The organism is Abyssibacter sp., assembly GCF_964229365.1.
Classification (GTDB): Bacteria; Pseudomonadota; Gammaproteobacteria; order Nevskiales; family OUC007; genus Abyssibacter.
Map to the genome: position 1 here is coordinate 57,672 of NZ_CAXRDQ010000039.1, position 57,671 is coordinate 115,342.

The window sequence follows — 57,671 nt, forward strand, 5'->3', positions numbered from 1 at the left end:
GATGCCCATCACGAGCCTCATCGAAGGCCCGCCATCGATTCGGCCGGAGCCTACCCCAGCCGCCGACACAAAAAAAGAGGACCGCCGCAGCGGTCCTCTTTCGTGGCTCTCCCTTTAATCAGGAGATCGCGATCAGATGTCGAACGCGTAGCCACCGCTGACGATCAGCTTCGGATCGTCATCATCGATGTCGGTGCCGACGAAGGCCAAGCCGACAGACAGACCGGACTCGGACTCGGCCGAGATACCGAAGCTGTAGTCGATGTAGGCATCGCCGTCCGGCGTGAATGCTTCGTTGCCTTCACCACCGTTTTGCTGGATGGAGGCATCAAAGGAAGCCATGTCACTGATCGGAGCCGAGAAGCCCAGGCTGACGCCATAAGCCGTATCGTCAACACCAAAGTAGGTGTCAGGCGCGAAGTAAGCACCTACCGAGAACATGCCAATCGCCAAGCTGCCGTAAACTTCGATGGTGTTGTACGACGGGTCAGGCATGTCGACTTCGTCTTCTTCGGTATACAGGTAGTAAATCGCACCGAAGTCGTAGCCAACTGCGCCCGCTTCTCCACCAAAGCCCATGTACAGATCCACTTCAGAACCCGCACCGCCACCGTCGCCACCGAAACCGATGGTCGATGCCCAGGCACCGAGGTAGAAACCGGAGTCAGCAGCGTAGTCGATCCCGCCCTGCACAGCGGCACCGCCCGATTGCGGCAGACCACGGAAGAGATAGTCACTCGTCACACTGAGGTTGACGCTCGTTCCGGCCAGCGCGCTGCCGGAAAATACCGTCGCGCCCAAGACCGCTGCGCTGATGACTGAACGCTTGAATTCCATTTGGTTACGCCCCTTTACTCGAAAACATTGATGGTTCCGCGGATCGCAAATCAGTAGTTGCCGCATCCCCGCAGTCAAAGTGCAAACCCCGTGCCAACGCACGGCGTGCTCGTTAACCAGCGAATCCTGTGCTGGTGCCTTGCTCGCGCTTTCCCCGGGGCCTTGCCCCACAAAGTCTGCGCTCTCGCACCGAGAGATCTTGCTGTTACTCCCCCCGGCCTTTACTGTCCGCGCCGCGACGCGGGGCCACTGCGCTTAAATGTTGCGGTGCAGAAATTACTACCCCTTCCACAGCAGTTGCAAGACTCATGGCAAAACTCAATGACCGCCAGCAAGCCGCCGTCGAGCATGTCGGCGGCCCCTTGCTGGTGCTGGCGGGCGCAGGCAGCGGCAAGACCCGGGTGATCACCGAGAAAATCGGCCACCTGATCGAGCACGCCGGCCTGGACCCGCAGCACATCGTTGCGATGACGTTCACCAACAAGGCCGCTCGGGAAATGCGAGAGCGCGTGGGCAAGCGGCTGCCGCGTGACGTCGTCACTCGCATGCGCATCTCCACCTTCCATCGCCTGGGGCTGGATCTGCTGCGCGAGGAGCACCACCACCTCGGCCTGCGGCCCAATGTGTCGATTCTGGATACCGAAGACACCAGCGCGCTGATTCGTGACCTCGGCGTCAGCGAGCCCGACCGCATCAAGCTCGCGCTACGCTGGATTTCTGATCAGAAGCAGGCGTTACAGTCACCAGACGATGTCGCCGCCGCAGCGGAATCCGAGGCCGACGCGACACTGGCGCGCTTATACGGACAGTACGAAGCGCATCTTGCCGCCTACAACGCGGTCGATTTCGATGACCTGATCGTCAAGCCGACTCGCCTGCTGCAAGACAATGAGACGGTGCGGCTGCGCTGGCAGCAACGCATTCGCTACCTGCTGGTCGACGAGTACCAGGACACCAACCCGGTGCAGTACTCGATGATGCGGGCGCTGGTCGGCATTCGAGCCCGGTTTACCGTCGTCGGCGATGATGACCAGTCGATTTACCGGTTTCGCGGCGCCCGGCCCGAGAACCTGGCCGACCTGAAGACTGACTACCCCGAACTGGAAGTGGTCAAGCTGGAACAGAACTACCGGAGTACGAGCCGGATTCTCCGCTCGGCCAACTCCGTGATTGAGCGCAACACCCGCCTGTACGAAAAGACGCTTTGGAGCGCGTTGGGGGAAGGCACCAAGCTACGCGTGATCAATGTACCGGACGACACGGCCGAGGCCGAACGCGTGATCACAATGATGTCCACGCATCGCATCCGGTCGGGGGACCGCTGGTCGGACTACGCCATTCTCTACCGCAGCAACCATCAGGCGCGCGTGATCGAGCAGGCGCTACGCGCCCAGAACATCGCCTACCGGATGACAGGCGGTCGCTCATTTTTCGACCGTGCCGAGGTCAAGGACCTCGTGGCCTACCTGCGGCTGCTGGCCAACCCGGACGATGACCGCGCGTTTCTGCGAATCATCAACGTGCCGCGGCGCGAACTGGGGCCGGCAACATTGCAACGCCTTGGTAACTACGCCCAGGAACGGCATTGCGCCCTGCTGCAGGCCGCGCAGGAAGCCAGCTCGCTCGGAATGATCAGTGGCCGCCAGGGCGCCGAACTGGCTCGCTTCTGCAACTGGCACGAACGGCTGTCCCGAACGGCCGCACACATGCGCCCGGATCACATCCTCGCCGAGATGATCTCCGAACTCGCCTACCGGGACTGGATCGCAGCCACCACGCCGGACAAGCCGCGGGCCGATCGCAAGTTCAAACTGATCGACGATCTGATGGACTGGACACGTCGCCTGGCTGAAGACGAGCGCAGCCTAGAGGACGTGGTCAACCACTTCAGTCTGGTCGACATGCTGGACAAACAGGACAGCGGCGACGAAGCCGATGAGGTTCAGCTGGCGACGCTACACGCGTCCAAGGGCTTGGAGTTCCGCAACGTATTCATCGTCGGCATGGTCGACGGCATCCTGCCGCACGAGAACACCGATGATGTGGATGAAGAGCGCCGGCTGTTCTACGTCGGCATCACCCGCGCCCAAACCACGCTGACCCTGATGGTGCCGCGGCAGATCAAGCGTGGTGGCGAACTGGTCGATGTGCCCTCCAGCCGTTTCCTGGAAGAACTGCCGGAAACCGACGTGGACTGGCCCGACGACGTCGCCGATGCAGCCGAGCAACAGGCCCAGAAAGCGCGACAAATCGAAGCACTGCGAGCGCGCTTCGGCGCCAAGCAGGGGAGCGGGACGGGCTAGGGAAACACCGATTTATTCGCGCCACCAAAACGCAACGAGCCGCGGCAATGCGCGGCTCGTTGGCACAACTCGTTCGGCTAATCGCTAACGTCGGATCAGACACCCGCCTGCTGGAGCATGGTGTCGACCGCTTGCTCGATTTCCGCTTCGCTCAGCGAGGGGTCGCCGGCCTTCGGCGGCATCGCGCCCTTGCCATTGATCACGCTGGAAATCAGACCGTCATGCCCCTGTGCATCCAGGCGAGACTGCCATGCGGCGGTGTCGTCCTGCTTCGGCGCGCCCGCCACACCAGCGGCATGGCAACCGGAGCAAAGCCCCTGGACAATCTCTTCGCCGGAACGCGGCTCATCGCTGCCCGCCGACGCCGACACCTTGATCGCGTTGGGATCGGTGATCACCTCGCCGACTGGTGCGATCCGCGCCTGCACACGTTCATGTGCGATCTGGCGCAGCTCATCGGTGTCTTCAGTGGAGGTGATCATGTTGGCGATGACGACGATGCCGACCGTCAGTGCCACCAGAAAACCGATCACGCCCAGAAATGTCGTGACAAATACCTTGTCGTGGTTTGATTCCACGGCTACGCCTCAACAATCAGATGAAATCTTGGGTCCGGGAGTACTGCACCGGAGCGGGGCGCGGAGTTTATCACGAGCCGCGGCACCTGCGACCGATCCGGCCTGCCGCACCCCATACGCAGATCTGCGGCTCCAAAACCCAAGCGTGATGTGTACTACTATCCCCCGCGGGGGCTTTTGTAGAAACGCGGCCGTTCTCATTACGCCTCCCACTTGGGGCTTTTCAAAGTGTGGTGTTGAAACGATGGGGATTCATGTTCGCCTTTCTGGCATTCGGTTTGAGTCGGATGCCACCGAACGTGCGTTCCGAGAAAGCTTTCGAAATGGGGGCCGGCTGGGCAGATGGGTGCTACTTGGCTCGGTCGCGAGCCTGACGCTCGGCGCACCGTTGATGGGGCCGCTGCTGCTGGGCTCGCCGCACACGGCCTACCAAGCTCAAATCGACTGGATGTGGCTAATCGTGGCGCCGATGATTGCCTTCGGTTTCGTCACATTACTACGCCGGGAGTGGTATGCCTGGTCCACGCCCGCGATGTTCGCAATGAGCGCTGCCGGCATTCTGTATCTATCGCGCCTGACCCTGTCGCTTACCGCTGCGGGGCAACCCCAGCCGCTCACCGCACTCACATTATTCACCCTGCTCTTCTGTGTACTCAGCCGTGCACGCGTGCTGGCTGGCCTGGCTATGGTCGCCCTGACATTGACCGTCGGCGCGGTCACCGTGCAATGGGCAACCGTGCCATTTCACGCCCGCGATATCTTCGTCTTTCTTTTTATGTGCTTTATCGGCATCACGGCAACCACCTCGGTGGAAATGACCGCACGGCGCGCCTGGCTGGCCCGGGAAGCCCTGATCTGGACGGCCACCTACGATGGACTGAGCGGGGTGCTCGTCCGCGGGGCGTTCGAAGAGCACATGGAACGGGTACTTCGGCAGGCGGCACGCACGCAGACATCGTTGTGCCTGCTGTGCCTGGATATCGATCATTTCAAGCAGGTCAACGACCAGTACGGCCACCTGGCGGGCGACGAAGTCATTCGCTGTGTGGGCGAGGAGTTGCGGGTCGCATGCCAGCGACCATTGGATATCGCCGGACGCATGGGCGGTGACGAGTTCCTGGTCGCGTTTTACGACGTCGACCGCGAACAGGCCGTGGTGCTAGTTGAGCGCTTGCAAACCCGATTGCGGCGCCTCCAGGTACGCGATGACCAGCTGGCCGCCATCTCGGTGACCGTGAGCATCGGCGTCACGGCCTGCGTGCCTGACGAACAGACCAAGCTCCGCGATTTGGTGAATCAGGCGGACCACCTGATGTACCAAGCAAAGCGGCAAGGCCGTGATCAGTATTGTTGCAGCTCCGTGGTCTCACCACCCCACACAACGCCATCCGCAAGCGAGCCACACGATGACAGCGAGCCCGGGCTACGAACCTGACATAACAACGTCAAGTAAATACGTGATACTGCCCACCTGATCAGCCGACCGCTGATCCAGACGGCGTCGCGTCCGAGCCCGTGTTGAAGCCTCGGAGCAGCCCAAAGGCGGAACCGCCGCCGGGAGGCGACCGACATGTACAGCAATCCTCCCCCAAGCCAATGCACACGGACTGGCGATGGCCCTCTGGTGTTCGGCCACCGCGGAGCACGCGGCCACGCCCCTGAAAACACCCTGCTCGGCATCGAGACCGGCATTCGCCTGGGCGCAGACTGGATCGAGGTCGACGTACACCTCAACGCCGGCAATCCGGTGCTGATGCACGATCTCACGCTAGACCGCACGACCAATGGCCGCGGTTTTGTCGCCGACGTGCCGCCCGACTATCTAGCGGAGTTGGATGCCGGCCGAGGCCAGAAAGTACCCAGCGTGCTGGATGCCATCGACATGATTGATCGCCGGGCCGGACTGAACCTGGAATTGAAGGCCGCCGGCTCGGCGGCCATCGTCGTCCGCGAGATCCGCCACGCCGTGCAGCTGCTCGGCTGGGATTGGAGCGCGTTCCTCGTGTCGAGCTTCGACCTGCAGGAACTGCGGCAACTGCGCGCCCTGGAACCACGCATCCCCATCGGCGCGCTGTACGCCGGGGTGCCGCTGGACTATGCCGCCAGCGCCGAGGCGCTAGGCGCGGTTTCGGTTCATCTGTCCCACGAGTTCCTGGCACCGAACATGATTCGCGACGCACGCGCGAGAGGCCTGGCGGTGCATGTCTACACCGTGAACGATCCGGTCGAGATCGCGCGCGTGCGCGCCCTCGGGGTGGACGGCATCTTCACCGACTACCCCGAGCGCGTGCTGGTTCTGGATCGCGTGGCCTGAAAGCCGAACGCCGCGATGCCCCCCTAAGGGGTCACCGGCATGCGGTGACGCTTCTTGAAGCGGTTGATCAGCGCGTCGGGCCGCTCTTTCTTATTGTCATCGTTCAGCACGTACACGATCGTGCGGTTGCCCGGCCCGGCACCGATCTCGGTGAATCGATATGGGGCATCCCAGCTTGATTTGAACGCCCGTAGGTCTGCCCAGCGATCGAAGACGTAAAAGCGACCCTCGTAGAGCACCTCGCCATAGAAGTTCGAACTGGCATTCACGGCGCCGTCGTAAAGGGCCACGGAGGCAATCCCCTCCCGCTTGGCCTTGTCGGCGTCGGTCAGGCCGAAGACGATGGTTTCACCCTGCGGACCTTCGCCGATACGGACCAGCCGGTACGCCGTATGGCCGTAGTCCAGAAACGCCTTGTAGGTGGCGAAATCGTCGAACACGTATATGCGCCCCTCGTGGTGAGCTTCGAAGTAGTCCGAAACATCCATGGCCGGCACCGTAGGTGCGGCGGCAACCGATGTGGCGTCCATCCCCTGGTAGGTTTGCGGCAGCGCGCAACCTGCGACCGCCAATGTGGACATGGCGGCCAACGAATACGCCAAACGTGTCTGTGTCATGTATCCCTCCTGTTCTAAGCGCCCGACCTTGCCAAGCGGATTTGACAAGGCGGTGACACTGCCGCCTTTTAATCGCCATGTCATACACAGCTCGCAGTCTTTTGACACCATGCGCGCCATAGTCGGCGCGATCGCGGCGAGTCACCGTGGTTGACGACCGCTCGCCATCCTCGCGCCTCTCGGACCTGGAGCCAAACCCGCTGTCATGAACGACACCGCAACGGATACCTACACACCCGATCACTACATCAATCGGTGGCTTTCGCTGCTGGAGTTCAATCAGCGCGTGCTGGAACAGGCCAAGGACGACCGCGTCCCGTTGATCGAGCGGATGAAGTTTCTCTGTATTTCCTGCTCCAATCTCGACGAGTTCTACGAGGTTCGTGTCGCCGGGCTCAAACAGATGGCCGAGGTCGGCGCCGTGCAGACCGGGCCGGACAACATCCTGCCCGCGACCCTGCTGTCGCAGATCAGCGAGCGGGCGCATGCGTTGGTCGCCGACCAGTACGGCACGCTCAATTCGGTGCTAATTCCAGCACTGGAGGAGGAAAACATCCGCTTCGTGCGGCGCGTGGATTGGGTCTCCAACCCCGAGCAGGACGATTGGCTGCGCGGTTATTTTCACAACGGACTGTTGCCGGTGCTCTCACCGATCGGGCTTGATCCTGCGCATCCGTTCCCCCGGATCATCAACAAGAGCCTGAACTTCGTGGTGTCGCTGGACGGCAAGGACGCCTTCGGCCGCACGGCGCGATTCGCCGTGGTCGGGGCCCCTCGCTCGCTGCCGCGGCTAATCCAGATTCCGCGCGAAGTGCCGGGCACCGGCCCGAATGATTTCGTCTTTCTGTCATCGGTGATCCACGCGTACGTCGACGAGCTGTTTCCGGGCATGACGGTATCGGGCTGCTACCAGTTCCGCGTCACCCGCAACTCGGAACTGTTCGTGGACGAGGAGGAAGTCGACGACCTGCTGCTCGCGCTCGAAGGCGAGTTGCCCCAGCGCCAGTATGGCGACGAGGTTCGCCTGGAAGTCGCGCACAACTGTCCGGATGGTGTGTGGCAATACCTGCTCGACAAGCTAGGACTGGCAGAAGAAGACCTGTTCCGTGTCGACGGCCCGGTTAACCTCAACCGGCTGATGGCGCTGGGCGACCTCGTCGACCGCCCCGATCTCAAGTACCCGCCGTTCACATCGAGGCTCTCGAGCACCCTGGGGCAGGACAGGATCTTCGACACCATCAGCCGCAAGGACATTCTGCTGCACCACCCGTTCGATTCCTTCGCGCCCGTTGTTGAGCTTCTGCGGGCCGCGGCCAAGGACCCGGATGTGCTGGCGATCAAGCAAACGCTTTACCGCACCGGCACGGATTCAGCGGTCGTGGACGCCCTGATCAAGGCCGCGCATGCCGGCAAGGAAGTCACCGTGGTTGTGGAACTGCGCGCGCGGTTCGACGAGGCCGACAACATCGGCCTGGCCGAGGCCTTGCAGGACGCCGGTGCGCATGTGGTTTACGGCGTCGTCGGCCACAAGGCACACGCGAAAATGGTGCTGATCGTGCGTCGCGAAAATGGACGCCTGACTCACTACTGCCACCTGTCCACCGGCAACTACCATCCGCGTACCGCCCGGCTGTACACCGACTACGGCCTGTTCACCGCAGACCCCGCGATCGGCGAGGACGTGCACCGTGTATTCCTGCAACTGACCAGCTTGGGCAAGGTGCTCAAACTCGACAAGCTGCTGCAATCACCCTTCTCGCTACACCCCGGCATCATCAGGTTCATCGGGCGGGAGGCCGAACACGCTCGCGCCGGCCGCAAGGCTCGAATTGTCGCCAAGATGAACTCTCTGACCGAGCGCTCGGTGATCGACGCGCTCTACGCCGCGTCGTCGGCCGGCGTCGAGATCGACCTGATCATCCGTGGCATGTGCTGCTTGCGTCCGGGGGTACCTGGCTTGTCCGAGAACATTCGGGTGCGCTCGATCGTCGGACGGTTTCTCGAACATACGCGGGTGTACTACTTCGCCAACGACGGCAAGCCGGACCTCTACTGCTCCAGCGCAGACTGGATGGAGCGCAACCTGTTTCGCCGCGTCGAGACAGCGTTCCCGGTTTTGGACAAAAAGCTGGCGAAGCGCATCCTCACCGATCTGGATCTGTACCTGAACGACAATACCCAGGCTTGGGAGCTGACGGCCGAGGGCGGCTATCGCCGCGCCGATGCCGGCGAAACTGCCCTCATGGCGCAACAAGCGCTGATGGAGTCTTAGCAAGCAGCGGAAGTCGCTAGCGCTCGCGGACGCGCAGCTTGTATCCGGCCTGCTTGAGCGAACCCTGTTCGCGATCCAGCCCGGCACGCGTGAGCGCATGGTCGTCCAGCCAGGCGGCGTCGAAATCGACCGTCACCTGATCCCCGCTCGCCTTGATCGTGACCGGCGGAATGGCGTCAGCCGAACGGCCGCGCCGCAGGATCACCGCCAGACGGAGGATGATCGCCAGCCGGCTCAGGGGTTCGCGCCAGGTGTCGGGCACGTCGTCGAGCACCGATTGCCGGAACTTGCCGCGATGCAGCCGCACGAGGGCAGCGAGCATGCGCTGATCCAGCTGGGAGAACCCGTGCAGGTCGCCGTTGCGAACCAGGTATTCGCCATGTTTGTGATACGAACCATGCGCGACGAACAGACCGATTTCATGGAGTTGGGCCGCCCAGATCAGCAGTTGCCGGCAGGTCGTGTCGGCGGCCAGCTCGGACCAGCCATCACCAGCGCCTTGCAGAATCGCCAGCGCCGTCGCACGCACGTGGTCGGCGTGCGACTCGTCCACTCCGAAGCGCCGCGCCAATCCAGCGACGGTATCGTGACGGACATCATGGTCACTCAAGCGGCCGAGCAGGTCGTAGATCACGCCTTCGCGTAGCGCCCGGTCGGAGACCGTCATCCGTTCGATCGCGAGGGCATCGAACAGGCCCGTCAGTACCGCCAGCCCTCCGGGGAAGATCGGTTTGCGGTCGTCGCGCAAGCCATCAAGCTCCAGCGCCTCGATGCTGCCCAGTTCCACGATCAGATCGCCCAGACGGCTCAGGCCGTCCGGTGTGATCTCGCCGTCCGCCCAACCGCGACCGGCAATCACCTTGGCGATGGCACGAACCGTCCCCGACGCACCGATGCACAGATCCCAGCCGCATTCGGTGTATTCCGAGGCGAGGTAATCGGCTTCCAGCCGCGCCGCCATGCGTGCAGCCATGAAGCGTTTCCGCGTGATCTCCCCACCGGAGAAGAATCGATCGGTGTAGGACACACAGCCCATCCGCACGGATTCGAGCAGCCGCGGCGAATCCCGCTCGCCGATGATCACTTCGGTGCTGCCGCCGCCGATATCGATGACCAGACGGCGGGCCTTGTCGGCGCCCAGGCCGTGCACCACGCCACCGTAAATCAGCCGCGCCTCTTCGACGCCCGAGATCACTTCCACCGGATGGCCCAGCGCGCGTTCCGCCGCTGCCAGAAACTGCTTGGGATTGCGCATGCGGCGCAACGTATTGGTGCCCACCACGCGGGCACGGCCCGGCGGGATGGCCCGCAGACGCTGGCCGAACTGCTCCAGACAATCCATGGCGCGTTGATGCGCCTCGGGCGACAGTTGCTTGTCGGCACCCAGGCCCGCGCCCAGACGCACGGGCTCGCGCAACTTGTCGACGACGGTGATCTCGTGTCCGCGTGGTCGCGCCACAATCATGTGGAAGCTGTTGGAACCCAGATCGACGGCTGCGACATCCGCGTCGGGCTCGGCGGCTCCAATCAAGCCGCGCCCCGCACAGCGAACAATCCCAGCAACCACAGTGCGGCCACCAACTGGCACAGATACGTCAGGGTCGCGCCGATCTGGCGCTTGCGGTTAAACGCACCACCGAGCAAGCCGACGGAAAAGATCAGGCGACCGCCGACAAATACCAGCCCGAGCAGCCAGACGCCGATGCCGGGCGCGTTATGCTCCAGCAGCCCCAGCATGATCAGAAAGATCGGCACATGCTCGGTGGCATTGGCATGCGTGCGCATCGCCCGTAGCAAGGGCGCATGCCCGCCGTCGCCCAATGCAACCTGGTGGCGGATTCGTAACTGCGACACCCGTCCGGCAAGAAGGAGAATCAGCAGCCCGTTCAGCGCCGCCGTGACTGCGGTTGCGGCATAAAGCATGCTCGTACTCCTGCAATGGCTCTGAATAGCGGCGACCGATGATAGCGCAGGCAGTGTTGATTTCCGTGACGCTGGCCGACCGCGCCCGAGGGCCAAGGTCGCGCGAACGGTGGTATCCTTTGTCATTGACTCCACAGGGCGCTTCGCGGACCATTGCGGCCCGTCGGCAGCGCTTGCCAAGAACCTCCTCGACGATAAATTCCGATGACTCGACTTGCGAAACTCGCCTGCGTGGTCGCGCTGGCCTCTGCCTCTACAGTCTGGGCCCAGGACGGGAACACCGACAACGGACAGGCCCTGGCGCATACCTGCGCCGGATGCCACGGCATCGCCGGCTACACCAACGCGTATCCGACCTTCCGTGTCCCCCGCCTCGGCGGCCAGCACCCCGAGTACATCGTGGCGGCGCTCGCAGCCTACAAAAACGGGCAACGCGCGCATCCGACGATGACCGCGCAGGCCGCCTCGCTCACCGATGAGCAGATCCAGGACATCGCGGCCTACGTCACCGAGGCACCGGAATCGGCCGATGATCCCCATGTGGTGCCTACGGGCGACCCGAAAAAGGGCGAACAGCTGGCCCAGGCCTGCACCGCCTGCCACGGCGCCACCGGTGCATCGGACATCACTCAATACCCGATCATCTCTGGCCAGCATCCGGACTATCTGGCGCATGCGCTAACTGCCTACAAGACCGGCGAGCGCAAGAACGCGATCATGAAGGGTTTCGCGTCCAACCTGTCCAAGCAGGACATCAAACACCTGGCTGCCTGGTTCGCCTCTCAGAACGAACCTCTGTACACGCCCAACTTCGGCGAATAGCAGGATCGGCCAGCCCGCCCTGGCCCCATCCGCAGCCTGATCGACTCGAACGCCCCTTTATGGGGCGTTTTTGTTGCACCGTTGCCGAGCATGCCGATACCCTAGTCAGGCACCGCCATTCAGGTCGTTTTGTCTCGGTTTTGAAATGGAAGTGCAATGAATACGTCGCGGCGCACATCTACAGTGCGCCAGACGTAACACTTAGAAACGACGTGCATGCCCCAGGATGGGGCGAACAATGCACGCCCGCGGTTGGGACTAAAGGAGTTAACATGAACAAGCTTTTGCTGGGATCAGCCCTGCTCGCACTGCCGTTTGCCGGACAGGCATCAGATCCGTTTCAGCATGTCGATGTGTACTATCTATCATCCGACTTGGAACTCACTACGCCACTGGGCAGCGGCGACGATGATGGCGATGGTTTCGGCATCTCCGGCAGTTTCCGCGTCGCCGACCAAGCTTTCCTAATCGGAGAGTTTCAAAGCGCCGAAACGGACGATTTCGATATCGAGATTGATCAGCTACGAGCCGGCGGTGGCTTCCATACCGTCGCGTCTGCAAACGGTCTGAGCTTCTACGGACAGGGTGAATACCTGCAAGTTGAAGTCGACGGCGAGGACGAAGATGGGTTCGGCCTGCACGGTGGCCTGGTCCTCGCTGCCTCTGAGCAACTGCGCTTCACTGGCCAGCTCGGTTACCTGTCGCTGGACGACGTGGACGGTCTGGAGTATCTCGTCAGCGCGGCCTTCGACATCACGCCGAACTTCGGACTTTTCGCCGATTACCGCGTCAGCGCGCTGGAAGACGATGATGACAGTGAACTCGACCTGACCGACGTCAAGCTCGGGGTCAGCCTGCTGTTCTAAACAGCTCTGCCATCGCGACATAAAAAGGCGGGGACATTGGTCCTCGCCTTTTTTGTACCCTGCACGATCGCTGGCACAACAAGTCCGTTAATTACTTGCCGCAGCAGAGTGATCAGTTTCTTCCAGACATAAAAAAGGCGGGGATAACCCCGCCTTTTTCATGAACTCAAAAAGACCGAGTTCAGAGCGGTGTCACATTCTCCGCCTGCGGTCCTTTCTGGCCCTGCACAACACGCATGGTCACTTTTTGACCTTCCTGCAAGCTGCGGCGACCGGAGCCATTAATCGCGCTGAAATGAACAAACACGTCTTTGCCGCCTGCGCGCTCGACAAATCCGAATCCTTTTTCGTCATTAAACCACTTGACGGTTCCTTCGATTTCTTCAGACATTCCTTCTCTCTTTCAACAACAACGCTGCTCATTTCAGCGAAAACTAGGCCGGCGTGAACTCGCCGACAACTTGCATTCTACGCGTGCCCCCGAAAAAACTAGGCACGTTTCTGTGACATCCGACGAACGGTCAATGATTTTATTGACTCTGAACGAATTTGTCGTTTGAAGGCGACAGGCGACCAGGGACAAGATTTGATCGGCGACAACCTAAAACTTGAGCAGCAACCCCATGTATCCGCCCTTGAATTCTGCATCCACCGCGTAGTTGCTGGTGGTGAAGCGATACCGCCTGGACTGCAACCCCAGCTCCAAGCCCAGCGGTTGAATCACCGGCCACAGCAGTGAACCCCGGAGGTGAATGGCGCGATCATCGCCCGAGGCCACATACGCGGTCTCCACGCGCAGGGTGATCGGTCCGAACGGCGCCACATCCAGCCGGAGCAGTGCGAGCGGATAGATCTCGTCATAGCGATCGGACTGCGCCAGTTCGCCATCTTCCTGACGCCTGACCAGACCATCGATGTTCTCGACCAGCACGCCGAGGCCCAGCCGCACCCCGTCTTCAATCAGCGGCAGCGTGACGGAGAGCGCCGTGATATCAAACTCGGCGGAGGCCACGCCGCTGGAACCAGGTATGACGAGAAACCCGCCCGACTCAGCCGTGGCGCCGGCATCGACCGCTTGGCGCTCAAGCAGGATGTCCGGCATCCAGCGGTGCGGAAAGCTCACCCCCAGCCGAAGATAGCCTTCGTCCTCGTCCACCCGACCCAGATCGGAAAAACTCAGCTGTTCGGTGGTGTCCCGAACGGTACCGCTGGCGTCGTAGCTCCATTGGCCGTAGGCCAACTCGCCATGCCACTCGCGTTCCTTTGCTTGTGCGCCGGCAGGCGCCGACAGGGCGAGGGACCACGCGACCCCCAGTACTGCAAAACCGAGTCGATTCATCCTTGAGCTCCTCCGGTTATCGGGCGATCGCGCTTGAGTTAAGTCCGAGCGACCTCAGACGCCGCGGCGCGACATGAAGACCAGCTTCTCGAACAGGTGAACATCCTGTTCGTTCTTGATCAGCGCCCCGTACAGCGGAGGCAACGCTTTCTTTGCACTGCTCTCGCGCAAGGTGGTGGCGTCGATATCCTCGGCCAGCAACAGTTTTAGCCAGTCGATCAGCTCCGAGGTGGACGGCTTTTTCTTCAAGCCGGGCGCGTCACGCAGATCGAAGAAAATCTCCATTGCCGCGCGCAGCAGCTCCGGCTTCAACTTGGGGAAGTGCACATCGACGATCGCCTGCATGGTGTCCTTGTCAGGGAACCGGATGTAGTGGAAAAAGCAACGCCGCAAGAATGCGTCAGGCAGCTCCTTCTCGTTATTGGAGGTGATGATGATGAGTGGCCGATGCCGCGCACGAATGGTTTCACGTGTTTCGTAAACATCGAACTCCATGCGATCGAGTTCGCGGAGCAGGTCATTCGGAAATTCGATGTCGGCCTTGTCGATTTCGTCGATGAGCAGCACCGGCTGCTCTTCGCAGTCAAAGCATTCCCACAACGCGCCACGCAGGATGTAGTTGGCGATGTCCTGCACCTTGGCCTCGCCGAGTTGCGAGTCGCGCAGCCGCGAGACGGCATCGTATTCATAGAGCCCCTGCTGCGCCTTGGTGGTCGACTTGACGTGCCATTCGAATAGCGGCCGCCCCAGCGATTTGGCGACTTCCTGCGCGAGCAAGGTCTTGCCCGTGCCGGGCTCACCCTTGATGAGCAGCGGCCGTTCCAGCGCCACAGCGGCGTTCACCGCCAGCTTCAGATCATCCGTCGCGACGTAGCGCTCGGTTCCCTCAAATCGATTGGTCATGGCTTCAGTGTCAGATGGTGTTCGGTTGGTCCCGGCAGAAAAGGCGCAGGTTCACCTGCCGCCCAGGCCGCGTGTCCCTTCATAAACCAGGGTGACAGCGGATGCCCGCTTTGTCCCCCCGGCATCGTAAAGTATCCCTGCGCCTCGCGACCGGGCGACACGGCAAACCGCTCCGACGCGCCGAAGCTGGGGCCGGCCACTCGAGGCATGTCGCGATCACCGGCCTGAGGGGCATCGGGCGCCTGCAACCACGGCCGGAGCCAGCCCGGGAGGGCCGCGGCCAGCGGATGTCCGATCTGCACCCTGTTTTGCTCACCCCAGCGCTGCTCCGCCAGGGGGCCACGACTGGCAGCGGCATCGACGATACGGCGCGCCGAACTCGTCAGCAGTTCCGACCAGCTATCGACATCCGCCGGGAGCAGATGCGCCGGGCGCTGCTCCAGCAACTCCCAAAGCGCATGCTCGAACTGGCGGGATGGCCGCAGGCTCACACCCGGTGCCTCATCGCGCACCGCCGCCGTTAGCGCAGACCAGATTCGGCTTGAAACCTCGCGATGAAACGCCCGCACCAGCGGGTAGCCTGCGTCATCGACGGAGGCGCGACGTCCCTGCTCGCGCACCAGCCGCTCGGCTTCTTCGCCCTCCGGCATCGTATCCAGGGTGTTGATGAGCAGATCCCGCCAGCGCTGCAGGAACAGCGCCCGGTCGTCCAGCACAATCGCATGCATGGCCGCCTCGTCCAGATGATCACGGGCATGCAGACCGTCTCGAATCTGACCGGCACGCGCGCCCAGGGCATAGCCACCATCACCCAGCAGGCGTAGCGCCTCACCCGAAACCACTCGGCTGTTCGCGGTCCACAGTCGCCCGCTGGGCGGATCGACCACGCGAGGTATCGCATCCGCGGCCAGCCAGCCATCCCAGCCGATACCAGCTCCGCGAGCGGTGGGTTGTGTCCCATCAAAGCCCTGCCGCACCGGTATACGGCCGGCCACGGTCCAGCCGACACGACCATCGGCCTGCGCGACGACGAAATTCTGCGGCGGCATGCCGGCGCCATGCGCTACGGCCATCGCCTCCTCGAGCGTCCTCGCCTGCTCCAGCAGCAGCAGGCGCAGGTTGAGTCCGCCCGGCTCTCTCGCTGTCCACTGCACGGCGTAATCACCGAGCACCGGATCATGCCGCACGGGCCCATAGCGGGATGTTTGGAACCGGAACGATTCGCCGTCGCCGCTCGGAACGGTCAGTTCCAACTCGGCATCCACGATCTCGCCGCTGTCGAGCAACACGATGTCGGAGAAATCACCGTAGCTATTGGTGAAGCCCCAGGCCACATGCCCGTTGCTGCCGGCAACCACGGCGGGCAACCCCGGCAGGGTGACTCCGGTGATATCCAGCGAGTCGCGCAGCTGCAGGCGCATGCGATACCAGATGTTGGGCAGGCTCAGACCGAGATGCATGTCGTCCGCGACGATGGCACCACCATGGGTCGTCAAACGGCCGGCGACGGCCCAGTTGTTACTCCCCAGGACCGGACCGGGCTCGACCACGACCGCCACCTGTGAGGCGCCGACCGGTGCCACCCACTCGGTCGGAGCGGGAATATCAGGCGGCGGCAGGGCCTCGCCCTGTAGCGGCGCGTCCCAAGAACCGCCCGCGGGCGCGAGAAAGCGCGCCGCCGGCTCCCCCAGCACATGGCGTAGCACCGCATCGTCGCGTTCTTTGCGGGCAGTGCGGTCGGTGAGGTCGAGGAACATGCTCAGCGCAACCAGCAGGCTGTCTTCGGACTGCCAGGGCACCGGTTCGCTGCGCAGCAGCCAGTATTCGAACGGACGGGCATCAAGCGCGTCGAGACCCGCGTTCACGCCGTCCGCATAGGCGGCAATGAGCGCGCGGATCGCCGGCTGCGATTCGGCGAGCGCGCGGCGAGCCACATCCCGAAGCTGCTCCACCGCAATCTGGCGGTCGCGCGGCAATGCAATCTGACCGACCAGCCCGGCCAACTCGCCGGCCGCCGCACGCCGGAGCAAATCCATCTGGAAGAATCGATCCTGCGCGTGAACGAACCCGGTGGCGCGGGCCAGATCCAACCGATCCGTGGCGATCAGCGTGGGCACGCCGTGGTCGTCGCGCTCGACCGTGACGGAGGATCGCAGCCCAGCCAGGGCGAGTTCGCCATCAACCTCCGGCAGACTCGCGCGCAGCGTCAACCAGCCCGCGGTGAACACGGCGGCGGCGAGCACGGCCACCAAACCGAGGATACGAAGCAGCCAGCGCCGCATCCGGGCTAACACCGTGGCTCGTGATGAGTGACGGCCTGGAACCGGTTAGGCGCGCGATTCCAGCATGGCGATCGCGGGCAATGTCTTGCCTTCCAGCAGTTCCAGAAATGCCCCGCCGCCCGTGGAGATGTACGACACCTGATCGGCGATGCCGTACTTGTCGATCGCGGCCAGCGTGTCGCCACCGCCGGCAATGGAGAACGCGTCGGAACCGGCAATCGCCTTGGACATCGACTCGGTGCCACCGGCAAAGCTATCGAACTCGAACACGCCCGCCGGCCCGTTCCAGACGATGGTGCCGGCGCCGTCAAGCAAAGCGGCCAGCATCTTCTGGGTGTCCGGGCCGACATCCAGCACCATGTCCTTGTCACCGATATCGCCCACCGGCTTCACCGTGGCCTCTGCATCCGCCGAAAATTCGGTGGCAACGACCACATCCGTGGGCAGCGGGATGTCGCCGCCCTTGGCCTTGACCGCATCCATGATCCGTTTTGCGGTATCGATGAGGTCGGGCTCGTGCAGCGATGCGCCAACATTCACGCCGGTGGCCGCCAGGAACGTGTTGGCGATGCCGCCGCCCAGCACCAACTGGTCCACCTGGTCGACCAGCGACTCGATGACGCCCAGCTTGGTCGAAACCTTGGAACCGCCAATAATCGCCACCAGCGGTCGGGCCGGCTGGTCCAGCGCCTTGCCCAACGCATCCATCTCGGCTGCGAGCAGCGGCCCGGCGCAGGCTTCGGGCGCGAACTTGCCAACACCGTGGGTGGAGGCCTGCGCGCGGTGTGCCGTGCCGAAGGCATCCATCACGTACACGTCGCACAGGGCCGCCATACGTTTGGCCAGCGTCTCGTCGTCCTTCTTTTCGCCATCAAGAAAGCGAACGTTCTCGCACAGCACGACATCACCGGGGTTCGGTGCATCCATCGTCAGCCAGTCCGCGATGAGCGGCACCGGTGCGCCCAAGGCCTGCGACAACCACGTCGCGACCGGCTGCAGGCTGTACTTCGCATCCGGCTGACCCTCGGTGGGCCGCCCCAGATGCGACATCACCATCACCCGGGCGCCGGCGTCGCGGGCGGCCCGTATGGTCGGCAGCGCCGCCTTGAGCCTCGCATCGGAGGTGATGCGATCGCCGTCCAGCGGCACGTTCAGGTCTTCCCGAATCAGGACGCGCTTGTTCGCGAGGTCCAGGTCAGTCATGCGTTTCATGCGGTGCTCCTCGAAGCAGGCCGCCCGCATCCAGCGAGCGGCGGGCGCGGGCAGCTCGTCATGCCAACGCCGGTGATGTGGAACTACAGTGAGTTCGGAGGACTTGCGGTTTCGACGGCGATCAAACGATGTCGCGTCATGCGCCCACGAGCGCCGTGAAACCGGCCGGCTGCCATCCAAGGTCAGCATACGAAGACCGAACCGGACGCGGAGTGCTCCGTGAGCACTCCGCGTGTCTTCGCGACGCCGAGATTGGGCGGCTGCCGATGCCGTGCTTAGGCCTTCGCCAACGCCAATGTGGTGTCGAGCATGCGGTTGCTATAGCCCCACTCGTTGTCATACCACGAGCAGACCTTGATCAGGCCGCCATCGATTTCACGGGTCAGTCCGGCATCGAAGCTGCTGGACGCCGGATCGTGGTTGAAGTCGATGGAGACCAGCGGTGCGTCGTTGTAGTTCAGCACGGCGGACAACGGCCCGGAGGTCGCAGCGTCCTTCATGATCTGGTTGATCTCGTCAGCCGAGGTCGCACGACCCGGCTTGAAGGTCAGGTCAACAATGGACACGTTGATCGTCGGCACACGGATGGCGAAACCATCCAGCTTGCCCTTGAGCTCCGGCATGACCAGGCCCACGGCGGCGGCGGCACCGGTCTTGGTCGGAATCATGGACTGCGTGGCCGAGCGGGCACGGCGCAAATCCGAGTGGTAGACGTCCGTCAGCACCTGATCGTTGGTGAAGGCGTGAATCGTGGTCATCAGACCCGACTCGATGCCCACGGTGTCCTGCAGCGCCTTGGCGACAGGCGCCAGGCAGTTCGTGGTGCAGGAGGCGTTGCTGACGATCTGATCCGAGGCTTCCAGCGTTTCGTGGTTCACGCCGTAGACGATCGTCTTCACATCGGAACCGGCAGGCTGGGAGACCACGACATGCTTGGCACCACCTTCAATATGCGCCATGGCTTTGTCCTTGGTCGCGAAGAAGCCGGTGCATTCCAGCACGACATCCACGCCCAGCTCGCCCCAGGGCAGCTCGGCCGGGTTGCGGTTGGCCAGCACCTTGATCTTGTCGCCATTGACGACCATGTAGTCGCCTTCGACCGTCACGGTGCCCGGGAACTTGCCATGGGCCGTGTCGTACTGGGTCAGATGGGCGTTGGTGTTCGCGTCGCCCAGGTCGTTGATGGCGACAATCTGGATTTCATCGGTGCGGCCAGACTCATACAGCGCACGCAGGACATTGCGGCCGATGCGGCCATAACCATTGATCGCGATCTTCGTTGCCATGTTTCTCTCCTTGGTCGTTCGGTTAGTTCGCCAGGGCGCGCAGGGTCTTCGCCACGCGGTCCGACGTCAGGTCAAAATGCTGGTAGGCGTCTTCGGCAGGTGCCGAGACACCAAAGGTGTCGATGCCGATGACGGCACCGGCCGAACCGGCCCAGCGCCACCAGGTGCCAGTTGCGCCCGCCTCGATCGCCACCCGTGCGGTAATCGCCGCCGGCAGCACCGTGGCGCGGTAGTCATCCGTCTGCCGCAGAAAAGCCTCTTCGCAGGGCATGGATACCACCCGCGTCGGCAGGCCCTCGGCTGTCAGCGTCTGTGCTGCCTCCACCGCCAGCTCGACTTCCGAGCCGGTCGCGATCACCAGTGCGGTTGGATCGGTGGCCGGCTCCCACAGCACATAAGCACCACGGCGGACGGCTGCGAGTTGTTCGGCCGTTCTCGGCTGGTGCTCGACGTTCTGCCGGGTCAACGCCAATGCGCTGGGACCGTCCTGGCGCAGTAATGCGACCTCCCAGGCGACGGCCGTTTCCACGTCATCGCAGGGTCGCCAGACATCGAGATTCGGCATCAAGCGCAGGCTGCCCACATGCTCGACGGGCTGGTGCGTCGGGCCGTCTTCACCCAGACCGATCGAGTCATGGGTGTAGACCAGGATGTTCTGCACATTCATCAACGCGGCCAGACGCACGGCGTTGCGGGCGTAGTCCGAGAACGTCAGGAAGGTGCCGGAAAACGGCACGAAACCGCCATGCAGCCGCAAGCCGTTGCAAATAGCCGTCATGCCAAACTCGCGCACACCGTAGTAGATGTACTGGCCTTTGACGGTCTCCGGAGTGACCGGCTCCACGCCCTTCCAGATCGTGCCGTTGGAGCCGGTCAGGTCTGCCGAGCCGCCAAGCAACTCGGGCATGCCGGGCGCGATGGCGTTGAGCACGGCCTGAGAGGCCTTGCGGGTCGCGTTCTTCTTGCCGCTGGCCTGCACGTCTTCGACCAGGCGCGCGAGCTTGTCCACCAGATCGGCGGGCAGCTCGCCGAGCATCCGTCGCTCGAACTCTGCGGCCAGCGCCGGGTGCTCGGATTGATACGCCGCAAACCGCTCGGCCCAGGCCGCTTCGGCGGCCGCACCCTGCTCGCGACGATCCCAGGCGGCGACGATTTCGTCAGGAATCTCGAACGGTCCGCCCGCCCAGCCCAGCGTCGTGCGGGCTGCGATGACGCCCTCGGCGCCCAGCGCCGCGCCATGTGTGTCGGCTGAACCGGCGTTGGTCGCGCCAAAACCGATGATGGTCTTGCAGCAAATCAGCGTGGGCTTGCCGGTTTCGGCCTTGGCGGCGGCCAGCGCATCGCGCACGGCCTCGGCGTCATGGCCGTCAACATTGCGGATCACATGCCAGCCGTAAGACTCGAACCGCCCCGGCGTGTCATCGCGAAACCAGCCGTCGACCGACCCATCAATCGAAATGCTGTTGTCGTCGTAGATGGCGATCAGCTTGCCCAGGCCCAGCGTCCCGGCCAGCGAACAGACCTCGTGGCTGATGCCCTCCATCAGGCAGCCATCGCCGAGGAACACGTAACTGTGATGATCGACCACGGTGTGACCACCCACGTTGAACTCGGCGGCGAGCAATTGCTCGGCCAGCGCCATGCCCACGCCGTTGGCGATGCCCTGGCCCAGTGGACCGGTGGTCGTTTCCACGCCTGGGGTTTCGGCGTACTCCGGATGACCCGGCGTGCGCGAATGCAGCTGACGGAAGGCCTTGAGATCGTCAATGCCCAGGTCGTAACCGCTTAGGTGCAGCGCTGCATACAGCAGCATCGAACCATGGCCGTTCGACAGCACGAAGCGGTCGCGATCGAACCAGAGCGGGTTGTTGGGGTTGTGCTTAAGCACATCACGCCAGAGGACTTCTGCGATATCGGCCATGCCCATCGGCATGCCCGGATGTCCTGAGTTGGCGGCCTGAACGGCGTCCATGGCCAAGGCGCGGATGGCGTTGGCACGGAGACGCGGAGACGTGGAGTCAACCATTGAGACGTGGGCCTGAATCGATGTCGGAGCAAAAAGGCCGGTGAAAGACCGGCCTTGCTGCGCAAAATGGGGCGATATTCTGGCCGAGACGCCTGGTCTAGGCAAGGAAACGACCAGTCTGTTATATGCTCGGACCGGAAAAGCAGAGTCGTTCGAACGACCATCCAGCTACGGAAGCTGATTCATATTTCACGGAAGGAGACACCCCATGTTGGACAGCACCCGACTGTCGGCGCGCTGCGCACTCATCGCGCTGGCATGCTTGGCCATCACCGCCTGCTCGAAGTCCCAGCCGGACGAACCCGATGCAGCGGCGGCGCAAAAGGCCCCGGCCTGGGTGGATAGCGCCCGACTGCTCGCCGCCAACGAATCGCCCGGCGAGTGGATGAGCCACGGACGCACCTACGACGAACAGCGCTACTCGCCGCTGAACAAGATCACCGCGGACAATGTCGCCAATCTGGGGCTGGCCTGGCATTACAAGCTGGACGTCGACCGCGGCACCGAGGCCACACCCATTGTCGTCGACGGCGTGATGTACACCACCGGGGCTTACAGCATCGTCTATGCGCTGAATCCGGTGTCGGGCGAACTGCTGTGGAAATACGACCCCGGCGTGGATCGCTCCATCGCGGGACGCGGCTGTTGTGGCGTGGTCAACCGCGGCGTCGCACCCTGGAAGGGCAAGCTCTACCTCGGCGCCTACGATGGCCGCCTGATCGCCATCGACGCCAAGTCGGGACAAGAAGTCTGGTCCGCGCAGACGGTCGATACGACCAAGAACTACACGGTCACCGGCGCGCCACGAATCATCGATGGCAAGGTCATCATCGGCAATGGCGGCGCAGAGCTGGGCGTACGCGGCTATGTTTCAGCCTATGACGCCGAGACCGGCGACATGCTCTGGCGCTGGTACACCGTGCCGGGCGATCCGGACCAGCCGGCCGAGAATGCGGCGATGGAAGCGGCGCAGAAAACCTGGTTTGGCGACGTGTACTACAAGCAGGGCGGCGGCGGCACCGTGTGGGACTCCATGGCCTACGACCCGGAGCTGGACCTGCTCTACCTCGGCACCGGCAATGGCTCGCCGTGGAACATCAAATACCGCTCCGAGGGCAAGGGCGACAACCTCTACCTGTCGTCCATCGTCGCGCTGAAACCTGACACGGGTGAGTATGTCTGGCACTACCAGACCACGCCCGGCGAGACCTGGGACTACACCGCCACGCAGCACATCGTGCTGGCCGACATGGACATCGATGGCCGCAGTCGCAAGGTGTTGATGCAGGCGCCGAAGAACGGCTTCTTTTATGTCATCGATCGCGAGACAGGAGACCTGCTGTCCGCGGAAGCCTTTGTTCCGATCAACTGGGCCAGCGGCGTGGACCCGGAAACCGGCCGGCCGATCAAGACCGGCCTGGGCGACTACAGCGAAACCCCCAAGCTGGTCGTGCCCAGCCCCTACGGCGCGCACAACTGGCAGCCAATGTCGTACAACCCGCAGACCGGCTTGGTCTACATCCCGGCACAGATCACCGGCCACCTGTACGAGGACGAAGGCAAGGTGCCGGCCTATGCATTGAATCTCTGGAACGTCGGCCTCAAACCGATGAAAGTGCCGGAAGATCCCGCCGAACTGGCGGCCGTGGGCGCCCAGTTCTCGGGCAAGCTGCTGGCCTGGGACCCAATAAAGCAAGAGGCCGCGTGGACCGTGGACTACGCATCGCCCTGGAACGGCGGCACCTTGTCCACGGCGGGCAATCTGGTGTTTCAAGGAACAGCCGACGGCCGCACGACCGCCTACGCCGCCGATTCCGGCGAGCTGCTGTGGGAATCGCCTGCCAATACGGGCGTGATCGCCGCACCGATGACCTACACGATCGACGGCGAGCAATACGTCACCTTTATGGCTGGCTGGGGCGGCGTGTTCGCACTGGTCGCCGGCGGTCCGGCCGAAGACATCATCTGGCGCCAGTCGGAATCGCGGGTGCTCACCTTCAAACTCGGCGGCGATGACCAGCTCCCGCCACCGAACAACACTCCCGTCCCGGCCCCGACGCCACCCGAACTCACGGCCAGCGCCGAGCAGGTGGAAGCAGGACGCCAGCTCTACCACGGCGTTTGCGCTGGCTGCCACGGTGGCGCCGCGATCAGCAGCGGCCTGGTGCCGGATCTGCGTTACATGAACCCCGAAACACACGCGCAGTTCGCACCCATCGTGGCTGGCGCCCGAGCCCCCCAGGGCATGCCGTCATTCGCGCATGTGCTGCCACCGGAGCAAATCACCTTGGTCCACCAGTATCTGATCAAGCGCGCCCATGACCTGACCGCGATGCAAGGAACGCCGAGCCAATGAAGCCATGGCCCGCCTGGCTCCTGATCTGCTGCAGCGCGCCGATCGCCGCTCAAACCCTGCAACTTGATCCGCTCATCGTCAGCGGCGAAGCCGAGCCAGCGGCGGCGTCGAGCACCCAGCTTGATGGCACGCCGGCCGCAACCTCCGATGGCCTGAGCCTGGATGCCTGGCTGCAACAAGTGCCGGGCGTCTTCGCGCAGAACCGGTACAACCTGGCCCAGGGCCTGCGGCCGTCGATTCGTGGCTTCGGCGCGCGGGCGGCCTTTGGCGTGCGCGGCATTCAGGTGCTGGTCGACGGCGTCCCGCTGACCCTGCCGGATGGCCAGACCGAGCTGGACGTGCTCGACCTGGAGGCGATCGAACGGGTCGATGTCATCCGCGGCCCCGCCGCCGCGCTGTTCGGCAATGCGGCCGGAGGCGTTATCGCCATCGAGACCACGCCGCCGGGCAATGCCCGCGAGATCGGTGGCCAGGTGACGATCGGCGAACTGGGGCTCCGCCGCTGGCGCGGCACGGCCGGCGGCGGCCTCGGCGACAACACCGCCGCCCGCCTGTCTCTGGGTGAGCAACGCCTGGATGGTGCTCGCGATCACGGCAACAGCCAGGTGCAGCGACTCAATGCCCGCAGCCAGACCACACTCGCCAGCGGCAACCTGCAATTCAACGCCAGCGTGCTGGACGTGACCGCCCAAGATCCTGGCGCGCTCACGCGCGCCCAGGCGGACCAAGACCCCGGCCAGGCCGCCGCGAACAACCTGCGATTCGACGCCGGAGAACGCATCCGTCAGCAGCGCTTCAGCGGTCGCTGGCTGCGCACGACCCGCGAATCTGCCCAGTCATTGCAGGGTTTTGCCGGACAGCGCCTGTTTGAAAACCGGCTTCCCTTCGAGTCCGGCGGACAGGTGAGCTTCGATCGCCGCTTTGGTGGCCTCGGCGGCACGTTGACGGCGACCGCGGCGGGCTGGGACGTCACCAGCGGCATGGATGTCCAACACCAGCGCGACGCACGGCGGCGCTACGACAACCTCGACGGCCTGCGTGGCGCCCAGACCCTCGATCAGATCGAAACCGCGACCGGCGCCGGACTTTATCTGGCTGCGGACCGTCCACTGGGCCCTGCCTGGCGGCTGGACCTCGGCCTGCGGCTGGATCATCTGCGCATCGCCGTGGATGATCAGTTTCTCGGGGACGGTGACGACAGCGGCGATCGAAATTTCGACGCCGCCAGCTGGTCCACACAACTGGCCCGGCAACTCGGTGACAGCCATACCCTGAGCCTGCGCATCGCCAGCGCGTTCGAATCTCCTACCGCCACAGAGCTGGCCAACCCCGATGGCGGCGGCTTCAACCCTGAGCTGGATCCGGCGCGGGCCACATCGGCAGAACTGGGGCTTAGCGGCCTCACCGAGGCGGCCTCTTATAGCGCCGTCATCTACACCACCCGTCTACGCGACGAGCTGGTGCCCTTCGAGCGAGACGACCAGCCCGGCCGCACGTTTTATCGCAACAGCGGCCGCTCGACGCGCAACGGCGTGGAACTGGCCTGGACCCAGACCTGGGCCACCCACTGGTCCACGCAAGCCGGCTACACGCTCAACGACTTCAGCTTTGACGATTACCAGCGCGACGGCACGGACTTCGCCGGCAAGCGCCAGCCTGGCATCCCCCGCCAGCAAGGCTTTCTGACGCTGCGCTGGACCCCAGGCCGGATCACCACCAGCCTGCGTGGCCGGTTTATCGGGGAGCTTTATGCCGACGATGCCAACGCGGTGCGCGTCCCCGGCCATGCCCTGTTTGACCTCGGCGGCTCTGTGTCGCTCGGCGCATCAGGCCGCTGGACGCTGCGCGCAGGCATCAACAACCTCGGCGACATCGACCACGCCGACAATGTCCGCATCAATGCCTTCGGCGGCCGTTACTTCGAGCCCGCGCCCGGCCGGCATGTGTTCGTCGGCTTCAACGGCGAGTTCTGAGCGCCGCCGGCCTGGATCGGGGCGAACTGGCGGTTAGAGAAACAGCACCAGCAGCAGCCCGCCCAGCGCCAGGCGATAGGCCACGAACGGGGCGAAGCCCATGCGATTGATGGCGCCGAGAAACAGGTGAATGCAGGCATAGGCACTCAGGGCGCTGAGTACCGTGCCGCCAAGCAGGGCCGCCCAATCCACCGGGGTGTCCATCTCCAGCAGGTCCAGGGTTTTCAACCCGCCGGCGAGCAGGATCAGCGGGATGGCCAGCAGGAAGGAAAAACGGGCAGCCGCCTCGCGGCCCATGCCGAGCAGGAGTGCGGCAGTCATGGTGATGCCCGAGCGCGAGGTGCCGGGTATCAGCGCCAGCGCCTGCGCCAGCCCAATCCATAGCCCGTCCATCCAGCGCATGTCGCCGGTGTCACGTTCGCCGCGCTGGCGATCCGCCCACCACAGCAGCAAACCGAAGCCGATGGTGGTCGCGGCGATGACCAGCGGGCTGCGCAGGTACACCTCGATCCAGTCCTTGAACAGCAACCCGGCCAGACCGGCCGGGATCGTGCCGAGCACGACGAGCAGACCCAGCCGTGCCTCCGGGTTCATGCCGCCGCCGCGCGCCCAGCTGAACGTGCCTCCGGTCACCGACCACACATCGCGCCGGAAGTAAGCGAGCACGGCGATCAGCGAACCGACATGCACGGCCACATCGAAGGCCAGGCCCTGGTCCTGCCAACCCAGCAGCACCGGCACGAGGATCAGATGTGCGGAACTCGAGATCGGCAGGAACTCGGTGATGCCCTGCACCAGCGCGAGCAAAATGATCTGCAGCCACGTCATACTGCAGAGCCTGTCATCCGTCGAAGCATCAACTCACTCCCGTGAATCAGAAAGTCGAAAACGTGCCGGTGGCGCTGATCACCGGCGCAGCCAAGCGGCTCGGAGCGACCATCGCCGCGCAGCTGCATAAGAGGGGATATCGGGTCATTGTCCACTATGGGCGCTCGTCGAAGGAAGCCGAGCAGCAGGTCGCCGGGTTCAACGCCCAGCGCGCTGATTCCGCCCTGGCCATGCAAGCCGATGTCGCCGACGTGGCCGCGCTGGAGACCATGGTCGCTCAGGCTGCCGCACGGTGGGGACGCCTGGACCTGCTGGTCAACAATGCGTCCACGTTCTACCCCACGCCGCTCGGCAGCCTGGCCGAATCGGCCTTTGATGACCTGGTTGCCACCAATCTCAAGGCACCGTTGTTTCTGATCCAGGCGGCCCGGCCGCATCTGGCCCGCAGCAGAGGCAGCGTCGTCAATATCATCGACATCCATGCCCGCCGCCCGCTAAAGAACTACTCGGCGTATTGCGCTGCGAAGGCGGGACTGGACGCCATCACCCGCTCGCTGGCGGTCGAACTCGCGCCGGACGTGCGCGTCAACGGCGTCGCCCCCGGCGCGATTCTTCCGCATCCGGACTTCGTCGGAGACCTCGACGCCTGGGAGCGCGAAACCGCCGCACCGGTGCCGATGGCCCGCACCGGACAACCGCAGGACATCGCCCATACCGTGGCCTTTCTCGCCAGCGACGAAGCGGCTTATGTCACGGGGCAGATCATCGCGGTGGACGGCGGAAAATCCCGCGCCTGAGGCGACTCAGCGACGCAGGGAAACGCTCTGGCCGCACACACCTACGGGCGGCTCACGGTGAACTCCACCAGCGACTCCCCCAGTGTGACGCCGCCCGGCCCGAAGCTGCGCTCCGCCATCTCCACGCGGCCGTCGGCGAACCAGCACAGTGCCGTGCTGGCGCGGGTGCCGTACTGGTCGCCCTGAATGAACATGGGTGACAGAAAGCGTTCCAGTTCGATGCCGACGCCGGTGTCTGGTAGAGCGGCATCCGCCGCGGGCGCGGTCTGCCCCATCATGTCCAGCAGAGCTGTGGCGCCTTCGTTGGACTGAACAAGCTGATCCAGCGCGTCGCGAGCCCGTTGCACCTTGGGCCAGGGCGAATCCAAGGCGCCGTTGGACAGGGCATGCGCGCCGGGTTCGATCTGGTGCAGGCCGGCCGCCTCCCGGTTCGCGAGGAAACAGAAGTTCTGGCCATCGAACATCAGCAGACTAAAGCCCGCATATCGATCCAGATCGACTTGCTCGGCATAAAGCTCCGGCGACTGGTCGCTGCGCAGAAATCCGGCCACCAAATCACCGCGTGACGGTGCCCCATCCGGGGTTTGCTGCATTTCCCGATAGTTCGTGAGCGCGGCAAAGCGTCCTCGGCGCGACGCGCCCAACCATGTGCCGCCGGCGCGCAGGTCCCGCCCGCCGAGAATGTCCGGCGCGTCATCCCACCACGCCATGCCGGCCGCAGGGCGGTCATGAAATTCATCCCGGTTGGCGGCCACGACCAAAGGGCAGGCCTGGTCTGGTTGCCAGGCGAAAGCGATCAGGCACATGGCCTCGTCCAAAACGTTTCGGCGCGCAAGCATTCGAACCGGGCGGGTGGATGTCAACTGCGGCGCCCTCATCGCCCATGATCGAAACGGGTAAAGTGCCGATATGGCCGACCACGACATCACTGACGAGACCCGGCTCGCCGCCGTTCAGGACTGGGAGCGACAATCGCCCAGCGTGGGCATTCGCGGCCTTGGGCAAACCAGTGGTCGCGTGGCGCATTTCTTCCGCGGCGCGGTTCCGGTGAGCCTGATCGAGATGGCGCTGAACTCCGCCAACGACCTCGCCCTGCGCAGCACCTCGACGTCCACACTGCTGCGTTGGGCGAAACTGGATTCGGTGGACAGCCTGCGAACTGCGCCGCTTGCGACGGGCGACACGCTCAGCCGCCGAGTGCAGCGCGAATCAATGGCAGCGGCCGCGACCCTGGGGGCGACCACGGGCCTCGGCGGCGCCGCATTGATGGCGGTGGATATTCCTGCGCTGATCACCCTGTGCTTGCGCACCATTCACCGCACAGGACTGTCCTATGGCATGCCCCTGGAAGGCGAAGCTGGCCGCATGCTGGCCATCGGCCTGTTCGCCCTCGCCTCGTCGAACACCGCCGACGAAAAACGCGCGGCGATGGAAACCTTGTCGCGCACGGCCCCTGGCGAGCCGATGGCCAGCCTGCTGGAATCGGCCTGGCGCGAAGGCGTGGAACGCGCATCCGAACGCGAGCTGACCAAACAGGCGGTGACGTTCTCGATCTCCAACCTGGGCCGGCAGCTCGGCTGGAATCTGGCGAAGCGCAAGTCTGCGGCCGCCATCCCGGTGCTCGGGGCGGTCGTCGGCGGCTCGGTGAACGCCTGGACGGTCTACGACCTGGCGCGCACGACCCGATTCGCGTTTCTGGCCTGGCGGCTCGGCCATTGGGGGCCCCAGCGTGCACTGACGCAGGCGAGCACCCAGGCCTTGGCGAACCCGGCCACGGACAGCTATCCGGAACGCTGAACAGGCGCGTCCTGCTTGCGCCGCCGCGGCCCAAGGCGCAGGATTTCCCAACAATCGCAGCTCGCGCACCGGTCTTGCCTGGCAAGCATCACGATCCGCCCGGATCGGCGACGAGCTGCTCATAAATCAACAAGAACGGCCATCCGGGAGGAGAAACATGCGCCGCATGACGCCGCTAGACGCTGCTTGGCTCACCGTGGATTCACGCGACACACCGATGCACGTCGCCACGCTGGCGATCCTGTCGAAACCCAAGAATGCGGCACCCAGCTATCTACAGGATCTGGTCGACGAATTTCAGGGCGCACGCAGCTTTGTGCCCCCGTGGAACCTACGCATCCGCCAGTCCGCGCTGAAAAACGTGCTTCCGGTCGTTGAGGAAATTCACGACATCGACATGGAGTATCACGTTCGTCACTCCGCGCTGCCCAAACCCGGGGGCGAACGCGAGCTCGGGGTGCTGGTCTCGCGGCTGCATGCGCATCAGCTCGATCTGTCACGCCCGCTGTGGGAGTGCCACATCATCGAAGGCCTGGAGAACGACCGATTCGCGATCTACATCAAGATGCACCATGCCCTGGTCGATGGCGTCGCCGGGGTACGCATCATGCAGCGGTCGTTTTCGGAGAGCTCGCGCGAGCGCAACATGGGCCCGCCGTGGACGCGCCGCGCCGCCACCGAACCCAAGCGTGAACACCAGGCCGATGCCGCGCTAAGCCCGACCGGCTGGGCATCGGCGGCCCTGACCAGCACACGCTCCAAGGCACGCAGCGCCGCGGGGCTCGGCAAGACCGTGGCCCACATGATCAGCGCCGCCGGCAACCGCGAAAACGCGCTGACCTCACCCTACGATTCGCCGAAGTCGGTGCTGAACAAGCGCATTTCGCCCCCGCGACGTTTTGGCACCCAACAATATGAACTCGAACGCCTGAAGAAGATCTGTCAGGCGGCCAATGTCACGCTCAACGACGTGGTGCTGTGCATCTGCGGCGCTGCGCTGCGTCGCTTCCTGCTGGAATCGAACGCCCTGCCCGACAAGCCACTGACGGCCGGCATACCGGTGTCGGTGCGGCCGGCGGGCGACATGCAGGTCGGCACCGCGATCAGCTTCATCCTGTCCACGCTGGGCACGGATATCGCCGACCCGTTGCTCCGGCTTCAGGCTATCCACGCTTCCACCAGCAAGGCCAAGAACGAACTGCAGGCCCTGACCCGCAAGCAGATCGACGGCTACACGCTGATGCTCATGGGGCCGTTCATCGGCTCGCTGGTCACCGGCCTCGGCGGTCGCACCCGGCCGGTGTTCAACATCACGATTTCCAACGTGCCCGGCCCGCAGAAACCGCTTTTCTTCAATGGTGCTCGGGTGGACGGGGTGTACCCGGTGTCACTGGTCACGCATGGTCAGGCGCTGAACATCACCTGCCTGTCCTATGCCGGCAAGCTCAACTTCGGGTTCACCGCGGCGCGCGACACGTTGCCCCATATGCAGCGCCTGTCGGTGTACACCGGCGAGGCACTGGATGAGCTGGAAACCCTGTTACTCGCCAAGGCGCCCACAAAAACGGGGACCTCGCGCAGGCAGAAAGCCGGATAAACAAAGAGGGCGCCATTGGCGCCCTCTTCATATCCAACCGGTGCGTTGGCCTATTTTCCGTAGGCTGCCCGGTAGGCAAAGAAGCCGCCGCCGGAACAGGCATCCGCGTCTTCGTAGCTGTCATCCACCACGTTGTCGATCCAGTCGACCAGCAAGTCGTAGCCTTCGGTGTGCACGACACTCCGGGCCAGCGGCGGCATGCGGGCCGCGATGGTGGTCGCATCGGGACCGACGCGATACGGGACGATCGAATCGGAGGCATCGCCAGGATGGATGTCGTAGGCGCGGCCACCACGGCCTTCGGTCCCGGTGGCCGTCGGCCCCTTGCAGATGCCGTACACGCCATTCACCTCCCGGTGCCAATCGAGGTACATGCCGGTGTTCGAGGCCTGTCCCTGAGGGTTATGGCAGTGCGCGCAATTGACCTCCAGGTAGGCGCGGGCACGCGCCTCAACATCCTCCGGCGAGCCGGCGGCATAGCCTGAATCCCCCGGCACGTTGAAGATCGGTAAATGCTCGACCGCGGTGGCGACATGGGTTTCGGCATCCACGGTCAGATCCTCCGGACAGTTGTCCATGTAGCCGTTCTGGCACCAGTAGGCGACCTGGTTGAAGCCGGCAACGGCATGATGCGCCTGCCCCGAATCGATCGGCGATTCGCTCTCGTACACCCGGTTCAGGTTCCGTGGCTTCGGCCCGATGGGCGCCGTGCCGGTTTCCACATCATTGTTGCTGTGACAGGTAATGCACTGGCTGCCGTTCGGGAACAGGTACTCCTGCGTGGAACCCGTGTGCCGCACGCCGCTGTCGACGTCGGTGTAATCCCAGGAGGCCGCCGTGCTGCCACCTTCCAGCGCGAGATGCGCCGACCAGTGACCATCCTGCTGCGTCCAGATGTACTCCAGCCCATCCCAGTAGGCGTGACCGTCGTTGCGGACTCGCTTGATCAACAGCCGAGTCTCGGCGGGCGTTTCGGTTCCCGCGGTTTCATCCACGAAGGCGAAGGTTTTGGCGATAATCGTCCCGACCGGGAACATGATCGCTGTGTTCACGCCATCGGCGGTATCCCGGTAACGCGCTTTCTGGCCATCCGGCAGGAACAGCACCCGGTGCTTGGTCGAATAGTCGGTGAACAGCTTGCTGTTCAGCACATATGGAATCCCGCGGCCGTTCGGCGCACTGCGAGGATCCTCGGGGTCAGCAAACAGGTGATACTGATCCAGCGACGGGCAGTTCACCGCATAGGCAGCGGCATTGATCTGGCCGCTGCCGACGGATGCGCCGCAGAGGCGGGCGATCTCTTCCGCGGTCGGCGCCGGGTCCACCGAGCCGGATGGCTCGAACGGCGGAATCACCACGGCGTCGAGATGCTCCATGGCCTTGCCGTATTGGGTCGGGCAATCGTGCGGGGTCATGTCGAAATCCGACGGGAAGTTGGCCACGCCCCCGAGAATCTCCTGAATGCCGGCGACACTCAGCAGATTGCCGATATCACCACCGAGCAGCAGGAACACGGCTTCGAGTCCGTCGAGGCCATGGAAGTTGGCGTAGGTCAGGCTGTCGTCGGAAAAACTGTTGTCCGCCGCGATGCAGGACGACCACCAATCCGGCAGGATGCGCTCGCCTTGGTCATCGAACTTGTAGGCGTTGTAGCGACACGCCGGATTCGGGTACTGGTTGCCGGAAATCGGCTTGCCCTGCTCGTCTTGCGGGATGGGATCGCCATTGGCGTCCACCGGATACGGGCATTCCGGATCGTAGTCATCCAGATAGCCGTCCCAGACGATGTGGGCACCGGCATAGCGACCACCACCGGCCAGATTCTTCAGGCCGATCAACATCGGGAACACCGATGTGATCTGGTCCCCTCCGCTGGAAATGATCGCCTGCAGATCGGGCAGCGGCAGGCTGTTGCCGTTGTTCTCGAAGGTATTGCCGTAGATGTTGACCGTCTCGCTATACATGTCCAGACGGCGGTCACCGGGCTCGCCCAGCACTTCGTAGCTGGTGTGGACGATGCCGGCGGTATCGTGATCGGTGATCGTGTTGTTGAAGATTTCGATCTTGTCGTAGCCCAGGGTCATCAAACCGATGCCCTGCGGAACATCCGATACCAGTGTTCCGGGTTCAGCGAAGTTGTAGACGTTGTTGTTCCGCGCCACGTTGCCGTGCACGCGTGTGGCCTTGCCGTAGCGGGTGATGCCGTCCAGGTCGTAGACCAGGAAGCCGGCGGTGTTGCACTCGGCAAGGTTGTCGATGAACTCGCCGCTGCGCACGTTCTCGATCTCGAACGCGAACACGTTATAGGCGGCGCGCGAGTTCTGGATGATCGCGTTGTCGGTCTGGCCGACATAAATGCCGGCATCCGAGGCGCCGATCGACTCGGCGTGGTCTACGAGGATGTTCTCGGATTCGACCGGATATACGCCGTAGCGGCCGGCCGCGACGCTGACCTGGTAATCCGGTGACGCCGCGAACTCGTTACGTGGTGGCTCGGTGCACGCGATATGAATCTTGTCGGCGTAATTGTCTGCGGTGATCAGATCCTCGTCGTCGGTATGGAAACCGCTGGACCACATCGTACGCACATGGCTTAGCGTGCCGTGGTTCACGCCCTTGAGCTTGATGCCATCGCCGGGCGTATCCAGCACGGTCAGGTCCTTGACCGTAATGCCACGCACATTGCTCGCGAGAATCCCTTCCTGCGATGTGCTGTTCTTGAACGAGAGGATGGTCTCATCCATGCCGCAGCCCTTGACCAGCACGTTCTCGGTGTTGGCCAGCGACAGGCCGGTTTCGAGCTCGTAGTAGCCGCAATCGAACTGGATCGTGTCCTTCGGGCGTGCCTGCACCATCGCGCTGGCCATCTGTCCTGTGGCGTCCGGCCCGAGCTCGATGAAGAACACGCGGCCGTCGGCATCGCCCGCTCCGTCGGATGGTGGGTTGCTGGTGCCGCAGGCGGTCAGGCTGATAACCACTGCGAATAACACCGTGATTGGCCGGAACGGATTGGTCATGCTTCTTTCCATTTGGAGGCAGGCGGTGGACGACGCGCAGGCGCGATCCAATCGATTTAACACGGACTTAACGTTACACCCGCCACCGGGCCTTCCGGCTAGTAAATTTGGCTCAAGTCCATATGGGACCTGTATGCGGCGACGCTCGGTCGGCCGCCGCCGCCCATAAAAAAGGGGCGCTTGAATGCGCCCCTTCTGGTTTCTGTGGTCCTCCGCCTAGTTCAGGGCGAAAGCACCACCACTATCGCAAGCATCAGCATTGGCGTAGCTGTCGTCCACTACGGTATCGATCCACTGGGTCAGCAGGGCGTGGGCCTCGATATGCACCACGCTGCGCGCGATCGGCGGCATCCGCGCGGCGATGGTGTCCGCCTCTGGACCAATGCGATAGGGCACGATGGAGTCCGATGCATCACCCGGATGGATGTCGACCGACCGGCCACCCCGGCCTTCCGTCCCGGTGGCCGTCGGTCCTTTGCAGATGCCGTACACACCATCGACCGGACGCGCCCAGTCCACATAAAAGCCGGTATTCGACGCCTGCCCCTGTGCGTTGTGGCAATGAGCGCAGTTCACCTCGATATAGGCACGTGCACGCGCCTCGATATCTTCGTTGGACCCTGCGGCGAAGCCGGCGTCGCCGGGCACGTTGTAAATCGGCAGATGCTCCACGCCGCCGGCGACCTGGGTAGATGAATCGACCGCCAAAGGCTCCGGACAGTTCGTCATAAACCCGTTGTCGCACCAGTAGGCCAGCTGATTGACGCCATGCACCGGATGTTGCTGCTGACCGGAGGGCATTAGCGAGTCGGTCCGGTAGGCCCGGTTGAGATTGCGCGGCTTCGGCCCAATCGGCGCGGCGCCGGTCTCGACATCATTGTTCCCGTGGCAGGTGATGCATTGGTTGGCGTTCGGGAACAGGTAGTTGTCGGTCGACCCGGTATGGCGCACGCCGCTGTCCACGTCGGTGTAGTCCCAGCTCACCGACGCCGATCCGCCACCCAGCTTCAGCTCGGCGACGCGCTGGCCGTCGACCTCGGTCCAGATGTACTCCAGACCATCCCAGTAGACCTGACCATCACTGCGCTGCCGCTTAATGATCAGCCGTGTTTCGGCCGCGGTTTCGGTACCGGCCGTTTCATCGGCGAATGCAAACGTCTTCGCGATGATGGTGCCCACAGGGAACCGGATCGTCGCATTGACGCCATCGTCGGTGTCGCGGTACTGCGCGGCCATGCCATCCGGGATATAGGCGACGCGGTACTTGGTGGAGTAATCCGTGAACAACTTGCTGTTCAGCGTGAACGGCAGGCCCCGCCCGTTCGGCAGGCTCATCGGATCATCCGCATCGCTGAACAGGTGGTACTGGTCCAGCGTCGGGCAGTTCACTTTGAAGGCCGCAGCGTTGATCTGACCGACGGCGACTTCCGCGCCGCAAAGGCGCGCGACCTCTTCCGCGGTGGGCGCCGGGTCGATCACGCCGGATGGCACGAACGGTGGGATGACCACCGGCGGCAATGGCGCCAGGTTGCTGCCGTAGCTGGTCGGGCCATCGTGCGGCGCCATGTCGAAGGTCGAGGGAAAGTCCTGCGCGCTGGCAGCGACTTCCTGCAGCGTCGCGGGGTCCAGCAGCGCCGCGGGGTCGCCACCGGCCACGATGAACGCGGCTTCCAGCCCTTCGGTGCCGTGGAAGTTCGCGAAGGTCAGGCTGTCGTCGGCAAAATTGTTATTGCTGTCAATGCAGGAGAACCACCAGCTTGGCGTGATGCGGTTGCCATCACCATCAAACTTGTAGGCGTTGTACCGGCAGTCCGGGTTGGGATACTGGTTGCCCTGAATCGGCCGACCTTCGGCATCTTGCGGAATAGGCTGGCCAGCGCCGTCCGTCGGGTAGGGACAATCGGCGTCCAGCTCGTCCATGTAGCCATCCCAGACGATATGCGCGCCCCGGTAGCTTTCACCGCCGGCCGCGTTCTTGAGCCCCACCAGCGTGGGGAAGGCCGAGGTGATCTGGTCCCCACCGGTCGCCGCGATGGTTGCGACATCCGCCGGCGGCAGGTTGTTGCCGTTGTTGACGAAGCTGTTGTTGTAGACATGCATGCCCTCGGTATACATGTCGAGCCGCCGGTCGCCAGGCACCCCCATCAACTCGTAGCTGGTGTGCACGATGCCGGCGGTATCGTTGTTCTGGAACAGGTTGTCGAAGATTTCGAGCTTGTCGTAGGCCAGCGTGATCATGCCAACACCACGCGGCACATTGGAGACCAGCGTGCCCGGCTCCGCGAAGTTGTAGGTGTTGTTGTTGATCGCCGTATTGCGATACATCCGCGTGGCCTTGCCGTAGCGGGTCAGGCCGTCGAGATCGTAGACCAGGAAGCCACCGGTGTTGCACTCCGACAGGTTGTCGACGTACTCGCCGCCTCGCACGTTCTCGATTTCGAAACCGAAAACGTTATAGGCCGCACGCGAGTTGCGAATGATCGTGTTGTCGGTTTGGCCGACATAAATGCCGGCGTCCGAGGCGCCAATCGATTCCGTGAATTCGACCAGAATGTTCTCGGATTCCACCGGGTAGATGCCGTAGCGGCCCGAGGCCACGGATACCCGGTAACCGGGTTCGCCCGCGCCGATGTCCTGGCTGCCGTCGGCCGACCGCTGCGGATTCACACAGGCGACGTTGAGCTTATCCGCATAGTTGTCTGCCGTGATGGTGTCCTCGTCTTCGGACAGCCGGCCGCTGGACCACATGGCCCGCACGCGGGTCAGCGTGCCGTGATTCACGCCTTTGAGCTTGAATGCGTCGCCTGGCGGGTCGAGTACGGTGAGATCCTCGACCGTCAACCCGCGCACATTGATCGCGAGAAAACCTTCCTGCGCCTGGCTGTTCTTGAAGGACAGCACCGTCTCATCACGCCCGCAGCCTTTCACGAGCACGTCTTCGGTGTTGGTGAGCTGAAAGCCCGTGTCCAGTTCGAAGTATCCGCAATCGAACTCGATGACGTCCTTCGGACGCGCCTGGACCATGGCCGCAACCATGTCGCTGGTCGCCTCCGGCCCGGGGGAGATGATGAATGTCCGGCCCACGGTGTCGGAGACATCCTCCCCACCGCCGCCGCCAAGCGGCTGTTCGCTCGTACCGCAGCCGACCAAAACGCCGGCCAATAGCAACCCCACCGCAGCGTGTATGCGCTGTCTCATCAGCTTGTCCTCCAGTCTCGCACCAAGATATTGAGTGTCGGCTGGTCTGCGCCCGCCGCCTCGTTTCGAATAGGATGCCTGATGCCCGCCGTCCCTGCCCGCGCAGGCCACCCTTGCCTACGGTGTGCCGGCCTCCATGGCGGGCAACCGCTCGTTCAGCCAACGTCCGATATCGGCAATCTGTTCCGGGCTTACCTGATGCTCCATGGGGTAAGTCCGCCAATCCACGCGATAGCCCGCCTCTAGCAGCCGGTCCTTCGACGCGGAGCCAAACTCCGGCGACACCACGCCATCGAAGCTGCCATGCATCATCAGAATCGGCAGATCGCGGTTCGCGGCGTGGGCGTGGTCCGCCAACCGGTCCCGCAATGGCAGGTAGGTCGACAGGGCCAGCAATCCGGCCAGCCGCACGGGGTATCCCAGGGCCGTGTGCAAAGCCACCGCGCCGCCTTGCGAGAACCCCGCCACGACCACCCGATCGGGCGCGATGCCTTCGTCACGGAGTTCGGCGATCAACCCCTCGATCCGGCGCGCCGATGCGGCGATACCGTCTGCGTCTTCCCGGCCTTCGGCGGTGAGCGACTTGATGTCATACCAAGCCCGCATCGCCATCCCCATATTAAGCGTCACCGGTCTGACCGGCGCATGCGGGAAGATGAAACGCACCGAATGCCCGACCGGTAGCCCGAGCATCGGGATGATGGGCACAAAATCATTCCCGTCGGCGCCGAGACCATGCATCCAGATCACGCAGGCATCAGCCTTTGAATCCGGTTCGAGTACAACGGCGTCGTCCATGGTCTTTGGCATTGATCAAGGTTCGTTAGACTGGCCGCTCATTGTTGACCGGCCATCGGAGGCCGACAAGCACATGCGTCTGTTCACCCTGCTGTTGGGCGCTGCCCTGATGAGCGCCTGTGGCCAGATGGGGCCACTCGTGCGCCCGGGCGAAGACCCAAACCGGGTGTCGCACGAAAACCCGGTCGACGCCAGCGAGCCTGCCGCCGTCGATGCAACCGAGGCCGAGACCGGTCCGTCGCCTTGATCACGGCTCACCCTGATAACGGCCGGTCGCAACGCCCCGGACAATGAACGTGGCGCAGCTCGGCCTGCCGCTGACCCTGGCCGTCTTTGTCGCGGCGGCGATCGCGGTGCTGTTCGCCGGCCTCGCCCTGACCGCACGCGCCGAGCGGCTGGCCGCAGTCACCGGACTCGGGCAAGCGGTGCTCGGTGCGGTATTTCTCGGTGCCGCGACATCGTTGTCGGGCACGGTGACCTCAGTCTCGGCCGCCTGGGCCGGCGAGGCCGAGATTGCCTATGGCAATGCCATTGGCGGCATCGCGGCACAGACGACGTTCCTGGTGATCGCCGATTTCGTCTATCGGGAGGTCAACCTGGAACACGCGGCGGCCTCAGAGGCCAACCTGCTGCAGGGCGTGTTGCTGGTGGTGCTGCTCGGCCTGGCGCAGGTGGCGATGTTCGGCCCGGGCTGGACCCTGTGGGGGGTGGATATGGCCTCGTTCGCGCTCGTGGCCATGTACATCTTCGGGGTGCGCCTGATTGCCCGCGCCCACCAGCAACCGATGTGGCGCCCGAAACAGACTCAGCACACGGCTGCCGAAGACAGCGACGCGCCCGCCAAACCGGAGTCCGGCGAACTGACGCGCCTCTGGCTGAGTTTCGGCGTGCTCGCGCTCATCGTCTCGATTGCAGGCTGGGCCATCGCCGAGACCGGCGTGGCGCTGGCCGAGCGCACCGGCATTAGCAAGACGCTGGTCGGCAACGTGATGACCTCCGTGGTCACCTCCATGCCCGAACTGGTGGTCGCGATTGCCGCGGTCCGCCGCGGGGCACTGACGCTTGCGGTCGGCGACATCCTCGGCGGCAATGGTTTTGATGTGCTGTTTCTGGTGCTGTCCGATATCGCCTATCGCGCCGGCTCGATCCATGTGGCCGTGTCGGATAAACAGGCCTTGTGGCTGTCACTAAGCGTGCTGATGGTGGGCGTCACCCTGCTGGGCCTGCTGCGCCGACAACGTCACGGCCTTGGCAACGTCGGCTTCGAGGGCGTGCTGGTACTGGGCCTATACGCCACCGGCATCGTCTTGATCGTGCTGGGCTGAACAGCTGGCTCCGGATCAGCGAGAGCGGGCCGTCGCGTCGCTATACTCCGCGCTTCACCCAAAACCTTGCGCGCCCATGGACTCGGTCGTCGCTGCCTCCAACGCCCCGTCATTGGACCGGCTGATACACCCCCTGCGTGGCTGGCCCGCAGCCTTGTTGTGGATCGCCTTGAGCGGCTCCGCACACGCCGCCGAGCACGACGCACGCACCGGGTGGTTGCCGGCAGAACCGGTGGTCAAGCCCTTGATGGCGGCGACCAGCGAGGCGGTGAACGAGCTGTCATTCTCCCGTTTTCGACGCGACGGAACCGAGGTGACCCTGGGCAACGGCAAGCTCGGGCTGGAGTTCGGCTTCTACGGTTGGCAGCACGAACAATCGATCACCCAGATCGGGCTCATGGCGTCCACGCAATCGCAGTTCAACATGAGCACGTCGTCGGACGTGCTGGTGAACACGGACTACTTTCTCGCAATCCCCCTGCTCTGGCGGGGCGGGCCGTGGGAGATCCGCATGCGGCTGCTGCATCAGAGCTCACATCTGGGCGATGAGTTTCTGCTGAGCGGCAACGCGCCGGAGCGCAAGAACCTGTCCTACGAGGCGCTGGACCTGCTCGCCGCCTACCACCCGGCGCCGGGCTGGCGCCTCTATGTGACCGGCGGCTACATCATCGCCTCAGACCTCGACGAGATCGGTAACGTCGGCGGTGGCGGCGGCGTGGAGTACCTCAGCCCCAACCCCGTCTGGGGCAGGGCGCACTGGGTCACGGCTTTTAACACCAACGCGACCGAGGCCTTCGAGTCCGACATGCAGGTGCGGTTGATCAGCGGTCTGCGCATCGCGTCGGACACGGTGGCCGGCAATGCATTGACCATTGCCGCGCAGGGCTTCACCGGCCCGATCCCGTTTGGCCAGTTCTTCAGTGATAGCGCCACGTACTACGGATTCGCGCTGTTTTTCGAGCGGTTCTGAAGCCAGGATTTCTTTAGACTAGACGACCGCCTGCCGGCAGCGCCGCGCTCGTCCCGCCCTCAATCCGGATACCCCGACGTGGACCATTTCAACCTCAACGATGGCGTGCTGCACGCCGAATCCGTACCTGTCCCCGCCATTGTCGCGGCGCACGGGACGCCCTGCTACATCTATTCGCGAGCAACACTGACCCGGCATTTCCAGGTGTTCGACGATGCGTTGGCGGGCCTGGAGCATCTGGTGTGCTACGCGGTGAAGGCGAACAGCAACCTGGGCGTGCTCAATGTACTGGCCCGGCTCGGCTCCGGTTTCGACATCGTCTCGATGGGCGAACTTGAGCGCGTGCTGGCAGCCGGCGGCGACGCGGCGAAGACGGTGTTTTCCGGCGTGGGCAAAACCGCCGCGGAGATGGAACGAGCGCTGGAAGTCGGTATCAAGTGCTTCAACGTCGAATCGCTGTCCGAACTCGAACGGCTCAACACTGTGGCCGCCGCAAACGGCACGCGAGCCCCGGTCTCCCTGCGCATCAATCCGGATGTGGACGCCGGCACCCATCCCTACATTGCCACCGGGCTCAAGGACAACAAGTTCGGCATCGACATCAACGATGCGGACCGAGCCTTTGACCGCGCCCGTGACCTGCCCGCGCTGGACATCTTCGGGCTGGACTGCCACATCGGTTCACAGCTGACGACGCTGCCGCCCTTCATCGACGCGCTGGACCGGCTGCTCATCCTGATAGATCACCTGGCCGACCGCGGCATCACCATTCGCCATCTTGATCTGGGTGGCGGGCTGGGTATTCGCTACCAGGCCGAGGAGCCCCCGCTTCCGCACGACTACGCCACGGCGATCCGCGACAAACTGGCGGACCGAGGCCTCGAGATTCTGATCGAACCGGGCCGCGCCATCGCCGGCAACGCGGGCATTCTCGTGACCCGCGTGGAATACCTGAAGCAGCAGCCGGAAAAGCGCTTCGCGGTCGTCGATGCGGCTATGAACGATCTGCTACGCCCGACCCTCTACAACGCCTGGCAGAACATCGTGCCAGTGCAGCCACGTGATGATGCCGACATGCACCGCTACGACGTGGTCGGCCCGGTTTGCGAATCCGGCGACTGGCTGGGCCGCGATCGCGATCTCGCAATCCTGCCGGGCGATCTGCTCGCCGTACGATCGGCCGGCGCCTACGGATTCACCATGAGCAGCAACTACAACTCCAGGCCACGCGTCGCGGAAATCATGGTCGATGGCGACACCACGCATCTGGTCCGAGCCCGCGAGACACTGACTGACCTCTGGCGCGGTGAACAGGTGCTACCGGCATGAGCGCCGACAACACGCTTTACCTGCTCGACGGCTCCAGCTGGCTTTACCGGGCGTTTCACGCCCTGCCGCCGCTGACCAATTCCAGCGGCGAGCCCACCGGCGCCGTGTTCGGCATGGGCAACATGCTGCGCAAGTTGCTGGCCGCCGAAACAGGCGACCACATCGCGGTGATCTTCGACCCGCGGGGCAAGACCTTCCGCCATGCGCTGGATGCCAACTACAAGGCCAACCGCCCGCCCGTACCTCCGGAGCTCGCCGACCAGTTCGAGCCGATCCGCACACTGGTCGATGGCCTGGGCCTGCCAATGCTGCAAATCGACGGCGTGGAAGCCGACGACGTGATCGGCACGCTGGCGAAACAGGCCGAGGCCGCCGGCTGGAAGACGGTCATCGTGACCGGTGACAAGGACATGGCGCAGATCGTCAGCGACCAGGTCTTGCTCTACGACACCATGAAAGACAAGCGCATGGACCCCGTCGGGGTGGTAGAAAAATTCGGCGTCGGCCCCGAACGCATCATCGATCTGCTGGCGCTGATGGGCGATACCTCCGACAACATCCCCGGCGTGCCCAAGGTTGGCCCGAAGACCGCCGCCAAATGGCTCAACGCCCACGGTGATCTGGACAGCATCATCGCCAATGCTGACGCCATCGGCGGCAAGGTCGGCGAATCGCTGCGCGAACACCTCGACCAACTGCCGAAATCGCGAGAACTCGCGACCATACGTTGCGATGTGGAGCTGCCGCTGACCTTTGACGCGCTGACGCGAGGCGAACAGAAAACCGACGTGCTGCGCGAGCTCTACCAGCGCATGGACTTTCACCGCTGGCTGACCGATCTTGACGACCAGGCGCCGCCGCCCGCAGCCGACGCACCGGATGCACCCGCGCAGGTTCAATACCACACGGTGCTGAGCCAGGACGCCCTGGACGCGCTCGTCCAGCGCCTGGAAACCGCCGAACTGATCTGCCTGGATACGGAAACCGATGCGCTGGACGCCATCACTGGCGGCCTGGTCGGCCTGTCCTTCGCCGTGGAGCCCGGCGAGGCCTGGTACGTGCCTGTGGCGCACGACTACATGGGCGCGCCAGATCAGCTTGATCGCCAGCATGTGCTCAACGCGCTGCGTCCGGTGCTGGAGGGCGAGTCGCCATCCAAGGTCGGTCAGCACCTGAAATACGACATCAACGTGCTCGCCCATCACGGCGTGACCGTGCGCGGCGTGGACTACGACACGATGCTGGAGTCCTACCTGCTGGACCCCACCGCGGGTCGTCACGACATGGACTCGCTGGCCGAGCGGGTCCTGAACGTCAAGACCACCAGCTTCACCGACATTGCGGGGAAGGGAAAAAAACAACTCAGCTTCAACCAGATCGACCTGGAGCAGGCCACGCCCTACGCCGCGGAGGACGCGGACATCACGCTGCGCCTCCACCAGCAACTGTGGAAGCGACTGTCGAACGAACCTGGTCAGCGCTCCGTATTCGAATCGCTGGAGATCCCGCTCGTGCAGGTACTCGCGCGGGTGGAACGCCACGGCGTGCTGATCGATGCCGGGCATCTGCGGACCATCACCCACGAGATGGCCGGGCGGATGCGGGAGATGGAGGAATCCGCCTATGCCGCGGCCGGTGGCGAGTTCAATCTGAATTCGCCCGGCCAGCTCAAGGACATCCTGTTCGACCGCCTGGGGTTGCCGGTCAAGCGCAAGACGCCGAAGGGACAGCCGTCCACCGCCGAGGACGTGCTCTCCGAGTTGGCGCAGGAGCATCCGCTACCGCAGATGATTCTGGACTGGCGCGGCTTGGCCAAGCTGCGCTCGACCTACACCGAAAAACTGCCGGAACGCATCAACCCGATCACCGGTCGCGTCCACACCTCGTACCACCAGGCCGTTGCCGCCACGGGCCGCCTGTCCTCCTCCGAACCCAATCTGCAAAACATACCGATCCGCACCAAGGAAGGTCGCCGCATCCGCGAGGCCTTTGTCGCCCCGCCCGGCCACCGGCTGGTCGCGATCGACTATTCGCAGATCGAGTTGCGGCTGATGGCCCATTTCTCGGGCGACGAATCCATGATCGCCGCCTTCGTGAATGGCCGGGACATCCATCGCAACACCGCCGCAGAGGTCTGGGGGCTGGAGCCGGAAGCCGTCACCGACGAACAACGCCGCGCTGCCAAGGCCATCAACTTCGGTCTGATCTACGGCATTTCGGCCTTCGGGCTTGCCCGCAACCTGAACATCGGTCGCGACGAGGCGCAGTCGCACATGAATGCGTTCTTCACCCGCTACCCCGGCGTGAAGGACTACATGGAGCGCTGCAAGGCCGGGGCGAAAGAACAGGGCTATGTGGAGACCCTGGCGGGGCGCCGCCTCTACCTGCCCGACATCGGAGCGCGTAACCAGCAGGCGCGGCAATACGCCGAGCGCACCGCCATCAATGCCCCGCTGCAGGGCACCGCAGCCGACCTGATCAAACAGGCCATGATCGACATCGACCGCTGGCTACAGGGTCAGGATGCGCCCGCGAAGATGATCATGCAGGTGCATGACGAACTGGTCTTCGAAGTGCCCGATGCCCAGGCGCAGACGCTGGCGAAGGCGCTGGCGGAGCGGATGGAGGCCGTCGGCCAAGGGTTGTCTGTCCCACTGATCGCCGAATTTGGAATCGGCGCGAACTGGGATGAAGCACACGGATGAACCGAGGCCGACGAACGGCAAATTAAGACCGATAAACGGCCTTGTCAAAAGTCTATTTTTTTATTTCAAATCAATCACTTAAATAATTTCAAACTTTTTTCGAGCAGAATGAACTTCGGGCCAGGGGGCGGGTCTTATTCCGTGAGCGCTTTCCCCGGCGCTCTCCGCCTCCACTCCCTGGGCGGAAACAAGCGATCGGCTCCCCCAAGCCGAAACCGCTTCCCCGGCGCGGTCGTCCCCGGACCCGTCGGGGATTTTTTTTGCCCGCAGGAAACTCTGCTCTATTCACAGCACCAGGTGCTGCCTAAGAACAGGCGAGGCGCGAGAACCGGCTCCGTCCTGGCGGTGCGGATAAATCGGTACTGCCCAAGGACTGATCAGACAGTCTGCGGCAACAGCAAATCCACCACGGCCAGCTTGGCGGCGTCGATGCCGGTTCCGGTGCGTGCGGACACGCTGAGCACGGTCGCGGCGCCGTCGATCGCGCGGATGACGCCCTGGCGCGCTGATGCGGCGGCGCCCTTCGACAGTTTGTCTGCCTTGTTCAGCAGGATGATGCACGGCAGCGGCCGGGCGGCGCACCAGTTCAGCATCTGCACATCGGTTTCGGTCAGCGGGCGTCGCGAATCCATGATGATCACCAGACCGACAAGCGCGTCGCGATACTGCAGGTAAGCCTCGATCATCCGGTGCCACTCACGTCGCACCGACTCCGGTGCCTTGGCAAAACCATAGCCTGGCAGGTCGACCAGCCGCGCCGTGTCTTCCAACTGAAAGAAATTCAGTAGCTGCGTCCGCCCCGGCGTCTTGCTCGTGCGCGCCAGCGACTTCTGCCGTGTGACCGCGTTGATCACGCTGGACTTGCCCGCATTGGACCGTCCGGCGAAGGCGATCTCCGGCCGATCAGGCTCCGGCGCCTGGCGCAGGGCCGCAGCGGAACACTCGAATTGGGCTCTGGCGAGCAGCCGGCTGGCACTCTCGGTTCTGTCGTCGATCATCGGTACGCTACAATAGGACGATTCCCATGATATGACTTTTCCGGCGCGCTCAGTTCGCCGCCTGCAGGAGCCCATGAACCCATGATCGACGTGTTGCGCACTTCTGCCGCTGCCCTGGCCTTTGCCTTGGCCGGGTCCGCCTTCGCTGCGGAGAACCACCATAGCCTTGCCAAAGGCGATGCAAAAGCCGGAGCCGAAAAGGCCGCGCCCTGCGCCGCCTGCCACGGCCCCGATGGCAATAGCGTGAATCCGGAATGGCCCAAGATCGCCGGCCAATCCGCGAAGTATCTGGAAACGTCGCTGCAGGCCTACAAGGCCGGCGAGCGCCAGAATGCCCTGATGGCCGGCCAGGTGATGAACCTGTCGGACCAGGACATGACGAATCTGGCTGCGCATTTCGCGGCACAAACCCACAAGCCCGGCGCCGGATCGGAAGACTCGATTGAAGTGGCCGAGCCGCTTTATCGCGGTGGTGATGCCGAGCGCAACATCCCCGCCTGCCTGGCCTGCCATGGGCCATCCGGCAAGGGCAACGCCGCTGCGGGCTGGCCGCATATCGGCGGTCAGCACGCCGCTTATCTGGCCACGGCGCTCAAGGCTTATCGCGCCGGGGAACGCAACAGTTCAGCCAACGGTCAGATGATGACCGAGGTGGCGCAAGAACTGACGGACGCCGAAATCGAAGCGCTCGCTGGCTACGTCGCCGGGCTCCAATAAGTTCCAAGGGTTTTAAGACCATGCTGAAGCAACGCTTACTGGCGAGCGCTATCGCGCTTGTGTCGATCGCCACCCTGCCGCTTGCGTGTAGCGCGCAGGATGGTCCGCTGCGCTATCACGAGGGCCAGCACTACAAGGCCGTCCCGCAACCGGAGTCGCTTGGCGACGCCGACACCGTGCAGGTTGCGGAGGTGTTCTGGTATGGATGCAGCCACTGCAACCACTTCGATCCCGTCATTCACAAGTGGGAGCAGGATCTGCCGGCCGACGTGGAATTCATCCGGATTCCGACCTCGCTAGGCCGCAAGCAGGCGCTGGACCACTCGCGCGCCTACTACACTGCCGAGGCGCTCGGGGTACTGGACAAGGTGCACCCCGCGCTGTTCCAGGCTATCCACAAGGACGGCAAGAGCCTCTACTCCAAGGACCAGATTGCGGAGGTCTTTGAGGAACAGGGTGTGGATCGCGAGAAGTTCGATGCCACGTTCAACAGCTTTGCGGTTGAGAACAAAGTGCGCCGTGCGGAAAAGCTGGTTCGCCAGTTCGGCATCACCGGCGTGCCGGCGCTCGTGATCAACGGGCAATACACGACCAGCGGCCGCTACGCCGGTGGCTTTGAAGACATGCTGAAGGTCACCGACTTTCTGATCGTCAAAGAGCGCAACTGAGCCAGCCACGTGCTGGACGATTTGCCTGAAAAGCCCGCCGCGTGCGGGCTTTTTCGTGGCGGTTCACCGCCTGGATATGAACGTCGGCCGGTGCAACCGGTCGAAACCGGTACCCGCTCGACTCAGGAGACTTGGCTCATGCGCACCCGGCGAATCGTCTTTTTCAGCATGGCATGTGTGGCGTGGCTGTCTGGCTGCGCCAACCGCGGCCCCATTGTCGACACCCAAGGCGTCAGCCAGGCCCAGTATGCGCAGGATTTGGCCCAGTGCGAGCAGTACGCCGAACAGGTCGATATGGGAAGCAGCGCGGCGGGCGGTGCGTTAGGCGGTGCCGCCATCGGCGCCCTGCTCGGCAGCATTTTCGGGAACAGCGACACCGCCAAACGAACCGGCGGCGCCGGAGCCGTGGTCGGCGGCGCGAAAGGCGCGGCGCAAGGCGCTCGTGAAAAGGATCAGGTGGTGAAGAACTGCCTGCGTGGCCGCGGCTACCGGGTACTCAACTAGCCCGGATGCGCGGGAGCGGACTCAGCCCGCCGCTTCCTCGACAATCTCCCAGCGCCCACCCGGCGTCAGCCGCCAGTACTGGGACTTGGTGGCTTCGCGCAGTAACTCGTCGCTGACATACTGCTGCCGGAACCGGGCCACAAATAGCAGCTCTTCCACGCCCGGATAGCGATACAGCTCCAGGTCATCGATTTCGATCTGCACGAAGGCCCGGGCGCTGTTGACCAGCCGCTTATGCTCGACAAAGGCCGCCCGCGTCATGCCATCCGCGGAGAAATCCTCAGCGTAATGCGACAGGTAGGCGTCGGTGTCCAGCGACTCCCAATCACGGCGCCATTCCATGACCTGACCACGGAGTGACGCCGCGAGCAGATCGGAGTCGGATTCGCGCACCCACTGAATCGAATCGACCAGAATGACGGGGGTTTCGCCGGGTTTGATGAAGGGTGCGAGACCTTCGAAATCGAGATTCGCCAGCGCGACGCAGCCCTCGCTGGCCAGCGGCACACGGCTGTAAGTATCGCTAGGGACACCATGCACCCAAATGCCGTAGCCGGTGCGGCCGAGACGGCGATCCCAGGCGTTTGGGTAGTTCACCGGATAGGCGCCCGCCCCGTAGAGATCGGGGAGCGCATCGCCGTCCAGGTATTCGGTGACGTGGTAGATGCCCACCGGCGTCCGACCGTCGCCCTCCAGTTCCTTGCCGATGCCGGCACGACCAATGGAAGAATAATGGTCACGCACCAGGCGCAGGCCTTCAGGGGTGTTTTCCAACACGTAGAGGCGTGAGGCCCCGAGATCGACCACGACCGCGTAGCGATACTTGCGTGGCAGTGCCAGCAGCGACTGCGGGATCAGACCATTCAGGCCGCGACCCAGGCGGTGCGCCCAACGCCGCTGCGCCTCGCTGCTGAGGCTGGCGATCATCTGGCCTGTGTCGGTGCCCAGATCCTGAGTTGGCCGCCCCGAGCGCGCATCCAGCAGGCTCGCGTAGAGGTACTGCGCGAGGCGGAAATCAGGCTGCTGCCGCGTCAGCAGGCTCAGGTTGGCCAGGGCCGCGTCCGCGCGCCCCGCGTTGAGATGATCCAGCGCCACCAGGAGATGCGCTTCTGGCGCAGTCGCCGGCATCAACAGGCCGGGGTTGGCTCCGACCGGTCCCGCAATGAGAAAGAGACCGAGGAGTAGGCGCTTCACAGCTCGGCGACGACCGTCTCGCGGTAGACCTTCCATTCCCCACCGACCGGGCGCATCTCCAGACGCTTGCGGACCCGGTCGCTGTAGCTGTCCGATTCGTAGACCTGGATAAAGGTCGCGGTCGCCTCACGCTCGTTCTTGACCTCGACGGTGGGTTCGACGATGCGGACGCTGATGGCGTCTGGCGCGCTCACGCGGGCACGTCGAATTCTCGCCCATTGCGCGCGGGTGCTGCCGTCTTCCGGATCGAAATCCGGATGGTAGGCGTCGAGATAGCCGTCCACGTTCTGATTCGACCAGGCGCTGGCCCAGCCGAACAGTGTGCGCGTCACGCCGTCGGAGATCTCGCCTTCTGCCACCACCGCTTGTGTCGGCGTTGGTTGCGGCCGCGGGGTGGTCACCGGCGTCGGCGCCACCGCCGGTGCAGGCTCTGCAGCCGGCGCAGCCGCTGTTTCTACGGCGTCGGTATCCGTTTCGGGAGACACACCCTCCATCTGGTTCAGCAGATTGAGCTTCACCCGGATCGAGTCATTGCTCTTGTCCAGTACCAGCGCGCGGTTGTAGGCCGCAGTGGCCAGCGCGGTGTAGACATCACCGAGGTTCTCGTGCGCCGTCGAATAGCTGGGATGGGTGGACAAGGCAGCTTCCAGCGCGTCGCGGGCGCGTTCGTAGTCGCCACGCTGCGCATACAGCACGGCCAAGTTGTTGTAAGGCTCGGGCAGCTGCGGGAAATCCCGCGTCAGGTCGGCGAAGACCTGGATGGCCTCATCGGCGCGCGACATCCGCACCAGCACCAGGCCGCGCGTGAAACGCGCTTCGGCATCCTGCGGGCTGGCCTTCAGATGCGAATCCAGCAGGGCCAGCGCCTGTCCGAAGCGGCCCTCGTTGATCAGCTGCCGCGCCTGTGCCAGATCCGCCGCAGCGGTCGGCAATGCGAAACACGCGCCGACGGCAAGCGCCACGCCGGCAAAGATGTGTCGAGTATTAATAGGGAGCATCCCGTAAACCTTCAGAATGAAAGGCGAAAACCCTGGGCGTTCGTGATGATAACAACAAGCTCATTGGTTGAGCAGGGCCGCGGCCCTACAATGCACAGCTTGTCATCCGAGCAGCCAAGCGCCAGCAGTGGGAGAACGGGGTGGAAAGACTATCGTTTCTGATTGATGCGGGTGGACCGGTGATCATGGTCCTGATCCTGCTGTCGATCCTCTCGCTAACCATTGCCTTCGTGAAGATGTGGCAGTTCATGCGCCTGCGCGTCGGCGACCTGCAGTTCGTCAACCCGTCGATCAATCTCTGGGCGCGGGGCCGCCATGACGAGGCCATCGCCATGGTGGACGGCCACCCCAGCCCCATTGCGCGCGTCATCGAATGCGCGATGAATTCTCGCGGCCGCAGCCAGGAGGCACGCAGCGCCGAGGTGACGCGTGTCGCCACCGAAGAATTGGAAGGCCTGCGCGCGTTTCTGCGGCCACTCGAGGTGGTCGCGTATCTCAGCCCGTTGCTGGGCTTGCTGGGCACCGTCATCGGCATGATTCGCGCATTTCGCGAACTCGAGCAGGCTGGCGCGCGCATCGACCCATCGTTGCTGTCAGGCGGCATCTGGGAAGCGCTGCTGACCACGGCGGCCGGGCTGATCGTGGCGATTCCGGCCGTGGTCATTCTGCAATGGTTCGATCGACGCATCGAACGCATCAGCCACCGTATGCGCGACGCCGCCACCCGGCTGCTCTATGCGCCGGACGCCTGAGCAGACCATTGCTCCACTGCACTGGCTAGCCGCTGCCGGGCTGGCCACAATCGCCCACGTAGGCGTGATCGCTCCAGGCATCGGGTCGATCGAGTTGCCCTACAGCGAAGAGGCGGGCGTGACGCTGGATCTTCGCATCCAGACCAGTCCGCAGCCGGCGGCCAGCGAGCCCGACGACCGATCGGCGGCGGCGAACGCCGCACCGGCGGTCGCCCATTCCTCGGCGCCGAGCGATTCAACAAGCCGCCGCACAGCCAGCCGAGCCACGCAATCGGTGGCGCCCCCCAGTACCGTCCGGCTTGATCGCAAGGCGGCTTCCGCGGGTGCATCGGACTACTTCACCGAACTTCAGCAATGGCTGGCGCAGTTTCGCGACTACCCCGACAGTGCCCGGCGCCGCGGCTGGGAAGGCGTCGTGGAGCTGGCGTTCGTGATCGAACCAAATGGCCGCGTGCGCGGCGCCTACGTCGCGCGCTCATCCGGGTTCGCGATTCTGGATAATGCGGCCGTCGAAATGCTGGACCGTGCCTCTCCGCTGCCACCGGTGCCGGCCGGCCTGTCGGATCAGGCCCTGGCGATCACTGTGCCGGTGGGTTATCACCTGAACGCTGTCGCCGGTTCGGGTCAGTAAATCTGCGGCTCGCCTTTCGGGCGCTTCTTGAAGCGGCGGTGCATCCAGAAGTATTGCTCGGGGCAGCGGCGGATCGCGTCCTCCAGTGTCGCGGTGATACGCCCTGTGTCCGCCAGCACATCCTCGGTCGGGAACTGTTCCAGCGCGGGTCCGAACACCACGCGATAGCGATGGCCGGGCAGGCGTTCAGGATAAAACGGCACCACCCGAGCACGGCCCATCTCGGCCAGTCGCGATGTCGCGGTTAGCGTCAGCGTCTGCACGCCGAAGAACGGCACAAATGCGCTGTTGCGATGGCTGAGTGTCTGGTCCGGGCCGTACCAGACGGCTCCGCCGCGGCGCAGGGTCTTGATCAGCGCTCGCAGATCGCGCCGTGGCACGGACGGGCGCTGCGAACGGATCTCACGGGCCCGGGTCGTCACCACATCCCAAAAGCTGTTGTCCAGCGGGCGGTACATCGCGTGAAATGGTCGCTGCATCGCGACGTAGCGGGCCGCGAGTTCCAGGGTGGTGAAATGCCCGGTGAGGAGAATAACCCCGCCCTGCTCCATCGCTCGGTCCAGATGTTCCAGGCCGACCACCTCGCCTCGCCCGGCGAGCTTGCGGTCGGAGGCCCACCAGGCCAACGAAGCCTCGATAATGCCGCGGCCCATCGCCGCGAAATGCTCGCGTGCAACAGTGTCTCGCCGGGCGGGGGTCCAGTCCGGAAAGCAGACACGCAGATTCGTTTCGACGACATGACGGCGTGAGGCCGACAGCCGCCGGAAGAGGCGGCCGATGCCCGTGCCTGCGGCCATGAGCACCGGATACGGCAGCAGCAGCAGTAAGCGGATCAACCCATAAAGGCACCAGTCCATCCAGTGACGCGGCCCCTTGGGCGCCGAGCGATTGGCCATGGGACTCATCGCCTTGCCTGCTCGGCATGGGCTGGGGCTGTGCCCCGGTTTGCCGCACAATGCGTCCGTCCCCGGTTCGGTTGAACCACGGACAGAGTCATTTTCAGAGAGTTGAGGCCGCCGAGTAACACATGTCGGGACCCATTCGCGAAGCGCGACATCAGGATCATCATCACCACATTTTATATGACCCGGACCTGGTGCCCGATCCGTCGGTGTCTTTATTCGAGCCGAAACACTGGGCCGCGCGTGACGAACTCACCGCCGTAGATGCCGGACGGGGTTCGGCCTGGTTCATCGGACCGGCTGCCCAGCCTTGGGTCTTGCGACACTATCGTCGCGGCGGACTGCCCGGCAAGCTGATCCGGGATCACTACTGGCACAACTCCAATGCGCTCAGCCGCCCATGGCGCGAGTTCCGAATCAGCGCGCGGCTTTTTTCACAGGGCCTCCCCGTGCCACGCCCGGTAGCGGCTTGTCTGACGCGCCATGGTCTCACCGACACCGGGGCGCTGATCACCTGCCGCATCCCCAAGGCCCGATCCCTCAGTGACCGGCTTTGCGACGGCGACATGGACGAGACCGCCTGGCAGGCGGTGGGTACCGTGGTCGGCCAGTTCCATGCGGAACAGGTCTGGCATGCGGATCTGAATGTCGCCAACCTGCTATGCGACGCCCAGGACCACTGGCATCTGATCGACCTGGACCGCGCACGTATACGCGCGGGCCGCTATTGGGCGGCCGGCAATCTCAAGCGGTTGCGGCGCTCGGTCGACAAGTTGCTCGCCAACAACCCGCAGGCGGCGCTGAGTGCTCAAGGGTGGACGACCATGCTCGGCGCCTATCGAGCAGCAGTGGCGTGACGCGCCCTCGTATGGATCAGGTCTACACGACGCTGGCACGCTGGACGTATACCGCGCTGTTCTACGTCGCCGTGCCGCTGATCCTGGTGAATTTGCTACGCCGTGGACGGCGTCAGCCCGCGTATCTGCATCGCTTCGGCGAGCGGTTCGGGTGGTGCAGGCCCGGACTCATGCCGGCACCCGTCTGGCTGCACGCGGTGTCGGTCGGAGAAGTCGAGGCGGCGGCGCCGTTGATTCGGCAGCTCATTGGCCGCTATGGCACGGCGCCGATACTCGTCACCTGCGGCACCCCCACCGGCTCCGAACGGATTCGCGACCTGTTTGGCGACAGCGTCGAGCACTGCTACCTGCCCTACGATTTGCCAACGTCGGTGGACCGATTCCTGGCCCGCAAACAACCGCAGCGCGCGATCATCATCGAGGCGGAGCTTTGGCCCAATCTCTATGCCGCCTGCCATCGCCGCCGGGTTCCGCTAATCCTGGTCAATGCGCGGATGTCACCCGGGTCATTCCGCGCCTGGAGCCGGGTTCCGCGGCTGGCTCGGGTGATGCTGGGGCGAATCACCCGCATTCTTGCCCAGCATCCCGATGATGCCGCGCGCTTCGTTGCCCTCGGCGCGCCCGCCGAGCGCGTGCGGCCTTCAGGCAACATCAAGTTCGACCGCGAACTCCCGCCAGACCTGCAAGCGAAGACCACCACCCTGCGTGAGGCGGTGGATTGGCCGCAATCGGCGCCGCCGACCTTGATCGCGGCCAGCGTGCACCCCGGCGAGTGGCCGATGGTGCTGGAGGCATTTCGAACACTGCGCAACGGGTTTGCGACGGCCAGGCTGGTGCTGGTTCCACGACACCCGGAGCGGTTTCGCGCCGCTCGCGAGGCAGCCGAGGCGGAAGGCTGGACGGTGCGTTCACGCAGCCAATCGTCCGGCCCGGCGAGCTACGACGTGCTGATCGGCGACACCATGGGCGAGCTGATGGCGATGTTTGGCCTCGGACAGATCGCTCTGGTCGGCGGCAGCCTGGTGCCCATCGGTGGACACAATGTGCTGGAACCCGCCGCGCTGGGCATGCCGGTGCTGTTCGGACCGCACCGCCAGAGCTTTCGCGCCGCCGGGGATGCCCTGGTTGAGGCCGGAGGAGGCTGGGAAATTCATGACGCCTCAACGCTAGCTGCGCAGATCACGAAACTCTGGACCAATACCGAAACAGCGCGGGCCGCCGGTGCAGCGGCTCGCGAGGTCGTGCGCCGCAATCAGGGGGCCGTGACCCGCGCGGTCGCGGCGGTGGATGCGATAGAGGTTGTGTAACCCGACCGGCGTTACTTCTTTTTCTTCGGTGCGAAATCCGTCGCCAGCGCCAGTCGCAGCTTCTCCAATGCGCTCGCCGTGGCATCGGTTTCGGCCTGCCGCCGCAGCCGCGGGTCGGCCCAGGTACGGGCGTCGACGCCGAGTTCCGACGCCACTTGTCGCGTATATCCGGCCTCGCCAGAGGCCAGATCGATCATCACGACATCGATATAGGTCAGCACCGTTTGGCTGGGCAGATTCACATCCCGAGACCCGGTCGCCGTGCGGATGCGCACCAACCCCCCGGAGTCCTCCGGCCGGAACCTCTGGTCCAGGGACAGCAGCATCAGCGTGTCGACACCAAACAGCTTGCCGGTCTGGCGCAGGTTGTCCATGCCGCGGCCGGCCTTGAGGTAGCTGTCGTCGATCGGCCGAACCGAACGCGTGGACGTCCCGGCGCCGAGCGCCGCACGAACGGTCGCGATCATGTTGAGCCGATTGGACTCGGCGACGGCTCCTGAGCTTTCGGTGGGCACAACTCCGACTCCAACGCGCGACGATACGGCGTGATTCGCCATGGGCAACGCCTGCGCCCCGAAGTAGCCAGCCAGCCGAGTGTCGAACCTGGCCACCGGATCTGGCGTGCTGGCGCAGCCACCCATCAGCACCAAAATCGCCACACCGCATAATCGCCCAATCACAATAGAGTTCCCCGATCCCAGGATGGTCGAAACCATGATCGTGTACGGAGATTCGCGTTCGGGCAACTGCTACAAGATTGCCCTGCTCGCCCACCACCTTGGCGTGACGCTGGACTGGCGCGAGGTGGATGTCTTGTCGGGCGCAACAAAAACGGACTGGTTTCGGGCCATCAACCCATTGGGTAAGTTGCCGGCCGTGGAGCTGGGCGATGGCACGCGGCTGGCGGAATCCAACGCCGTGCTCTGCTATCTGGCCGACAACACCGCTTGGTGGCCAGCCAATCCCGTGTCCCGCGCCAAGGTCCTGCAGTGGATGTTCTGGGAGCAATACTCCCATGAGCCGTATATCGCCACCGTCCGGTTCTGGGTGACGTTGAGCGGCCAGGCGGCCGCCTTCGAGCACCAGATTGCTGAGCGTCGACCGCAGGGCGAACGCGCACTGACATGTATGGACCGACACTTGGCCAATCGGGACTGGTTTGTTGGCGATCAGCCGAGCATCGCCGACATTGCGCTGTACGCGTATACCCACGTGGCCCACGAAGGCGGCTTCGACATGTCCGTTTTCCCCGCCATCGGCATCTGGCTGGACCGACTCAGCGGTCTGCCGAGTCATCGCCCCATGCAGGCGCCGTCACGCCCATGGCAGCCGCCCGCCAGCTGAGTCACCGGCGGTTCGACAGCATTGTTGCTCTCAGTGGGATTTTCGTACCATCCTCGCCCCACCCAGCCATTCGGTCGGACGATGCTTCCAGTTACTCTTCCACGCTCCCAGCTGTTCGCCTGCGCGGCCCTGATCCTCTCGGGCTGCGTCACCGCACCGACCGGTCCCGAAGTGGACCCCGAGGATTACCTCGATGCGCTTGCGCAGCGCGCCCGCAGCGAAGCCACCGTGCTGATTGGCGACGGCTGCGTCATTTCTGACCAGCCGGGGCGCGACGACATCGTGATCCGCGATGCCTCGATCCAGATTGGCAAGGCCGCGGCCGACGGCCTGCAGCGGGCGATGGAAGGCCATCGAGCCGCGCCCGTCGCCGGCATCCTGCCGGGTTTTTGCGCCGGAGCGGAGGCGCTGGACGCCGATCGGCGGGTGCGCATCGCGGACACCGAAACGCGCTTCCACCGGAACAAGCGGGTGCGCGACAGCTTTCTCGGTGACCGCGATGAGGCGCTGTCGCTGCACTACTACCAGCTACTCGAACGGGTCAAACGCCGCGCGCTAAGCGACAGCCGCGCCGAGTACGGCGCGCGGGCGCTGGAGTTGCCGGACACCACGCTGGAGCAGATCCGCAGCGATGCGGGGACCGAACTCGCCTGGGTCTACCGCGTGTTTGGCATCGCCGTCGACGACCGGGCCGCGGCCCGCGCTCGCTTCGGGACCAACTCATTCTCGCGTCTCGGCACCGGGCAAGACGGTGTGTCGGAAGACGGTCGCATTCTTAACCAGGACGACGAAGACACCTACGGCTACGTCGTGGCGCTGATCGACCTCAACAGCGGCGACATGCTGTGGTTCAAGCGATCGACCAAGAACTTGGGCGACCCGCGCACGCCAGAGGTGTTCTATCAGTCCTGGGCCAACAAAGCGCTGAAGCCGTTCTTCCCGCGCTGAGAAGGGCCGCCCCCGTCACCCGCCGCCAAGTGTGAACGTTTCCACAGTTTGGCCGCCCGCCACTGGATTTTCCTCGCAGTGACCGCGTAAGGTCGCGTCATACAGTTCGTTAAGTTCGTGTTAAACGCTTCAACTGACGTCGAGGGAACGACATGCAGAAGGAAGTCTTCACGGCAGCACTGCTTTCAGCCGTATCGCTGACCGCCGCCCAGGCGCAGGACGCCCCGCTGGAACGCCATATCGGACTCAGCGGCCACTACGTGGAAGCGGATGACGAACGCGATGTCGACTACGGCTACGGCTTCAGCGTACTGATCGGGCATCAACTATTCGATGCGGACAGCCCGGTTTATCTGGAAGGCATTTTCAGCACGACCAGCCTGGAAACCGGTGTGGAGGGCTTCACGGATTTCTATCAGTATCAGCTGGGCCTGGATCTGGCCTATCGCTTCGACGACCGCAGCGGGCTCACGCCGTTTCTGTTTCTGGGCGGCGGCGCGATCTACGATGATGTAACCCCGGACTCGCTCGACGCCACCGAGCCGTACGCCAACGCGGGCCTCGGCTTGGTCTCCGCACCGTTGGGAAGCTGGGACGTCAAGCTGCGTGGCGATGCCCGCTATATCTACGACTGGTTCCAAGATGGTTTTGGCGACGTCCGTGTCGCCTTCGGCCTGGAAATTCCGATCACCGAAACTGTGCCGCCGCCACCTCCACCTGTCCCGCCTCCGGCGCCCGACGTGAAGGTCGTCGAGCCGCCACCACTGCCCGATGGCGATGGCGACGGCATCCCCGATCCGTATGACTTCTGCAAAAACACGCCGCCGGCGGCCGAGGTGAACGAATGCGGCTGCGCGATTGGCGAAGTCCTGCAGCTACGCGGCGTCAAATTCGAGTTCAACTCGGCGCGACTCACCGTCAATGCCCAGGCGATTCTCGACAGCATCGCGAAAACTGTCATGCACTACGACGCCGTGCAGGCCGAGATCGCCGGTCACTCAGACTCCTTGGGCCCTGAGGGTTACAACCAGTCGTTGTCAGAAGAACGTGCCGGAGTCGTCCGCGACTATCTGGTCCAGCGAGGCGTTGCAGCCAACCGCCTGACCGCCGCCGGCTATGGAGAGTCCGAGCCGATTGCAGACAACAGCACCGAAGAAGGCCGCGAGCGAAATCGCCGGGTCGAACTTCGAATTCGCTGAGTCAGGAGCATCCGATGACGACCGAGCAATCGACCAAGCGCTGGCTACCGGCCACGCTATTGATCGCGGCTTGCGCGATGTTCGCTGGCTGCACGGCGGATGGTGATGTACCGCCCGGTGGCGTGGCCGACGACGGTGGTGGCGATGGCGGCGGTGGTGGAAGCGGCGGCGGCGACCCCACGCTGACCTGCGTGCAGCCCATCGGTGGGGCCGGCGCCTCGACCACGGGCAGCGTATCGGGCCTGTGCGTCGGCTGCGCCGTGCAGAATCCGGACAACGCCATCGATGACGACCCGGACAACTTCGCAACGCTCAGCATCCCGGTCGGGCTGCTTGGCGGCACGGCCAGCCTGCTGATCAAGGCGCCGGATGGTGTTGCATA

Annotated in this window: 49 protein-coding genes (1 of these 49 only partly in view); 27 read left to right on the forward strand and 22 right to left on the reverse strand. The window is 64.0% G+C overall.

Annotated elements, in window-relative coordinates; translation table 11 throughout:
- Window positions 1–132: 132 nt before the first annotated feature.
- Complete coding sequence (locus ACE1EY_RS06315; protein WP_370299724.1) at window positions 133–837, reverse strand: TorF family putative porin; 705 nt, start codon at window positions 835–837, stop codon at window positions 133–135.
- 308 nt (window positions 838–1,145) lie between these two features.
- Here ACE1EY_RS06315 and ACE1EY_RS06320 point away from each other — a divergent pair, with 308 nt between their 5' ends.
- On the forward strand, window positions 1,146–3,140 hold the full coding sequence (locus ACE1EY_RS06320) for a UvrD-helicase domain-containing protein (RefSeq protein WP_291513044.1): 1,995 nt from the start codon (window positions 1,146–1,148) through the stop codon (window positions 3,138–3,140).
- Window positions 3,141–3,235: 95 nt separating this feature from the next.
- Here ACE1EY_RS06320 and ACE1EY_RS06325 read toward each other — a convergent pair whose 3' ends face one another.
- Window positions 3,236–3,718, reverse strand: coding sequence for a c-type cytochrome (locus ACE1EY_RS06325; RefSeq protein WP_291513043.1), 483 nt, complete (start codon window positions 3,716–3,718; stop codon window positions 3,236–3,238).
- A gap of 346 nt (window positions 3,719–4,064) precedes the next feature.
- On the opposite strand from ACE1EY_RS06325, the gene ACE1EY_RS06330 reads away from it, so the two are divergent.
- Window positions 4,065–5,153, forward strand: coding sequence for a diguanylate cyclase (locus tag ACE1EY_RS06330; RefSeq protein ID WP_373928056.1), 1,089 nt, complete (start codon window positions 4,065–4,067; stop codon window positions 5,151–5,153).
- A 135-nt stretch (window positions 5,154–5,288) separates the two neighbouring features.
- Window positions 5,289–6,032 (forward strand): glycerophosphodiester phosphodiesterase, encoded by a 744-nt coding sequence (locus ACE1EY_RS06335; protein WP_370299726.1) that lies wholly within the window; start codon window positions 5,289–5,291, stop codon window positions 6,030–6,032.
- Window positions 6,033–6,055: 23 nt separating this feature from the next.
- Here ACE1EY_RS06335 and ACE1EY_RS06340 read toward each other — a convergent pair whose 3' ends face one another.
- The gene (locus ACE1EY_RS06340; RefSeq protein ID WP_291513040.1) at window positions 6,056–6,649 is read right to left on the reverse strand and encodes a hypothetical protein; all 594 of its coding nucleotides are present in this window, start codon (window positions 6,647–6,649) and stop codon (window positions 6,056–6,058) included.
- 205 nt (window positions 6,650–6,854) lie between these two features.
- Here ACE1EY_RS06340 and ppk1 point away from each other — a divergent pair, with 205 nt between their 5' ends.
- A complete protein-coding gene (gene ppk1, locus ACE1EY_RS06345) occupies window positions 6,855–8,921 on the forward strand; it encodes a polyphosphate kinase 1 (RefSeq protein WP_370299727.1) in 2,067 nt (688 codons plus the stop codon).
- A gap of 16 nt (window positions 8,922–8,937) precedes the next feature.
- Here the strand turns inward: ppk1 and ppx are convergent, their stop codons facing one another.
- On the reverse strand, window positions 8,938–10,452 hold the full coding sequence (ppx, locus tag ACE1EY_RS06350; protein WP_370299728.1) for an exopolyphosphatase: 1,515 nt from the start codon (window positions 10,450–10,452) through the stop codon (window positions 8,938–8,940).
- A complete protein-coding gene (locus tag ACE1EY_RS06355) occupies window positions 10,449–10,844 on the reverse strand; it encodes an MAPEG family protein (protein ID WP_291513037.1) in 396 nt (131 codons plus the stop codon). Before ACE1EY_RS06355 ends, ppx begins: the two co-directional genes overlap by 4 nt.
- A gap of 204 nt (window positions 10,845–11,048) precedes the next feature.
- Here ACE1EY_RS06355 and ACE1EY_RS06360 point away from each other — a divergent pair, with 204 nt between their 5' ends.
- The gene (locus ACE1EY_RS06360; RefSeq protein WP_370299729.1) at window positions 11,049–11,666 is read left to right on the forward strand and encodes a cytochrome c; all 618 of its coding nucleotides are present in this window, start codon (window positions 11,049–11,051) and stop codon (window positions 11,664–11,666) included.
- A gap of 272 nt (window positions 11,667–11,938) precedes the next feature.
- Complete coding sequence (locus ACE1EY_RS06365; RefSeq protein ID WP_370299730.1) at window positions 11,939–12,532, forward strand: outer membrane beta-barrel protein; 594 nt, start codon at window positions 11,939–11,941, stop codon at window positions 12,530–12,532.
- Window positions 12,533–12,713: 181 nt separating this feature from the next.
- Here the strand turns inward: ACE1EY_RS06365 and ACE1EY_RS06370 are convergent, their stop codons facing one another.
- From ACE1EY_RS06370 to tkt, 7 genes are all read right to left on the reverse strand, one after another.
- Complete coding sequence (locus ACE1EY_RS06370; RefSeq protein WP_291513034.1) at window positions 12,714–12,923, reverse strand: cold-shock protein; 210 nt, start codon at window positions 12,921–12,923, stop codon at window positions 12,714–12,716.
- A 210-nt stretch (window positions 12,924–13,133) separates the two neighbouring features.
- Window positions 13,134–13,871, reverse strand: coding sequence for a hypothetical protein (locus tag ACE1EY_RS06375; RefSeq protein ID WP_370299731.1), 738 nt, complete (start codon window positions 13,869–13,871; stop codon window positions 13,134–13,136).
- 54 nt (window positions 13,872–13,925) lie between these two features.
- Window positions 13,926–14,774 carry a MoxR family ATPase gene (locus ACE1EY_RS06380; RefSeq protein ID WP_291513032.1) on the reverse strand — a complete coding sequence of 283 codons (849 nt, stop codon included), beginning with the start codon at window positions 14,772–14,774 and terminating at the stop codon, window positions 13,926–13,928.
- The gene (locus tag ACE1EY_RS06385) at window positions 14,771–17,056 is read right to left on the reverse strand and encodes a penicillin acylase family protein (RefSeq protein WP_373928057.1); all 2,286 of its coding nucleotides are present in this window, start codon (window positions 17,054–17,056) and stop codon (window positions 14,771–14,773) included. Before ACE1EY_RS06385 ends, ACE1EY_RS06380 begins: the two co-directional genes overlap by 4 nt.
- A 45-nt stretch (window positions 17,057–17,101) precedes the next feature.
- The gene (locus tag ACE1EY_RS06390) at window positions 17,102–18,268 is read right to left on the reverse strand and encodes a phosphoglycerate kinase (protein ID WP_291513030.1); all 1,167 of its coding nucleotides are present in this window, start codon (window positions 18,266–18,268) and stop codon (window positions 17,102–17,104) included.
- A gap of 275 nt (window positions 18,269–18,543) precedes the next feature.
- Window positions 18,544–19,554 carry a type I glyceraldehyde-3-phosphate dehydrogenase gene (gene gap / locus ACE1EY_RS06395; protein ID WP_291513029.1) on the reverse strand — a complete coding sequence of 337 codons (1,011 nt, stop codon included), beginning with the start codon at window positions 19,552–19,554 and terminating at the stop codon, window positions 18,544–18,546.
- Between the two features lie 22 nt (window positions 19,555–19,576).
- Window positions 19,577–21,580: a transketolase gene (gene tkt, locus ACE1EY_RS06400; protein WP_291513028.1), complete on the reverse strand. Its 2,004-nt coding sequence runs from the start codon at window positions 21,578–21,580 to the stop codon at window positions 19,577–19,579.
- Window positions 21,581–21,788: 208 nt separating this feature from the next.
- Between tkt and ACE1EY_RS06405 the strand changes: the two genes are divergently transcribed.
- Window positions 21,789–23,936 carry a PQQ-dependent dehydrogenase, methanol/ethanol family gene (locus ACE1EY_RS06405; RefSeq protein WP_370299733.1) on the forward strand — a complete coding sequence of 716 codons (2,148 nt, stop codon included), beginning with the start codon at window positions 21,789–21,791 and terminating at the stop codon, window positions 23,934–23,936.
- Window positions 23,933–25,909, forward strand: coding sequence for a TonB-dependent receptor family protein (locus ACE1EY_RS06410; protein WP_370299734.1), 1,977 nt, complete (start codon window positions 23,933–23,935; stop codon window positions 25,907–25,909). Before ACE1EY_RS06405 ends, ACE1EY_RS06410 begins: the two co-directional genes overlap by 4 nt.
- Before the next feature lie 33 nt (window positions 25,910–25,942).
- Here the strand turns inward: ACE1EY_RS06410 and ACE1EY_RS06415 are convergent, their stop codons facing one another.
- Entirely contained in the window at window positions 25,943–26,737 is a 795-nt protein-coding gene (locus tag ACE1EY_RS06415; RefSeq protein WP_370299735.1) for an undecaprenyl-diphosphate phosphatase, read from the reverse strand.
- A gap of 68 nt (window positions 26,738–26,805) precedes the next feature.
- On the opposite strand from ACE1EY_RS06415, the gene ACE1EY_RS06420 reads away from it, so the two are divergent.
- A complete protein-coding gene (locus ACE1EY_RS06420) occupies window positions 26,806–27,534 on the forward strand; it encodes a pteridine reductase (protein WP_370299753.1) in 729 nt (242 codons plus the stop codon).
- A 41-nt stretch (window positions 27,535–27,575) separates the two neighbouring features.
- Here the strand turns inward: ACE1EY_RS06420 and ACE1EY_RS06425 are convergent, their stop codons facing one another.
- A complete protein-coding gene (locus ACE1EY_RS06425; RefSeq protein ID WP_370299736.1) occupies window positions 27,576–28,340 on the reverse strand; it encodes an NRDE family protein in 765 nt (254 codons plus the stop codon).
- 103 nt (window positions 28,341–28,443) lie between these two features.
- Here ACE1EY_RS06425 and ACE1EY_RS06430 point away from each other — a divergent pair, with 103 nt between their 5' ends.
- Both ACE1EY_RS06430 and ACE1EY_RS06435 read left to right on the forward strand, forming a co-directional pair.
- A complete protein-coding gene (locus tag ACE1EY_RS06430) occupies window positions 28,444–29,331 on the forward strand; it encodes an EcsC family protein (RefSeq protein WP_370299737.1) in 888 nt (295 codons plus the stop codon).
- Window positions 29,332–29,497: 166 nt separating this feature from the next.
- A complete protein-coding gene (locus ACE1EY_RS06435) occupies window positions 29,498–30,928 on the forward strand; it encodes a wax ester/triacylglycerol synthase family O-acyltransferase (RefSeq protein ID WP_373928058.1) in 1,431 nt (476 codons plus the stop codon).
- 50 nt (window positions 30,929–30,978) lie between these two features.
- On the opposite strand, the gene ACE1EY_RS06440 is transcribed toward ACE1EY_RS06435, so the two are convergent.
- The 3 genes from ACE1EY_RS06440 to ACE1EY_RS06450 form a co-directional block, all read right to left on the reverse strand.
- Entirely contained in the window at window positions 30,979–33,945 is a 2,967-nt protein-coding gene (locus tag ACE1EY_RS06440; protein WP_370299739.1) for a parallel beta-helix domain-containing protein, read from the reverse strand.
- Between the two features lie 216 nt (window positions 33,946–34,161).
- Window positions 34,162–37,143 carry a parallel beta-helix domain-containing protein gene (locus ACE1EY_RS06445; protein ID WP_370299740.1) on the reverse strand — a complete coding sequence of 994 codons (2,982 nt, stop codon included), beginning with the start codon at window positions 37,141–37,143 and terminating at the stop codon, window positions 34,162–34,164.
- Between the two features lie 117 nt (window positions 37,144–37,260).
- Window positions 37,261–37,953: an alpha/beta fold hydrolase gene (locus tag ACE1EY_RS06450; protein WP_291514513.1), complete on the reverse strand. Its 693-nt coding sequence runs from the start codon at window positions 37,951–37,953 to the stop codon at window positions 37,261–37,263.
- Between the two features lie 61 nt (window positions 37,954–38,014).
- On the opposite strand from ACE1EY_RS06450, the gene ACE1EY_RS06455 reads away from it, so the two are divergent.
- The 5 genes from ACE1EY_RS06455 (at window position 38,015) to polA (ending at window position 44,270) form a co-directional block, all read left to right on the forward strand.
- Window positions 38,015–38,188, forward strand: coding sequence for a hypothetical protein (locus tag ACE1EY_RS06455; protein WP_291514512.1), 174 nt, complete (start codon window positions 38,015–38,017; stop codon window positions 38,186–38,188).
- Between the two features lie 43 nt (window positions 38,189–38,231).
- Window positions 38,232–39,266 (forward strand): sodium:calcium antiporter, encoded by a 1,035-nt coding sequence (locus tag ACE1EY_RS06460; RefSeq protein ID WP_370299741.1) that lies wholly within the window; start codon window positions 38,232–38,234, stop codon window positions 39,264–39,266.
- A 76-nt stretch (window positions 39,267–39,342) separates the two neighbouring features.
- Window positions 39,343–40,236 carry a DUF1207 domain-containing protein gene (locus ACE1EY_RS06465; RefSeq protein WP_291514510.1) on the forward strand — a complete coding sequence of 298 codons (894 nt, stop codon included), beginning with the start codon at window positions 39,343–39,345 and terminating at the stop codon, window positions 40,234–40,236.
- 78 nt (window positions 40,237–40,314) lie between these two features.
- On the forward strand, window positions 40,315–41,565 hold the full coding sequence (gene lysA, locus ACE1EY_RS06470; protein ID WP_291514509.1) for a diaminopimelate decarboxylase: 1,251 nt from the start codon (window positions 40,315–40,317) through the stop codon (window positions 41,563–41,565).
- Window positions 41,562–44,270 (forward strand): DNA polymerase I, encoded by a 2,709-nt coding sequence (polA, locus tag ACE1EY_RS06475; protein WP_370299742.1) that lies wholly within the window; start codon window positions 41,562–41,564, stop codon window positions 44,268–44,270. Before lysA ends, polA begins: the two co-directional genes overlap by 4 nt.
- 377 nt (window positions 44,271–44,647) lie before the next feature.
- On the opposite strand, the gene yihA is transcribed toward polA, so the two are convergent.
- A complete protein-coding gene (gene yihA, locus ACE1EY_RS06480) occupies window positions 44,648–45,268 on the reverse strand; it encodes a ribosome biogenesis GTP-binding protein YihA/YsxC (RefSeq protein ID WP_370299743.1) in 621 nt (206 codons plus the stop codon).
- 81 nt (window positions 45,269–45,349) lie between these two features.
- Here yihA and ACE1EY_RS06485 point away from each other — a divergent pair, with 81 nt between their 5' ends.
- From ACE1EY_RS06485 to ACE1EY_RS06495, 3 genes are read left to right on the forward strand one after another with little or no spacing between them, the layout of a single operon-like run.
- A complete protein-coding gene (locus ACE1EY_RS06485; RefSeq protein WP_291514505.1) occupies window positions 45,350–45,985 on the forward strand; it encodes a c-type cytochrome in 636 nt (211 codons plus the stop codon).
- Between the two features lie 20 nt (window positions 45,986–46,005).
- Entirely contained in the window at window positions 46,006–46,653 is a 648-nt protein-coding gene (locus tag ACE1EY_RS06490) for a thiol:disulfide interchange protein DsbA/DsbL (protein WP_291514504.1), read from the forward strand.
- A 9-nt stretch (window positions 46,654–46,662) separates the two neighbouring features.
- Window positions 46,663–47,157 carry a hypothetical protein gene (locus tag ACE1EY_RS06495; protein WP_370299744.1) on the forward strand — a complete coding sequence of 165 codons (495 nt, stop codon included), beginning with the start codon at window positions 46,663–46,665 and terminating at the stop codon, window positions 47,155–47,157.
- A 21-nt stretch (window positions 47,158–47,178) separates the two neighbouring features.
- On the opposite strand, the gene ACE1EY_RS06500 is transcribed toward ACE1EY_RS06495, so the two are convergent.
- Window positions 47,179–48,351 (reverse strand): L,D-transpeptidase family protein, encoded by a 1,173-nt coding sequence (locus ACE1EY_RS06500; RefSeq protein WP_291514502.1) that lies wholly within the window; start codon window positions 48,349–48,351, stop codon window positions 47,179–47,181.
- A complete protein-coding gene (locus tag ACE1EY_RS06505; protein WP_291514501.1) occupies window positions 48,348–49,349 on the reverse strand; it encodes a tetratricopeptide repeat protein in 1,002 nt (333 codons plus the stop codon). The genes ACE1EY_RS06500 and ACE1EY_RS06505 overlap by 4 nt, the downstream gene beginning before the upstream one ends.
- A 140-nt stretch (window positions 49,350–49,489) precedes the next feature.
- Here ACE1EY_RS06505 and ACE1EY_RS06510 point away from each other — a divergent pair, with 140 nt between their 5' ends.
- Both ACE1EY_RS06510 and ACE1EY_RS06515 read left to right on the forward strand, forming a co-directional pair.
- Window positions 49,490–50,101, forward strand: a complete 612-nt coding sequence (locus ACE1EY_RS06510) for a MotA/TolQ/ExbB proton channel family protein (protein WP_291514500.1) — start codon at window positions 49,490–49,492, stop codon at window positions 50,099–50,101.
- The gene (locus ACE1EY_RS06515) at window positions 50,085–50,732 is read left to right on the forward strand and encodes an energy transducer TonB (RefSeq protein WP_291514499.1); all 648 of its coding nucleotides are present in this window, start codon (window positions 50,085–50,087) and stop codon (window positions 50,730–50,732) included. The genes ACE1EY_RS06510 and ACE1EY_RS06515 overlap by 17 nt, the downstream gene beginning before the upstream one ends.
- On the opposite strand, the gene ACE1EY_RS06520 is transcribed toward ACE1EY_RS06515, so the two are convergent.
- Window positions 50,726–51,628, reverse strand: coding sequence for a hypothetical protein (locus ACE1EY_RS06520; protein WP_291514498.1), 903 nt, complete (start codon window positions 51,626–51,628; stop codon window positions 50,726–50,728). The genes ACE1EY_RS06515 and ACE1EY_RS06520 overlap by 7 nt on opposite strands.
- Window positions 51,629–51,759: 131 nt before the next feature.
- Between ACE1EY_RS06520 and ACE1EY_RS06525 the strand changes: the two genes are divergently transcribed.
- Both ACE1EY_RS06525 and waaA read left to right on the forward strand, forming a co-directional pair.
- Window positions 51,760–52,491 (forward strand): 3-deoxy-D-manno-octulosonic acid kinase, encoded by a 732-nt coding sequence (locus ACE1EY_RS06525; protein WP_370299745.1) that lies wholly within the window; start codon window positions 51,760–51,762, stop codon window positions 52,489–52,491.
- On the forward strand, window positions 52,488–53,798 hold the full coding sequence (gene waaA / locus ACE1EY_RS06530) for a lipid IV(A) 3-deoxy-D-manno-octulosonic acid transferase (protein ID WP_370299746.1): 1,311 nt from the start codon (window positions 52,488–52,490) through the stop codon (window positions 53,796–53,798). Before ACE1EY_RS06525 ends, waaA begins: the two co-directional genes overlap by 4 nt.
- A gap of 11 nt (window positions 53,799–53,809) precedes the next feature.
- Here waaA and ACE1EY_RS06535 read toward each other — a convergent pair whose 3' ends face one another.
- Complete coding sequence (locus ACE1EY_RS06535) at window positions 53,810–54,457, reverse strand: hypothetical protein (protein ID WP_291514495.1); 648 nt, start codon at window positions 54,455–54,457, stop codon at window positions 53,810–53,812.
- A gap of 55 nt (window positions 54,458–54,512) precedes the next feature.
- Between ACE1EY_RS06535 and ACE1EY_RS06540 the strand changes: the two genes are divergently transcribed.
- The 4 genes from ACE1EY_RS06540 to ACE1EY_RS06555 form a co-directional block, all read left to right on the forward strand.
- Window positions 54,513–55,142, forward strand: coding sequence for a glutathione S-transferase family protein (locus ACE1EY_RS06540; RefSeq protein WP_291514494.1), 630 nt, complete (start codon window positions 54,513–54,515; stop codon window positions 55,140–55,142).
- An 81-nt stretch (window positions 55,143–55,223) separates the two neighbouring features.
- On the forward strand, window positions 55,224–56,090 hold the full coding sequence (locus tag ACE1EY_RS06545) for a hypothetical protein (RefSeq protein ID WP_370299747.1): 867 nt from the start codon (window positions 55,224–55,226) through the stop codon (window positions 56,088–56,090).
- Between the two features lie 152 nt (window positions 56,091–56,242).
- Window positions 56,243–57,289: an OmpA family protein gene (locus ACE1EY_RS06550; protein WP_370299748.1), complete on the forward strand. Its 1,047-nt coding sequence runs from the start codon at window positions 56,243–56,245 to the stop codon at window positions 57,287–57,289.
- A gap of 14 nt (window positions 57,290–57,303) precedes the next feature.
- Window positions 57,304–57,671: the 5' portion of a hypothetical protein gene (locus ACE1EY_RS06555; RefSeq protein WP_370299749.1), read on the forward strand. It continues 325 nt past the right edge of the window; only the first 368 of its 693 coding nucleotides appear in the window; the start codon lies at window positions 57,304–57,306; the stop codon falls past the right edge of the window.

What these genes read in the sequence shown, in the direction of transcription:
- ACE1EY_RS06315 (WP_370299724.1), bottom strand. Translation starts at nt 837, where the DNA reads ATGGAATTCAAGCGTTCAGTCATCAGCGCAGCGGTCTTGGGCGCGACG.
- ACE1EY_RS06320 (WP_291513044.1), top strand. Translation starts at nt 1,146, where the DNA reads ATGGCAAAACTCAATGACCGCCAGCAAGCCGCCGTCGAGCATGTCGGC.
- ACE1EY_RS06335 (WP_370299726.1), top strand. Translation starts at nt 5,289, where the DNA reads ATGTACAGCAATCCTCCCCCAAGCCAATGCACACGGACTGGCGATGGC.
- ACE1EY_RS06340 (WP_291513040.1), bottom strand. Translation starts at nt 6,649, where the DNA reads ATGACACAGACACGTTTGGCGTATTCGTTGGCCGCCATGTCCACATTG.
- ppk1 (WP_370299727.1), top strand. Translation starts at nt 6,855, where the DNA reads ATGAACGACACCGCAACGGATACCTACACACCCGATCACTACATCAAT.
- ACE1EY_RS06355 (WP_291513037.1), bottom strand. Translation starts at nt 10,844, where the DNA reads ATGCTTTATGCCGCAACCGCAGTCACGGCGGCGCTGAACGGGCTGCTG.
- ACE1EY_RS06360 (WP_370299729.1), top strand. Translation starts at nt 11,049, where the DNA reads ATGACTCGACTTGCGAAACTCGCCTGCGTGGTCGCGCTGGCCTCTGCC.
- ACE1EY_RS06365 (WP_370299730.1), top strand. Translation starts at nt 11,939, where the DNA reads ATGAACAAGCTTTTGCTGGGATCAGCCCTGCTCGCACTGCCGTTTGCC.
- ACE1EY_RS06370 (WP_291513034.1), bottom strand. Translation starts at nt 12,923, where the DNA reads ATGTCTGAAGAAATCGAAGGAACCGTCAAGTGGTTTAATGACGAAAAA.
- ACE1EY_RS06375 (WP_370299731.1), bottom strand. Translation starts at nt 13,871, where the DNA reads ATGAATCGACTCGGTTTTGCAGTACTGGGGGTCGCGTGGTCCCTCGCC.
- ACE1EY_RS06380 (WP_291513032.1), bottom strand. Translation starts at nt 14,774, where the DNA reads ATGACCAATCGATTTGAGGGAACCGAGCGCTACGTCGCGACGGATGAT.
- ACE1EY_RS06385 (WP_373928057.1), bottom strand. Translation starts at nt 17,056, where the DNA reads ATGCGGCGCTGGCTGCTTCGTATCCTCGGTTTGGTGGCCGTGCTCGCC.
- ACE1EY_RS06390 (WP_291513030.1), bottom strand. Translation starts at nt 18,268, where the DNA reads ATGAAACGCATGACTGACCTGGACCTCGCGAACAAGCGCGTCCTGATT.
- gap (WP_291513029.1), bottom strand. Translation starts at nt 19,554, where the DNA reads ATGGCAACGAAGATCGCGATCAATGGTTATGGCCGCATCGGCCGCAAT.
- tkt (WP_291513028.1), bottom strand. Translation starts at nt 21,580, where the DNA reads ATGGTTGACTCCACGTCTCCGCGTCTCCGTGCCAACGCCATCCGCGCC.
- ACE1EY_RS06405 (WP_370299733.1), top strand. Translation starts at nt 21,789, where the DNA reads ATGTTGGACAGCACCCGACTGTCGGCGCGCTGCGCACTCATCGCGCTG.
- ACE1EY_RS06410 (WP_370299734.1), top strand. Translation starts at nt 23,933, where the DNA reads ATGAAGCCATGGCCCGCCTGGCTCCTGATCTGCTGCAGCGCGCCGATC.
- ACE1EY_RS06415 (WP_370299735.1), bottom strand. Translation starts at nt 26,737, where the DNA reads ATGACGTGGCTGCAGATCATTTTGCTCGCGCTGGTGCAGGGCATCACC.
- ACE1EY_RS06425 (WP_370299736.1), bottom strand. Translation starts at nt 28,340, where the DNA reads ATGTGCCTGATCGCTTTCGCCTGGCAACCAGACCAGGCCTGCCCTTTG.
- ACE1EY_RS06430 (WP_370299737.1), top strand. Translation starts at nt 28,444, where the DNA reads ATGGCCGACCACGACATCACTGACGAGACCCGGCTCGCCGCCGTTCAG.
- ACE1EY_RS06435 (WP_373928058.1), top strand. Translation starts at nt 29,498, where the DNA reads ATGACGCCGCTAGACGCTGCTTGGCTCACCGTGGATTCACGCGACACA.
- ACE1EY_RS06440 (WP_370299739.1), bottom strand. Translation starts at nt 33,945, where the DNA reads ATGACCAATCCGTTCCGGCCAATCACGGTGTTATTCGCAGTGGTTATC.
- ACE1EY_RS06445 (WP_370299740.1), bottom strand. Translation starts at nt 37,143, where the DNA reads ATGAGACAGCGCATACACGCTGCGGTGGGGTTGCTATTGGCCGGCGTT.
- ACE1EY_RS06450 (WP_291514513.1), bottom strand. Translation starts at nt 37,953, where the DNA reads ATGCCAAAGACCATGGACGACGCCGTTGTACTCGAACCGGATTCAAAG.
- ACE1EY_RS06455 (WP_291514512.1), top strand. Translation starts at nt 38,015, where the DNA reads ATGCGTCTGTTCACCCTGCTGTTGGGCGCTGCCCTGATGAGCGCCTGT.
- ACE1EY_RS06460 (WP_370299741.1), top strand. Translation starts at nt 38,232, where the DNA reads ATGAACGTGGCGCAGCTCGGCCTGCCGCTGACCCTGGCCGTCTTTGTC.
- ACE1EY_RS06465 (WP_291514510.1), top strand. Translation starts at nt 39,343, where the DNA reads ATGGACTCGGTCGTCGCTGCCTCCAACGCCCCGTCATTGGACCGGCTG.
- polA (WP_370299742.1), top strand. Translation starts at nt 41,562, where the DNA reads ATGAGCGCCGACAACACGCTTTACCTGCTCGACGGCTCCAGCTGGCTT.
- yihA (WP_370299743.1), bottom strand. Translation starts at nt 45,268, where the DNA reads ATGATCGACGACAGAACCGAGAGTGCCAGCCGGCTGCTCGCCAGAGCC.
- ACE1EY_RS06485 (WP_291514505.1), top strand. Translation starts at nt 45,350, where the DNA reads ATGATCGACGTGTTGCGCACTTCTGCCGCTGCCCTGGCCTTTGCCTTG.
- ACE1EY_RS06490 (WP_291514504.1), top strand. Translation starts at nt 46,006, where the DNA reads ATGCTGAAGCAACGCTTACTGGCGAGCGCTATCGCGCTTGTGTCGATC.
- ACE1EY_RS06505 (WP_291514501.1), bottom strand. Translation starts at nt 49,349, where the DNA reads ATGCTCCCTATTAATACTCGACACATCTTTGCCGGCGTGGCGCTTGCC.
- ACE1EY_RS06515 (WP_291514499.1), top strand. Translation starts at nt 50,085, where the DNA reads ATGCGCCGGACGCCTGAGCAGACCATTGCTCCACTGCACTGGCTAGCC.
- ACE1EY_RS06520 (WP_291514498.1), bottom strand. Translation starts at nt 51,628, where the DNA reads ATGGCCAATCGCTCGGCGCCCAAGGGGCCGCGTCACTGGATGGACTGG.
- ACE1EY_RS06525 (WP_370299745.1), top strand. Translation starts at nt 51,760, where the DNA reads ATGTCGGGACCCATTCGCGAAGCGCGACATCAGGATCATCATCACCAC.
- ACE1EY_RS06540 (WP_291514494.1), top strand. Translation starts at nt 54,513, where the DNA reads ATGATCGTGTACGGAGATTCGCGTTCGGGCAACTGCTACAAGATTGCC.
- ACE1EY_RS06545 (WP_370299747.1), top strand. Translation starts at nt 55,224, where the DNA reads ATGCTTCCAGTTACTCTTCCACGCTCCCAGCTGTTCGCCTGCGCGGCC.
- ACE1EY_RS06550 (WP_370299748.1), top strand. Translation starts at nt 56,243, where the DNA reads ATGCAGAAGGAAGTCTTCACGGCAGCACTGCTTTCAGCCGTATCGCTG.